Annotated in this window: 33 protein-coding genes (1 of these 33 running past the window's edge); 12 read left to right on the top strand and 21 right to left on the bottom strand. The window is 43.7% G+C overall.

What is annotated here, in order from left to right; genetic code table 11:
* Positions 1-47: 47 nt before the first annotated feature.
* A complete protein-coding gene (locus DEO27_RS30940) occupies positions 48-734 on the top strand; it encodes an alpha/beta hydrolase (protein WP_112573170.1) in 687 nt (228 codons plus the stop codon).
* Between the two features lie 246 nt (positions 735-980).
* Here DEO27_RS30940 and DEO27_RS30935 read toward each other — a convergent pair whose 3' ends face one another.
* Positions 981-2,384 (bottom strand): sigma-54-dependent transcriptional regulator, encoded by a 1,404-nt coding sequence (locus DEO27_RS30935; RefSeq protein ID WP_112573168.1) that lies wholly within the window; start codon positions 2,382-2,384, stop codon positions 981-983.
* Between the two features lie 413 nt (positions 2,385-2,797).
* Between DEO27_RS30935 and DEO27_RS30930 the strand changes: the two genes are divergently transcribed.
* Entirely contained in the window at positions 2,798-5,395 is a 2,598-nt protein-coding gene (locus DEO27_RS30930; protein ID WP_223818098.1) for a sigma 54-interacting transcriptional regulator, read from the top strand.
* A gap of 28 nt (positions 5,396-5,423) precedes the next feature.
* On the opposite strand, the gene DEO27_RS30925 is transcribed toward DEO27_RS30930, so the two are convergent.
* The 4 genes from DEO27_RS30925 to DEO27_RS30910 all read right to left on the bottom strand — a co-directional run bounded on the left by DEO27_RS30925 (position 5,424) and on the right by DEO27_RS30910 (position 8,824).
* Positions 5,424-6,302, bottom strand: a complete 879-nt coding sequence (locus tag DEO27_RS30925; RefSeq protein WP_112573167.1) for a helix-turn-helix domain-containing protein — start codon at positions 6,300-6,302, stop codon at positions 5,424-5,426.
* A gap of 485 nt (positions 6,303-6,787) precedes the next feature.
* Entirely contained in the window at positions 6,788-7,483 is a 696-nt protein-coding gene (locus DEO27_RS30920) for a response regulator transcription factor (RefSeq protein ID WP_112573165.1), read from the bottom strand.
* Positions 7,470-8,189 (bottom strand): sensor histidine kinase, encoded by a 720-nt coding sequence (locus tag DEO27_RS30915; RefSeq protein WP_112573163.1) that lies wholly within the window; start codon positions 8,187-8,189, stop codon positions 7,470-7,472. The genes DEO27_RS30920 and DEO27_RS30915 overlap by 14 nt, the downstream gene beginning before the upstream one ends.
* Positions 8,190-8,218: 29 nt before the next feature.
* Entirely contained in the window at positions 8,219-8,824 is a 606-nt protein-coding gene (locus DEO27_RS30910) for a hypothetical protein (protein WP_112573161.1), read from the bottom strand.
* A gap of 111 nt (positions 8,825-8,935) precedes the next feature.
* Between DEO27_RS30910 and DEO27_RS30905 the strand changes: the two genes are divergently transcribed.
* The 3 genes from DEO27_RS30905 to DEO27_RS30895 all read left to right on the top strand — a co-directional run bounded on the left by DEO27_RS30905 (position 8,936) and on the right by DEO27_RS30895 (position 11,619).
* Positions 8,936-9,631, top strand: coding sequence for a peroxiredoxin family protein (locus tag DEO27_RS30905; protein WP_112573159.1), 696 nt, complete (start codon positions 8,936-8,938; stop codon positions 9,629-9,631).
* 486 nt (positions 9,632-10,117) lie between these two features.
* Entirely contained in the window at positions 10,118-10,903 is a 786-nt protein-coding gene (locus DEO27_RS30900; RefSeq protein WP_112573157.1) for a hypothetical protein, read from the top strand.
* 329 nt (positions 10,904-11,232) lie between these two features.
* Complete coding sequence (locus DEO27_RS30895; RefSeq protein WP_112573504.1) at positions 11,233-11,619, top strand: DUF302 domain-containing protein; 387 nt, start codon at positions 11,233-11,235, stop codon at positions 11,617-11,619.
* Between the two features lie 122 nt (positions 11,620-11,741).
* On the opposite strand, the gene DEO27_RS30890 is transcribed toward DEO27_RS30895, so the two are convergent.
* Complete coding sequence (locus tag DEO27_RS30890) at positions 11,742-15,446, bottom strand: ABC transporter permease (RefSeq protein WP_112573155.1); 3,705 nt, start codon at positions 15,444-15,446, stop codon at positions 11,742-11,744.
* Positions 15,447-16,459: 1,013 nt separating this feature from the next.
* Between DEO27_RS30890 and DEO27_RS30885 the strand changes: the two genes are divergently transcribed.
* The 3 genes from DEO27_RS30885 to DEO27_RS30875 are packed head-to-tail and all read left to right on the top strand — an operon-like array spanning position 16,460 to position 22,161.
* Positions 16,460-17,884 carry a TolC family protein gene (locus tag DEO27_RS30885; protein ID WP_112573149.1) on the top strand — a complete coding sequence of 475 codons (1,425 nt, stop codon included), beginning with the start codon at positions 16,460-16,462 and terminating at the stop codon, positions 17,882-17,884.
* Between the two features lie 11 nt (positions 17,885-17,895).
* On the top strand, positions 17,896-21,063 hold the full coding sequence (locus DEO27_RS30880; RefSeq protein WP_112573147.1) for an efflux RND transporter permease subunit: 3,168 nt from the start codon (positions 17,896-17,898) through the stop codon (positions 21,061-21,063).
* A 12-nt stretch (positions 21,064-21,075) separates the two neighbouring features.
* Positions 21,076-22,161 carry an efflux RND transporter periplasmic adaptor subunit gene (locus DEO27_RS30875; RefSeq protein ID WP_112573145.1) on the top strand — a complete coding sequence of 362 codons (1,086 nt, stop codon included), beginning with the start codon at positions 21,076-21,078 and terminating at the stop codon, positions 22,159-22,161.
* A 124-nt stretch (positions 22,162-22,285) separates the two neighbouring features.
* Here DEO27_RS30875 and DEO27_RS30870 read toward each other — a convergent pair whose 3' ends face one another.
* Complete coding sequence (locus tag DEO27_RS30870; protein WP_112573143.1) at positions 22,286-22,744, bottom strand: hypothetical protein; 459 nt, start codon at positions 22,742-22,744, stop codon at positions 22,286-22,288.
* A 31-nt stretch (positions 22,745-22,775) separates the two neighbouring features.
* Positions 22,776-23,726 (bottom strand): heme-binding domain-containing protein, encoded by a 951-nt coding sequence (locus tag DEO27_RS30865; protein WP_146750064.1) that lies wholly within the window; start codon positions 23,724-23,726, stop codon positions 22,776-22,778.
* Positions 23,727-24,167: 441 nt separating this feature from the next.
* On the opposite strand from DEO27_RS30865, the gene DEO27_RS30860 reads away from it, so the two are divergent.
* The gene (locus tag DEO27_RS30860) at positions 24,168-25,343 is read left to right on the top strand and encodes a cupin domain-containing protein (protein WP_112573139.1); all 1,176 of its coding nucleotides are present in this window, start codon (positions 24,168-24,170) and stop codon (positions 25,341-25,343) included.
* Positions 25,344-25,363: 20 nt separating this feature from the next.
* Complete coding sequence (locus tag DEO27_RS30855; protein WP_112573137.1) at positions 25,364-25,558, top strand: twin-arginine translocase TatA/TatE family subunit; 195 nt, start codon at positions 25,364-25,366, stop codon at positions 25,556-25,558.
* A 69-nt stretch (positions 25,559-25,627) separates the two neighbouring features.
* Here the strand turns inward: DEO27_RS30855 and DEO27_RS30850 are convergent, their stop codons facing one another.
* The 11 genes from DEO27_RS30850 to DEO27_RS30800 form a co-directional block, all read right to left on the bottom strand.
* A complete protein-coding gene (locus tag DEO27_RS30850) occupies positions 25,628-29,704 on the bottom strand; it encodes a two-component regulator propeller domain-containing protein (RefSeq protein ID WP_112573135.1) in 4,077 nt (1,358 codons plus the stop codon).
* Positions 29,705-29,766: 62 nt separating this feature from the next.
* Positions 29,767-31,242: a right-handed parallel beta-helix repeat-containing protein gene (locus tag DEO27_RS30845; RefSeq protein ID WP_146750063.1), complete on the bottom strand. Its 1,476-nt coding sequence runs from the start codon at positions 31,240-31,242 to the stop codon at positions 29,767-29,769.
* 23 nt (positions 31,243-31,265) lie between these two features.
* On the bottom strand, positions 31,266-33,320 hold the full coding sequence (locus tag DEO27_RS30840; protein ID WP_112573131.1) for a glycoside hydrolase family 2 protein: 2,055 nt from the start codon (positions 33,318-33,320) through the stop codon (positions 31,266-31,268).
* Between the two features lie 128 nt (positions 33,321-33,448).
* Positions 33,449-34,963, bottom strand: coding sequence for an alpha-L-fucosidase (locus DEO27_RS30835; protein ID WP_112573129.1), 1,515 nt, complete (start codon positions 34,961-34,963; stop codon positions 33,449-33,451).
* Between the two features lie 227 nt (positions 34,964-35,190).
* Entirely contained in the window at positions 35,191-36,960 is a 1,770-nt protein-coding gene (locus DEO27_RS30830; RefSeq protein ID WP_223818097.1) for a RagB/SusD family nutrient uptake outer membrane protein, read from the bottom strand.
* 8 nt (positions 36,961-36,968) lie between these two features.
* Positions 36,969-40,283, bottom strand: a complete 3,315-nt coding sequence (locus DEO27_RS30825) for a SusC/RagA family TonB-linked outer membrane protein (RefSeq protein ID WP_112573125.1) — start codon at positions 40,281-40,283, stop codon at positions 36,969-36,971.
* Between the two features lie 521 nt (positions 40,284-40,804).
* Complete coding sequence (locus DEO27_RS30820; RefSeq protein WP_223818096.1) at positions 40,805-42,277, bottom strand: glycoside hydrolase family 32 protein; 1,473 nt, start codon at positions 42,275-42,277, stop codon at positions 40,805-40,807.
* 125 nt (positions 42,278-42,402) lie between these two features.
* A complete protein-coding gene (locus tag DEO27_RS30815; protein WP_112573121.1) occupies positions 42,403-44,109 on the bottom strand; it encodes a RagB/SusD family nutrient uptake outer membrane protein in 1,707 nt (568 codons plus the stop codon).
* Positions 44,110-44,127: 18 nt separating this feature from the next.
* Positions 44,128-47,268: a SusC/RagA family TonB-linked outer membrane protein gene (locus DEO27_RS30810; protein ID WP_112573119.1), complete on the bottom strand. Its 3,141-nt coding sequence runs from the start codon at positions 47,266-47,268 to the stop codon at positions 44,128-44,130.
* 29 nt (positions 47,269-47,297) lie between these two features.
* Complete coding sequence (locus DEO27_RS30805; protein WP_190295285.1) at positions 47,298-48,200, bottom strand: carbohydrate kinase family protein; 903 nt, start codon at positions 48,198-48,200, stop codon at positions 47,298-47,300.
* 13 nt (positions 48,201-48,213) lie between these two features.
* Positions 48,214-49,542 (bottom strand): sugar porter family MFS transporter, encoded by a 1,329-nt coding sequence (locus tag DEO27_RS30800; RefSeq protein WP_112573115.1) that lies wholly within the window; start codon positions 49,540-49,542, stop codon positions 48,214-48,216.
* Positions 49,543-49,886: 344 nt separating this feature from the next.
* On the opposite strand from DEO27_RS30800, the gene DEO27_RS30795 reads away from it, so the two are divergent.
* Positions 49,887-52,655 (top strand): substrate-binding domain-containing protein, encoded by a 2,769-nt coding sequence (locus DEO27_RS30795; protein ID WP_223818095.1) that lies wholly within the window; start codon positions 49,887-49,889, stop codon positions 52,653-52,655.
* A gap of 22 nt (positions 52,656-52,677) precedes the next feature.
* On the opposite strand, the gene DEO27_RS30790 is transcribed toward DEO27_RS30795, so the two are convergent.
* Complete coding sequence (locus tag DEO27_RS30790) at positions 52,678-53,145, bottom strand: Lrp/AsnC family transcriptional regulator (protein ID WP_112573113.1); 468 nt, start codon at positions 53,143-53,145, stop codon at positions 52,678-52,680.
* Between the two features lie 94 nt (positions 53,146-53,239).
* Between DEO27_RS30790 and DEO27_RS30785 the strand changes: the two genes are divergently transcribed.
* Positions 53,240-54,139, top strand: coding sequence for a DMT family transporter (locus tag DEO27_RS30785; RefSeq protein WP_112573111.1), 900 nt, complete (start codon positions 53,240-53,242; stop codon positions 54,137-54,139).
* A gap of 41 nt (positions 54,140-54,180) precedes the next feature.
* Here the strand turns inward: DEO27_RS30785 and DEO27_RS30780 are convergent, their stop codons facing one another.
* Positions 54,181-57,671: the 3' portion of an ABC transporter permease gene (locus DEO27_RS30780; RefSeq protein WP_146750062.1), read on the bottom strand. 97 nt of this gene lie beyond the right edge of the window; the window shows 3,491 of its 3,588 coding nt (coding positions 98-3,588); the start codon falls outside the window, past its right edge; it ends in the stop codon at positions 54,181-54,183.

Raw genomic sequence — 57,671 nt, 5'->3', positions numbered from 1 at the left:
TCTTCAATGTAACATAAATCACTTATTAAAATTTAAAATCAAACGTTATGAACACAAAAACAAAACCTTCAATTGTATTATGCCATGGCATCTGGGCAGACGCTTCATGCTTCAACAAATTAATTCCCAAACTAATTGCCGAAGGGCATGAAGTGATTTCAGTTCAGTATGGACTGACAAATTTTGACCATGATGTAGCAGCAATTAAACGTACGATCAGTAGAGTAAGCAGCCCTGTTATCTTGGTCGGTCACTCGTATGGCGGTGCCACAATCACTGCTGCCGCAAGCGATGACCGTGTTATTGGATTGGTATATATAGCTGCGGTGGCACCTGCACCGGGTGAAACGGTAAACAGCCAGCTTCAGAAATTCCCATCAGAGATATTCAATCACGTTGAAGCTGCTGATGGCCGTGTCTGGATGCTTAAATCAGGTACCGCGCATTTTGCCGGTGACCTTCCGGAAGACGAACAAAAGGTAGTATGGGCCACACACTATGCACCATCTGTAGAGCTATTCGACCAGCAGTGTATAAAAGAAATCACCTGGGATACTAAGCCAAGTTGGTACATCCTGTGCACCGAGGATCATACGGTTAATCCGGACCTGCAACGTTGGGTTTCGAAACGTATGGGCGCGAAAGTGACCGAGATCAAGAGTAGTCATGTGCCGATGCTATCACACCCTGACATAGTTGTAGATGTTATCAATCAGGCCATAGCAGGCGTTTAGGCGACTATATCCACCGGAGACCGTCACATAAGTCAATTTTGAGGCGGTCTCTTTATAAAAAGCCGTTGATTTCAAATATGGGGATGCTCTTTCGACCGCGATTCTAAACATGTTTTTCACCAGGGATAGGCTATAAGTTATGTTCGCGTTTTTATCAGTGAAACACGGCCGGATGCACTGCACCTTCCCGGTTTAAGATATCAAAGGTTTTAAGTAATAAAGTCATCTGCATATCGCTGAGCGAAATCAGACCTTGGGCAACTTGTCGGAACGATTTGGACGAACTTTTTCAATATTTAGTTTCTTTAAACGTGAATTGAGTGTCGGCACTTTAATTCCGAGCACTTCCGCGGCACCGCCCGGGCCATAAACTTTCCAGTTACAGCGTTCCAGCACAGCGACAATATGCTCTCTTTCCACTTCTTCAATGGTCCTCATAAAATTGTTTGCCCCGACGGCCTTTGGCAAATAACTCCGGAGGTCACCAATGGAATTTATAACCGGCCCTGTGGCGAGCAAAATACTGCGATGAACGATGTTCTCCAATTCGCGCACGTTTCCAGGCCAGTCATAGTTTAACAATTCCTGCATGGCCTGTTCACTCATCCCGGTCACGGCGCTGCCTTCAAGTTTGCTCAGCCTTTCGATGAAATGATCGACCAGTAAGGGAAGATCCTCCTTTCGTTCCCGCAGAGGAGGCGAAACCAGAGGAAATACGTTGAGGCGATAATAAAGGTCTGCACGGAATTTTCCCGATACAATGTCCTCCTGAAGGTTACGGTTTGTTGCTGCTATTACCCGTACATTTACTTTCTTTGTTTTTCCGCCAATCACTTCGACCTCCTTCTCCTGTAGCACCCTTAAAAATTTGGCCTGTACCTCAATTGGAAGTTCGCCGATCTCATCGAGAAATATCGTTCCCCCGTCGGCCTGTTCAAAACGACCGATCCGTTTGTCAAGAGCACCGGTAAATGCTCCTTTTTCATGACCGAAAAGTTCTGACTCGATCAGGGTCGGCGGCAACGCTGCGCAATTGACCGAAATTAGGGACTGCCTGGCCTTGGCGGACAACAGATGAATGTTCCGTGCAATTAGTTCCTTGCCGGTGCCGCTTTCGCCGACGATCAGTACGGAGATATCGGAAGAAGCGATCCGTGCCATCTGCTGCTGTAGCTTCTGCATCTGCGGCGACCCACCGATCATGCCCGGAAAAAGGCTGGAGTTTGCAGCTTGTCCGGATGCTGAATTCAGCCGCTGTGTCGTCAGCGCGAGGTTTTCACGATGCGCATACAATGCTATTTCGAGCATGCTCAGAATGTCCTTTTCACGAAATGGCTTGGTCAGAAAACCAAATGGCCGCGTGGTCTTTGCAGCATCGAGAAACTCTTGTTTTGAGTTGCCTGAGAGGAAAATGAACGCAATGTTTTTGCGCGACAGTAATTTTGCGAGATCTATGCCGCTTAACTTGCCCTTCAGTTGTATATCCAGCAGTACCATGTCGGGCGATTCTTGTTCAATGACCTTGACCGCGGCAGAAACCGAGCGCGCTATTGTGCAAACGCGGTAGTCGGCCCTTCTCAGCATCACCTCGAGGTTGTTCGCCTCAATATATTGATCTTCAACGATCAGGATCTTAGCCTTATATTTCATCCTGACTAATATTTAGTTCTTGAATAACATTTCCCTTAGTTCGACATAGACTATTGTCATGATTTAATCGCGAGTTGATTAAATTTCAAGTAATATTAAGAAATTTCACCCAATTAGAAGTAGTCCTGGAATTGTGTGGCCAACCCGGATCAAAAACAGATTTTTAACCACTCGGCCATTTGTTCATATTTCACCAACTGATTCAGCGCGTTTGTTGCTATATCATCAACCAGAAGACACTTTTTTACTTTAACATATTGCAAATCAATAAAATACACCAAGGCACTTCATTTGCAGTCTTTTTCCAGATTCTGTTGATTTTTTTTTGCCGTCAGCCTGAAAAAGTTATCTCGGCAGTGAGTCGTATCATGATTGTACGGGTGATGGGCAAACCCTGATTTAAACTATTGATTATGGAAAAGGAAAAAAATGAAATAGCTAACGGGCATCTTTTCATACCGGAATTGCGGAAGGCAATTGCCAATGTCCGAGACCGAAACGAACTTTGGAAACTATTATCCGGAGCGCTGCAGGGACTGGCAGACTTTAAAAATTTCCATATTCATTCAGTCGATCATCATACGAATACGTACTTCCCTTTCTTTATAGAAAACCGATCCAGCCCACGAAACTTAAGTGAATTTCGTGCACTTTCGAATACAAGGTCGCCATTGGATGATGTAATCGTGTGTGATGCCGTCAGATCCGACAAAAGTTTTGTAATTACACTCGCGGAAGTTTTGGAGGTGAAATCGGCTCCTTTCTGGATCAGTGTTAATTATGACTATGGCATCCGCGAAGCACTTGTCACTCCGCTGAGAATCAAAAAGGAAATCGTCGGTATCTGCTATTTCTGGTCTGCAAAAAACGAAGCCTTCGGCAAGCGTTTCATGGAGATTATGGACGGCATATCCACTGAGATTGCCTATGCGGTGTCCAATACGATCATCCGCGAAATCGTAAATCCCAGCGGGTGGATCAATGAACTACTGCTTTCGTTCAGCCATCAACTTTCAGAAGTGAGGACTCGAGCTGATCTTGACTTGGTTCTTAAACGGGAGCTTAAAAAGCTCTTTCATTTTGATGAATACCTGGTGACCGCGATCGACGTCAAAACAAAAGACGACTGTGTATTTGCGACCAGTCTTACAAGTCATCCTGATGTTCTCGACTGGGTTCGCTCAAGCAAGAGCGGCAAGTTGATCTGGCAGCACGCAGCTGATTCAGCGGTCCCTTTTATCATCAACCTCGAAGATCTGGATTTCAGATGCGCACCGCCATGTCTTGCTGATATTGAGGTTGAGAATGCCGGTGAGATCATGCTGGCCATATTGCCGGAAGCTGGTAAAGGAAGATTCGGACTAATCCTGACATCCTATAAAAAGAACAGTTTCGACCCGGCAGACAGGCATTTTGTTCAATGCATATCCCGGCATTTGGGAACAGCTGTAGTCAACATTCTCGTCAATGAAGAACTCGAGCATAAGGAAAAGCATAAATCGTTGTTATTATCTTTTAGTCATGACATTGCGGCGGTACGTAATAAGCAGGACCTCACTACGGCTATAGAAAAAGCTGTTAGTCAGCTATCTACTATATCCAGGTTTGTGATTCGCAGCATTAACGAAGATGAGAAGACCATGAGCCTTTTTCTATATGACAGCCATGTAAGACGGGCTATCGAGGAGCTGGGACATCATTTTGTACTCGATGCTGTCTATCCGATTGAGGATGGCATTTCGGATGCAGTGCTTGAAGGCAACGAGACTATCGTTTACGTTCTACAGGATTGGATCGATGCTGGTAAAGCGCCATCTTATTTTCATTTCTGGAGAAGCATGGATGTAGACAAATGCGTGGCTACCCCTCTGAAAACCGGGACGCGAAAACTGGGTATCTTTTGGGTTGACTCCGACGAACCGGATGTGGATATGATCGATAGCATGTGCGCACAGATCTCTATAGCGATGTCAAATATCATTGCTAACGAGCATCTGCTCAAATATAAACAGCGGCTGGAGATCGAAAATGAACATTTGCAGGAGCAGATCCGATCCATCTATAACTTCTCCGACATTATCGGAACAAGTACGCCTATGCAGCGTGTATATCAACTAATGTCACTTGTGGCTCATTCAAACGCGACTGTATTGATTCTTGGTGAAACAGGTACCGGAAAGGAATTAATTGCCAGGGGCATACATGAGTCTTCGCCGCGAAAAAACAAGTTGATGGTTAAGGTTAACTGCGCAGCGCTGCCGGTCACTCTTATCGAATCAGAACTTTTTGGATACGAGCGAGGCGCCTTTACAGGAGCATTTGAAAGAAGAATTGGCAAATTCGAGCTGGCTCAGAACGGAACATTATTTTTGGATGAAGTAGGTGAATTGCCGCTGGAAGTGCAGGTAAAGCTGCTGCGGGTGTTGCAGGAACGGGAGTTTGAACGGCTTGGCGGCAAAGCATCAATAAAGGTTGACGTCCGTATCATAGCGGCTACAAACCGGAACCTGCTGACAGAGGTAGCCGAGGGTCGTTTTCGGCCCGACCTGTATTATCGATTAAATGTTTTCCCGATCGTTGTCCCACCGTTACGTGAGCGACGTGAAGACATTCCTTACCTTGCGCATTATTTCCTGGGCCGGTATAGTAAAAATCAGCTTTGCAAGGTTACCGGCATCTCAGCCGGTGCGATGAGCGAACTTAAAGCTTATAACTGGCCGGGGAATGTTCGTGAACTGGAACATATGATTGAGCGCAGCGTACTGCTTTCTGACAGCAAAATTCTAACTCAGATTTATCTGCCGGAGGTAAATGATCAGGACGGCGCCGGATCAGCTACTGCCATAACTAACCTGGCAGGGGTCGAAAAACAACACATCATTGGTGTGCTGCGCAGATGCGGCGGAAAAATATCCGGAAAAGGCGGAGCCGCCGAACTCTTAAAATTGCCGCCGTCGACACTTAATTCCAAAATGAGAAAACTCGGTATCGGCAAAAATTCAATTGAATAGGCGAGGCGCGTAGACAGTCAAAACCGCCTTATGCATCCTGTTTGTTCACGTTTGATTGATGCTGCAGCCTATATTTTTGGGGAGAGAGCTGTTGGGTTTTAGAGAACAAACGTGAGAAATAGGCCTGGTCCCGATAGCCTAATTCATGTGCGATATCTTTTATCGGTTTCGCAGTCGAGGACAGTAATACCCTGGCCTCATTCATGATCATTTTTTGAATCCAGTAGCTGACCGTGAAACCAGTTGATGCCTTGATTGCCTGATTCAGGTAGGGTGTAGACAATCGTAATGCTTCCGCATAATCGGCAGGCCTTTTCATCTCCTTAAATTTTTTAAGAAGCAGCTCCTTGAATTCCCTTGTGATACCAGAAAATCTGGCATGTTCATCGTGTGCGAGGGAAGTCGGTACCGCATATTCTTCGGTAAGCATTCCGGAAATAATATCGATCAACCCTTTTCTCACTGTCAGCCGGCTAAAACCATACAACGATTCCCGAAGCTCTTCGTCCAAAAAACGCATGACTTTTTCAAACCGTTCCGCCTTTACAGGCGAAATAGGAACTGGCTTTTTCCCATAGTAGTGTTCATTGAGCTTTAACCTAAGGTTTTCCTGAATCAAAGAAGGATTTAAGGCTAATATCCAGCATGCTGTCTGCGATTTCACGTGGTGCCGAAGCTGACCCGGCAATATGAAGTATACAGAATGCCCGTTCAGTTCTACCTGATTGTCATCGACCATGAGACACAGATATCCTTTTTCCTGAAACAAAAGCATATAATCTGCATCACGATGAGGTAAATTAACCGGATCAGCCGCCTCGATGTCGGTGAGATGGCTGATATAAACATCGGCCGATGCTGTTTCCAAAGTACGAATGCCACCGGGTATGCTTTTCTTATTCATCATTTTAAATTTATCAGCAATTATTGCTGTTGTGATAAGGTGTCATTAAAATTCCATTGATTCCGGAATCGAGGAATTGCACTCCAATATCACGCAGGTGTTATCAAGGCGACGGTCGTCGATAAAGAAATGTCTTTCCGTAATTTCAAACTCGTTGAGGTACGCCAGGATTTCGTTCTTTGAATGAATAGCGATAAAGGCTGTCCTGGAAGTTTTTATCCTGAATCTGTGCAAATCCGGCCGCGGACCATGCCCGCGCAAGCAGCGATGTTGTTATCTTTTTCATATTCATATCTGAAATGTGTTAAACTGTCTTGCCGGATTACGCGGCATTTATCCGCAGCCGGCTTATTTCAGACATTCAAATGCGAGACCGGTAGTTAAGTAATTGTCTTGCAACAAATTAAAATATAGTACAACCCCAAATGTTGCGAAATTCCGTTGATTGTATTTTAAAATGTTGATATATAACCAATCATGAGTTGGCATTATGCCAGCGACTGTCGCAGGATATAACCCTGTTTCCGGCTATTAACGATCTCGAAGGAAGGATCATCTTTCAAGAACTTCCGAAGCCGGGTAATATAAACATCCATGCTTCGGGCATTAAAAACATTGTCTTCTCCCCACAGCCTGATGAGTGCCTGGCGACGATCCAGCAATTCATTTTTATGCTGCAAAAGCATTAAAAGCAAATCTGCTTCCCGCTGCGAGAGTTGCATCAGCTTTTCTCTGTGCCACAATTGTTGCTGTTGTGGAAGCAGCCTGTATGCGCCAAAAGCTATTTCCGTCACCTTTACTGCCGAAGTTTTACCAACCCTCCTCCTCAGAAGAGCTTTCAGCCTGAGAATTAGCTCTTCCATGCTGAAGGGTTTTTTCAGGTAATCATCTGCGCCAAATTCCAGACCTTTGATTACATCCTCGTTCTGTGTTCTGGCAGTCAGAAAAATAAGCGGAATTTCCTCATCAACCACCCGTATATCTTTTACCAACGAAAAGCCGTCTTTTCGCGGCATCATCACATCAATCACACAGATTTCCGGTTTTTCCGCTTTATACTTACTCCATCCTTCCACCCCGTTGACCGCAATGGATATCGCAAAGCCTCTTTTTTCCAGCGATTCTTTCACGATTGCAGCCAGGATTGGTTCATCCTCAACCAAGAGTACCTTAATGACTTCCATGATTTTTAAATTTCAAATGAAAAGAAGTACCATAACCAGGCCTGCTGTTCACGTCAATTCTGCCGTACAGTTTTTTTACCAATTCGTCTACATAGGCGAGGCCGATCCCATATCCTTTAACTTCATGCAAGTCGCCTGAAGGCACCCGGTAAAACTTGTCAAATATATATGGCAGATGTACAGCGGGAATGCCGCGGCCGTTATCTTTAACGATCAGTTCCCAGCCTTTTCGGCGAACGGTCGTCTTAATAACAATTCTTGGATCGGGCGACGAGTATTTGATCGCGTTGTCTACCAGATTATTAAGAATAATTGTCATCATATACGGATCGGTGTTTATCTCAGCCGGTCCATTTTCCAAATCTGTTGCAATATTAGCACTGGTATCGAGTGTATATCTTGAAACTATGCTATTGACCAGCTTTTCGGTATCAACATACCGAAAAGTAGCTTTTCTATTTACATCACTATTCAGCATGACGCCCATCATACGCTCGAGGCTGGTATCCATTTCATTGATGATGCCGGCATTAATCCCGAGATAACGATTTCGTGTGTCGGCGTCTTCGGCAGCACCAAAATTGAGCAAAGCCTCGTTAGATGTCCGGAGAATACTCAACGGCGTCCGGAGCTCATGCGAGATATTATTAATAAACTCGTTTTTCATGTTGTCAAGCCGTGCCTGACGTAAGATAATCCGTCCCATGAAGATCAGGCTTATCACCGACAAGATGATCAGAATGCTGGATACGATGGCGGGCCCAGGTTTTGACGAACAATCGTCCACCCGCGATGAACGGGGATTGCGTCGATCACCAGGGGAGCCTTATAATAATTAATCAAGCAACTGATTTCGGGGCCCGGCCTGATACCTCTTCGAGCCGACAAGGAAAACTTTTCTGTTATATGGCGGGCGGCCAGTTCCTTTTCAAAAATCCGGTTCAACGTATCCAGATTCACCTGCTGATGCTGCTGCTGAGAAGTCAGTCGTGCAACCAATGCTTTGATCTCTTTCAAATGAATCGTATCGATTGCCACCGTGGCAAATTCGGCATTGAACCTACGTTTGGTCCGGGGGGTGTCGAGAGCGACCGGATCCTGGTTAGGGATCGTTCTTGTCATAAAGGTTAACGTTGGCCTCGGATACTGCAGGGAAGTCGGCAGTTTGATCTTCATCAGTTGATATTTGTCGACGCTGGTACGCAGCGCATAGTTCGCAGCAGCGACAAAATTCGATCTCGTTTGCCGGTAATTATAATAAACCCAGTAAAACTGACACGCTATAATCATGGCGGCCACTAACCCGGTGATCCAAAAGATAAATACCAGTCTTTTCTTCATTGAATACAAAAATATGCATAACCCAAACCTTATCATCATCAGTTAACAATAGTTAACACACTTTGTGGTTGGGTTAACATTTGCCGGCCGATACCCGTCTAATTTTGGAGTATGAAAAATATTATAAAAACAATATGGTTGCTTGCTGTAACCCTTCTCCCTTTTTTTGCAGGTGCACAGCAAATGATGGTCAGCAAATTTATTCTTCCGAATGGCAGGGAAATAACGCCGGACAAACTTGATAGTGTGAAAAACGCATGGAACGGGGAGCGCATTTTATTCCAGCACAATGACGAAGACGACAAAAATCATGTAATGAGACTCATCCGTATGACGCCGGAAATGGCAAAGATGCTCCAGGACCAGGATGAAAAACGCCGGAAGGCCGTACAGGAAATGACCGGTAAGCCTGCTCCTGATTTTGCTTTGCAGGATGTTTACGGGAAGCTCTGGAAGCTGAGCAAACTCAGGGGCAAGGTAGTCGTTCTCAACTTCTGGTTCACGTCTTGTCCGCCATGTATCCAGGAAATACCAAAGCTCAACAGCCTGGTTGATAAGTACAAAGACAAAGAAGTGATTTTTCTTGCACTAACGTTCAACGATGGCGCCAATGCGGAATCTTTTCTAAAAACGCACGCCTTTTCCTACACCGTACTTCCTGCATCAAAGACAGCAGATAAAGCTTATCAAATCACGTCCTGGCCCAGCAGTTTTGTGATCGGGCGCGACGGAAAGGTGAAGTTTGCAACCGGCTCCGAAGAGAACATCGACCTTTCACTCATCAAACAAATTGACGCGGAGCTGTAATTGCATCAATTCAATTATCAGTAGATCAATTTCGATGGTAATCTTGAAATTGACCACTTTCAATTTAAGTCTAAATCCGCCAATTTCTTCAAACCATAAAAGAAATGGTTTGTTACAATTAAAGTCTGGACCGCAGCAATAAAAAAGGTCATTTTCGATAAGAAAATGACCTTTTTGCTTTTAAAGGCATCTTTTTTCTCCGACTAAATATCGATTCACATTCACATCGCCCCGTATCTGATCAGATGATTTTTTTCCTATTTAAATACCTCATTAACAGTATTTTAATAATTTACTAACAAATTGCTTATCATATATATTATTTGTAAGTTTATGTAACCAATTGTATTATTTATGGCGGTAAAATTTTAGGCATTTATTTGGGCCTTACTTTACTTTTTTATTGAATAATTAAGTTATCAACCGCCAAATAAAAGCCTTCGCAAAACGAAATAATTTCCTATATCATATTTAAACTTAAGCACTATGAATAAGATTTTAATTTTCGCAGCTTTATTTAGCTTCCTGATTCTGGGATGTAAGAAAAAAGAGAAGTCTTCTGATACAGGCCTGTCGGGTGCATATGAACTTGAAAAACAAGTTCTCGATCGGGGAGGCAAAGACTCTATTATTAAACGAACGCAAGTTAAAATCTATACGGATCGTAACTATGTATACGCCAGTATAGTTCCCGATTCATCTGTTGGATTTGGTGTTGGCACGTACACACTTGACTCGGCTAACCGACTTCAGGAACATAGTATTTATACCAGCAGAGCGCTTGACTCATCCCTAACCTATAATCTTGAGATTACAAGAAAACCTGATGGTTTTACCCAAGTCATTCCCGACTTTGCCACGGTAAAAGGTGTAAAATATGCATTGAAAGAAGAGTATAAAAAATTCCCGCCAGCAGATACGTCATTGCTTGATGGCTTGTGGAAAATGGAAAAAACCTATACCATAAAAGGCAAAGACACGATCCCAACCGATGTAACGCAGTATAAAATATTCTGGGGAGGACATTTTATTTTCATACACAGGTTCGTTCAGAATAAGGAAAAAAACATCTTTAAAAATGGTTTTGGTACCGGGGTATTTACTTTTAGTAATGATACGCTTAGAGAAGAAGAGCAAATATCAAATTACCGGCTTCTTCAGGGTAATAAATTTACCGTTAAAGTCACGATGAATGGTCATGACGAATATACCCAGGTGATTAATAGTGCAACCAACGGCCAATCTGTAGAAATATACAAGCGTGTCAAATAAAAATTTCTTATTTAACCTTGTGCCACTGGTTCGGTCTCTGTTGGTACCACAGAAACAGAAATCCTCTTAGTTAACGCTAAGGGGATTTTTTGCGTTTATAAGCCTTTCAGACTTCTGGGGTTTATCAAACTTCTGAGTTTGAGGTGAAACTTATTAACTACGGTTAAAGTGATTTAGTGGTTATCTTCGAATATCGGTTTGGAGCGACCGATTAAACAATTCCAATTGCCTGTATAAGAATATTTGCTAACTATGTACCTGCGTTAACCTATGTGCCAATTAACCTACCTGCTGCGATAAATTGGCTTAAAATATTAAAACTCAAAATCATGAACCCAACTGGAGTTATTATCAGACAAAGCGATTACACAGTGAAAGAAGTAATCGATCGCCTGGAGAATGCCTTAAAACAAAAGGGCATTACAATTTACGCGCGGATAGATCAGCAGGCAGAAGCACTTAAAGGAGGGATCAACCTTCCGCCACTTGAGTTTCTTTTATTTGGCAACCCGGCTAAAGGAGGGTTGATAATGGAGTTTAATCCCGCGACAGCGCTCGACCTGCCCCTTAAAGTTATCGCCTGGAAAAACGGTGAGAACAAAACATGGGTAGCTTACAATGATCCGGACTTTATAAAGCAGCGTTATTCGTTAACAGACCAATTGACTGCAATCCTGGATATCGGTCCTATTGTCACAGCAATTCTACAGCATTAAATATTTTAATTTAAGGAGCTACAAAGCCATAAAAAAGAAAGGCCATCTTTCGATGGCCTTTCTTTTTTATAATAATCTCAACAAGAAACTTCTCTGCTGAATGTTTTAGCTTCCCATGCAAATCATTCGCTTCGCAAGCTTTTCACCGGGTTCACAATAGCAGCTCTGATTGTCTGGAAGCTTGATGTAATAAAGGCAGTTAATAGCATTCCAGCACCACTTGCCGCAAATATCCACCAACTAATGGTCGTTTTATCTGCATAGCTTTCCATCCATTTGTTCATAGCCCACCAGGCCAGCGGTGTCACAATTACAAATGCCAGGAGGATAAGCAATATCAATTCGGTAGAGAGTAAGCGTACAATTTCCGTAACCGACGCGCCAAGCACCTTACGTATGCCAATCTCCTTGGTACGCTGACCGGTTGTATAAATAGCCAGGCCAAGCAGGCCGAGGCAGCTGATGAATATGGAAAGACCAGTAGCCCAGCTCAATAAGGTAGACGTTTGTTTCTCCTGATCGTAGAATTGTTCTATCGATTTATCGTAAAACTTATAATTGGTATCGTCGTCGGGGTAAAATTCTTTCCAGATCTTGTTCATTGCGGTCATTGTTTTTGACCAGGAAAGGCTGCCAGGAGTTTCAGGTTTCAGGGCAATATGGATAACGCTATTATGAAAGAAGTTGTTACCGCCGGGCGCGAGAATAACCAGGGGACCTATCGGCGACTGGAGTGAATGGGTATAGAAATTACCGGCAACACCAACAATCCGCCGGGATTTTGAATTGTTCAGTTTCTCCAGCGTTTTGCCAATCGCGTCGCCCGGGTTTGCAAATCCAATGGTACGGGCGTACTTTTCATTAATTACCACAGCTGTTGTACTATCCGCAGCAGTAATATTCCGGCCGGCTAATATTTTGATATGATAAAGTTTAATATAATTTTCATCGGCATATTTTATTTCAACCGAAGTGATGATTTCCTTTTTCCCATCCTTATAAAGTGCATTTGTAGCATTTGTTGCCCCTGATGAAGGAGGGAAATACCCAAGGCTTACCATTTCAACACCGGGCAGGGCGCCGAGTTTGTTTAACATCACCTTGTTTGTAGACGCTTTACCAACCTTGTACGGGGTTTGGGCATAAACAATCGCGTCTTTTTTAAAACCGAGGTCCTTATGCAGGGCATAATAAATCTGTTTGCTTACCAACATGGTAGCCATAATAAAAAACTGGGCAATAATAAACTGCGATACGGTGAGGGATTTGCGCAGCCATGCATTCCGGGTTTTGTGGGTGCCGCTTTGCAACTGGTTTTTGAGCACCGAAACAGGTTTATAACCCGACAGCATTAGCGCGGGATAAAAGCCTGATAATATGCTAACGATAACTGTTAACACAAACAGGAATATAAATATATCGGGCTGGTGCAGAAAATTGGCTTTTACACCGGAGGCTACAAAACCCGAGAACAGTTTTAAGATCAAGGGCGTTAAGCCGATTGAAATAATCACCGCGAAAAGTGTTATCAAAAATGTTTCGCTCAAAAACTGCATGATCAGTTGCGTACGGCTGCTCCCCATAGTTTTACGGATGCCTATTTCTTTTGCCCGTTGGGTAGCCTGTGCCGTAGTTAAATTGATAAAGTTAATACAGCCTAACAGCAGCAGGAAACCTGCAATGGCCAGCAACATATACGATTTACTTTTACTTGCAGGCCCGCTAAAATCAAAAGTACCATATAGCTGATTAAAATGGATATCGCTCAACGGCTGAACGGTGTAGGTCTGCTCGCTCGCGTTTTTGAGGTCTTCGGCACTTTGCGGGTTGCTCTTTTTATACAGGGCGTTAACCTGCTTTTGCACGTTTGCAGCCGAAGCTTTCGGATTCAATTTAATAAACACCTCTGATGCAGAGTTTGTACTCCCCCAACTATCCAGCTGCATATCCATGCCCAGTCTGTTTTTGAGGTTGCCCGAGCTGAACGAAATAAAGTCGTGGGCAGAAAAATCGGTATTCTCTTTTATGGTTTCAACAATGCCCGATACCGTTGTTTTTAATGTATCATAAGTTACCGTTTTACCAATCATCTGCTCGTAGCTGAGCGAGGGAAAGTAAACCTTGGCCCGCTCGGAAGTAAGTACAACATGGTAAGGTTCGTTTAACGCCGTTGTAGGCGAGCCGGCAAGCCACGTGTAATTGATTATCTTAAAATAGTTCTGATCGGCCAGGGTAATATGATCTTGTCCTTTAAGCTTTACGGGGGCGTTGTTTTTATCGGTAACCATTACATCAGGGTTCAATGTATACAAGGGCGCCACTATTTCGACCCCGGTAACGTTAGCCTTTATCCCCGCGGCCATCGGGGTGGTAACCCCATAGCTATGGCTCTCGTTGCCCTGAAATTTAAAATTGGATACCACGCGATATATCCGGTCACTATCCTTATGAAACTTATCAAATGAAAAATCGTAGTGTACTATCAAATAAATTACCAGCGAGGCGCTGATACCAATTGAAAGCCCTACAATATTGATCAGTGTAAATACTTTGTGTTTCCAGAAATTCCGGAAGGCGATTTTTAAGTAATTTTTAAACATAGTGCCGCGATTTGATTTCGAAGGAGACCACTTAGGAATGGCATCACGATTCGAAATTACGGGCGCAAATTGAGGGTGAATGCCCAATTTATAAGTTGAGCAATCCTTTTTCAGGTTATTTTTATACTCCATCGGGCTTTGCCCGGTCATTTGTTTAAAAACACGGGTAAAGGTACTTTGCGAATTAAATCCAGCTTCATAGGCTATGCCCAGAAAAGTGATATGATCGTAAGCGGGATCCTGCATTTTTGCGGCCACATCCCTCACACGGTATTCGTTAACAAAATCATTAAAGCTTTTTTTAAGTACCGTATTAAGGATACGCGATAGTTCATGTGTATGCAGATCGAGTTTTCCGGCTAATGAACTTAGCGTTAATTCGGGATCCTGATAATATAAGTTGGCTTCCATTGCCCTCTTCAACCAAATCCCTTTACTCTTTGATTCTCCCGTTGGCGACGATCTGAGAGGCGTAGATTGCTGAACAATTAGTGCAGCCTGTGGCCTCAGGAAAGCAGCCATCGAAGTCCATATAATGATTACCGCCAGGAAGATGTAGAAAGTATAATAAACGTGTGTACCCAATTGATTCCGGTAGCCGAAATTGTCTACGGCGGCATAGGCGATCCACAAGGTCCACAATAAGGCCGTAGCCGCCAATAAGCGGCGCAGCCATCGAAATTCAAGAAGCGACCGGTCCATCAAAACAGGTTGCAGCCGCCGGTAAAAATGCTGGATAAGCTGATGTGACTTATACAGATAAGTCATGATTGAAATAAAGATGAGCAACTGTAGTACCGGATTCAACACCTGAAAAATATTGGTTATGTAGGTAGCAGCCCCCGTCCGGATGCTTTCTTTAATCTCCAATACCAGCACGGCTTGCTCCAACAACAGCGGACTGAAATGCAGCAGGTGCCTCCGGGTAAATTTGAATTCAGGGCGCGTTATTTTCAGCACATAGAAATAGATCATCGGCCCCATAGCCAGTAAAAATTGCATGGGTAACCTATCCCATCCGGGCAGATAGGTTTCCAGCCGCATATCCATACCTAAAACCCGTATCATCCACAAAACCATTGTGGCCAGAGCCAGGGCAAGAAAGCGGTTTGCAGAGCGATTGACGCTTTTTGTGAACCATAGAAGCAAAGCGAAGGTAAGCCCTACGAATATTGTTCCGAGGGCGGCCAGGTCATACAGGTTGATATGAAAGGTGTAAGAATTCAAGTAATTAAATATATCAATCGATATTCCAATCCACTAACAGTCTGATAAATAAAATATTACATTTTAGTCAAACTATACACTTGTAACAAAACCGAACATTAATGCGTCCGGTTTTGAAATGCCATTTCAGTTTGAGCAAAAGCTGATCTTATTAACACAAATTGTTAAGGTAAAAATAAAGCTTAAATAGGTACAGGTTGATTTTTTCTTAATCAAACAAAGGCTTGGTTAAGATAAGGCATCAGGCTACAAATATCAATATCAGGAGAATCCAACCAATGACCAGTAGGCATGCACTTCCCTGTGCATCGATAATTCTCGTTAGTTCCCCAACCGCTTTCAACGACTGTTTTTGCCTGTTTAACGAATACCAACTCAAATCTCATACCAGGCATTCTATTTTTATACCAATAAAAATATGAACATGGGCTTATTGATTTTCACAACGATATTAAGAAGTAAGCGGGACAAGGAAACACCCCGGCATTACCGGCACGGAATGGAGATAGTTAAATAACCCGGTTATAATTAAGCTTTACAACCTGCAATGAAAAAGCTACTGCATAACATTCTGAGACTATTGCTCGTCCTCCTGATCTTCATAGGGCTACAGGGACGGGTACTTGTTCGTTATGCCATTTTTTTCAACAAGAACGTTTCAACCGAAGCCGGCCATTCAAAAGATGTCCATGTAAGGGCCGGTATCATTCATTGTAAACTACAGTCGTATACCCAACAATTCAGGCATTCCGCGCTTCCCGCCGAGATAAGCCTTATTACGTTTGGGATTCTCGTTGTAATCATCTTTATTGCGCTTCCCCTCTTCCGGGAAGTTTTTATTCCTGTTGATCCCATTCCTCTATTATACCTCAGAGGGCCTCCATCTTTCAATTAAAATATTCGGACAGTTAGCTTAATGCTGATTGTCGCTGATAGGCTGGTTTTGCCGGCTTATCTAACAGCTATTAATGGGCCTTTTCGGGCCTGTAACACGCATATTTTAATTTTTTCACATGAAAACGAACATAAAGTTTTTGGTTTTCAGTCTCACGTTAAGTTTATACCTGGGATTGAGAACGCTGCCTGCCATTGCCCAGGAAAACAATGGTCATGTGCTGAGTATGAAAGAGGCCCTGCAACTTACACTCTCACGGCAGGAATTATTAAAAGCAAAGGCTAATTATGCCAGTGCTTCCAAAGAAAATATCACGGCGGCCAGGCGCGATGGATCACCGGATTTCATCCTTTCCGCGCAACAGGGCTACGGCACAATTAATGGCCTCAACGGGCCCCCTTCGGGCATTAACGGATTAATCTCGACTACATCGGGTCCTGTTTCCGCTTCTCAAAATTGGAACGCCGCCTTTGCCGCGCTCTATTCATCAGAAATCAACTGGAATATTTTTTCATTTGGCCTGCAAAAAGCTCACGTAGCCGATGCCAAAGGAATTTATGACCGCGATGAAGCCGACCTTGAACAGGAAAAGTTTCAACAGCAGGTAAGGGCGGCATCCGCCTATCTGAATTTACTTGATGCACAACGCCTGCATTATTCTGAGAAAGTAAATCTTTCCAGGGTTTCTGCGCTGAGGGACGTGATCCTCACCCGTACAGTTAATGGCTTAAATGCAGGGGTGGACAGTTCAATCGCTAATGCCCAGTTGTCACAAGCTAAGAATGCATTGACAGACGCGATTGCTTTTGAACAAAAACAGGCTGCCAACCTGGCCATGCAATTAGGCATGACCAAACAGGATTTCCTGTTAGATAGCTTATATATCAATCAACTACCCGCGCAGCTCCCGCAGCGCCCTGTTTATGATATCTCCAATCACCCTCAATTGAGGTTCCTGGCAGAGCGGGTAAAAAGCAGTGAGCTTGATGCTGCCTACCTTTCCAAAACCAGCCTGCCTAAAGTTTCATTTTTTGGCACGTTGCAAGACAGGGGCTCAGGTTTCGGGACAAGCTATAATCCGGCTGATCCCGGCAGTTATAATCAAGGCTACTTTAATGGTATTGCGCCCTTACGGGGAAATTATCTCATTGGAGTAGGTGTTTCCTGGAACCTGTCAAACATGGGTAGGGTTAGCTCCAGGCTCAAGAGCCAGCGCTATTATGCCGATGGACTGACCAACGAATATCACTACCAGGAAACCAACCTTACCAATCAGCTGGAAGAAGGGAACAAGCAATTGGCCAACGCCCTGCAAAAATACCGGGAAGCCCCCATTTTACTAAAAGCGGCCAGTGACGCTTATGAACAAAAAAAGACCCTATACAGCAACGGCCTTGCTACTATAGTTGATGTAACACAAACGCTGTACGACTTGAACCGGGCAGAAACAAACAAAGACATCGCCGGTAACGCGGTATGGCAAGCCCTTTTGTACATGGCCGGTTCTTCAGGGAATTTAGACCTATTCACTAACCAATATTAAACACAACGATCATGAATCTCATTCAATCTTCATTAAGGAAGCCAATAACAGTGATTGTCGTTGTAATTGGCGTAGTGCTGGCGGGGATAATTGCCGCCACAAAAATCAATATTGATATTTTTCCAAACATTAACCTGCCTACCATCTACGTTTCGCAACCTTACGGGGGCATGTCGCCCCAGCAAATGGAGGGCTTTGTTTCTACCAATTATCAAAACTTATACCTATATGTAAGTGGTATCAAATCAATAGAAACCAATAACATAGAAGGCTTGAGCTTACTCAAGCTGAGTTTTTATGATGGTACAAACATGGCGCAGGCGGCGGCAGAAGTTACCTCGCTTACCAACAGGGCTTTCGCCGAAATGCCTCCAGGCACCCCGCCGCCCATCATTATTCGCTTTGATGCCTCTACATTACCTGTGGGGCAGTTGACTATAAGCAGCTCGAAACGCAGTAACAACGAGCTGCAGGATTTGGCCAGTTTATATGTCAGGCCCAACTTTTCTAAAATTGCAGGTCTAACCTCGCCACCACCTATTGGCGGTAATGCCAGAACCGTTGTTATTAATGTTGACCCAGACCTGATGCGCAGTCATGGTGTAACTGCCGACCAGATCACCGCGGCTATAAAGGATAACAACCATATCTCGCCGGCAGGAACCGTCAGCATTGGGCGTACCTCTTACCTAACACCTTCCAATACCGTATTGAACAAGGTCAAAGACTTTGAAAAAATCCCGCTGCTTTATCAAAATGGAGCAACCATCTATCTTAAAGATGTGGCAAGGGTGGTAGATGGGGCCGATATTACTACCGGCTTTGCCTACATTAATGGTAAAAGAGCGATTTACATCCCCGTAATCAAGGCTTCCAGCGCCTCCACCTGGTCGGTAGTGCAGGATTTGAAAAAGGCAATTCCAAATATGCAAAGCCTTTTGCCGCCGGATGTTTCTTTAAAGTTTGAGTTTGATGAGTCCGTTTACGTGATCAACGCGGTAAAAAGCCTTATCAGCGAAGGTGTTACAGGGGCCATCCTGGCGGGATTAATGGTATTGCTGTTTTTGCGTGATAAAAGAAGCGCCTTTATCGTAGTGGTGAATATCCCGCTTTCTGTAATTATAGGCACACTGGTGTTGAAGCTGTTTGGGCAAACGCTGAACATCATGACGCTGAGCGGCCTTGCGCTGGCTATTGGTATCCTGGTAGATGAATCGACCGTAACGATTGAAAATATTCACAGGCATATGGAAATGGGCAAGAAAAAAGCCCGTGCCGTAGCCGATGCCTGCGAAGAGATTGCACTGCCAAAGCTCCTGATCCTGCTTAGCATCCTGGCGGTTTTTGTGCCTGCCTTTTTCATGACGGGTGTACCACAGGGCATGTTTCTTCCCCTGTCCTTAGCTGTAGGGTTTTCCATGATAGCAGCATTTCTTTTATCACAAACGCTTGTGCCTGTATTGGCCAACTGGGTGCTTAAAGTTCCGGAACATCACGAAGAAAAGCCCAAAGCAGCAGATCAACCCAACCGGTTCGACCGCTTTAAGGCAGCCTGCGTGCAAATCGTAAAATGGATGATGAGCCGCAGCCGCGCGAGTGTTGCGCTTTATGTGGCCATATCTTTCATCATAGTTGGTTTCAGCGTATCCATAATAGGTAAGGATATCCTGCCTAAACTAAACAGCGGGCAATTCCAGGTCCGGATCAGGGCGCCGCAAGGAACCAGGCTTGAGCAAACCGAAAAAACTATGCTTGAAGCCCAGCAAGTATTATATCAAACTGTAGGTAAAAACAATGTTGATATCATATCTGCTTTTGCAGGGCAGCACCCTTCTTCGTTCCCAACCTTGCCGGTCATTTTGTTCATGAGTTCTTCCAACGAGATTGTTATGCAGGTTAACCTGAGCGACAATTACAAGGAAAATATCCAGGATGTTAAGGAAAACCTACGGAAAGCGCTTCATAAAGCCATGCCGGACGTGACACTATCATTTGAGCCGATTGATTTAACCAGCAAGATCATGAGCCAGGGTTCATCTACACCTGTCGAGATAGCTGTAATTGGTAAAGATATAACCCAGGGACAGCAGTATGCAGATATCCTGATAGCGCAGTTGAAACAGGTTCCATTTTTAAGGGATGTGCAGCTGAAAGAGCAATTGAAAAGCCCCGCGATCCATATCAATATTGACCGTGACAAAGTAACACAGATGGGCCTTACCATGACGCAGGTTAGTAATTGTATTACCCAAGCCACATCATCCAGCCGCTTTACCGATAAGATTTTATGGCTTGATCAAACCAATGCCAATTCCTATAACGTACAGGTGGAGATACCGCAACCCGATATGGGCAGCCTTGACGACCTTGCCGAGGTTCCGATATTCAAGAACAGCGCAAGGCCTGTACTTGGCGATGTTTGCACCTTTAACATGCAGCCGATAGTGGGCGAATATGACCGTAAGGGGGCTACACGCTACTTATCAATAATAGCTAATATTTATAATAAAGACCTCGGCTCCGCCTCGGCAGCTGTAAATAAGATCCTGAAAAACAGCAACACACCACCTCGCGGAATTTCGGTAGAGGTAAGGGGATTAACCATCCTGCTTGACCAGACGCTCGCCAGCCTGCAATCCGGTTTGTTGATCACCATTATTGTTTTACTGCTGATGTTGTCTGCAAATTACCAGTCGTTCCGCTTAGGTTTTACCGTCATTACAGCGATACCGGGCGTATTGGTTGGCTCCCTGCTCATCTTGTTGGCAACCGGGTCAAGCCTCAACCTTCAATCATACATGGGTATTATCATGTCTGTCGGGGTTTCTGTTTCCAATGCTATCCTGCTAATTTCTAATGCGGAAGAAATCAGGAAAAGCGGCAAAGACGCCATGGAATCAGCTATTGAGGCGATGGAATTAAGGCTCAGGCCAATCCTGATGACCACTATCGCGATGATTGCAGGGATGATCCCAATGGCAACCGGACTGGGTGAAGCCGGCGGACAAACAGCGCCTTTGGGCAGGGCTGTTATAGGTGGGTTAATTGCATCAACTTTTGTTTCCCTGTTCATTTTGCCGGTAATCTTTTACCTGGTGCAACAAAAGTCTACCACCAATAGTGTTTCGCTCGATCCTGACGACCAGCTAAGTGTATACTTCGATCCTAAAAACTCATAAAAAAAAGAAACCATGAAATCATATCAATATATCCTTTGCATGCTGGCCGGTAGCCTGTTTGCCTCATGCGGAAGTAATCAAAATAAGCAACCTGTTCAAACCATACAAACAACCCCGGTTATCAGGCTTCGGGAAGGTGATCTACATACCAGCATGAGCATTCCAGGTCTGCTTCAACCTTATCAAGCTGTCGACCTTTACGCCAAAGTAAACGGGTTCATCAAAACGATGACCGTAGATATCGGCAGTCAGGTGCATAAGGGCCAGTTGCTCATTACACTTGAAGCACCGGAAATGATTGCCGCGTTAAAGCAATCACAAGAAGATCTTCATACCAAAGAAGCAATTTATCGCGGTAGTAAAGCTACTTATGACCGGCTTTACAGAACGAGCCGGACCCCGGGTACCATATCGCCCAATGACCTTGAACTGGCGCATGCCAAAATGAGCGCCGACAGTGCTTCCCTACTCGCTGCCAGATCTGCCTACCAACTATCGGGCGATTTAAAGGACTATCTTGAAGTAAGGGCCCCGTTTGACGGCGTGATCAGCTCACGTAATGTGTATGCGGGAGCTTACGTTACCCCATCAGACAAGAGCTCCAATAAACCGATGCTCACCCTTCAGCAACAAACCAAATTACGGCTGGTTGTAGATGTACCGGAAGCGGCAACAGCTTACTTCACCGATAAGGATACCGTTCATTTTTCGGTAAAGACATTACCAGGGAAGCAATTTGCAGCTGTAGTGAACCGGAAATCGGGAAGTATGGATCAAACCCTCAGGACAGAGCAGATGCAGATGGATATTATTAACAATGACAGGCAGTTATTACCGGGTATGTTTGCCCAGGTAAGCCTTCAACTCAACAATACACAAAAAACCTTTATTGTGCCTCAAAGCGCAGTGCCACAAAACTCACAGCGGGTATTTGTGATAAAGGTTGTAAACAACAAAGCGCAATGGGTTGACGTGCAAAAGGGAAGAGAAACGGCCGACAGCCTCGAAGTTTATGGCAAGCTGCATACAGGCGATATATTGGTTACCAATGCAACCGATGAACTAAAAGAGGGTGCACCGATCAACGTAAAAAAATAAATACCAAATTCCCCATCATGAACCGTTGCTTCATGATGGTTTAAATAAAAAGGCTAATGCGATGTGCATTAGCCTTTTTATTTAGAGAAAGCTTTTCGATCCCTGCAGTAAAATACCCTCCGCTTTAGGGTAATACGGCAGCCCGCTGATCTATTATAAAACGAATCCGCTCGTTGCGGTCAGGCCGTGCAACAGTTGAAGCATATGCGCCGCCAGGCACAAACTGATAATCGGATTTAAGTGGCCCTGCTGCAACCTGCGAAATTTTAAGGGTTTCAACAGTATAAATTTGACCATTCATATTGGTGCCATACCAGCCTGGCATTTGCTTTTGTTTCCATGTTACCAGGGTATAATATGCGCCGGGCAACTGCTTCGTCACCGGGTAATTGGCTGCGCGCAGGGCAACATCATTCCCATAAAGCATTAAAATATTACCTTTTTTATTGTCGATCAATGAACAGATAGGTTTCTGGTTTTTAACCTCGTATAGATATTCGGGGGCCAGCACAGCATTCTTTTTTTGCCGACAGGCCCCGCATAGCAGCGCTACAGATAATGTGCATGAAATTACTTTCAACATGATCTTATATTTTAGTTTACAGATTAGTGATTTATTTGGTGGGAACATTAAAGACGAAATCGCTTTCAGGAGCCAGTAATCTATGGCAATTGATGCAAGTCCTGTCAAAAATCGCGGTCTTTCCATAGGGTTTCAGTCCCAATCCATCGAATTTGGCAAATCCCCAACCTTCGGTCGCGGCATATTTCCTGCTATCCTTTACCATAACCTGCACATTTTGAAAATTGCCCGGCCTTACAATGCCATCGCTGCTTTCCTGCTCCTTGCCCCAAACCGCTTTAACCATTATAGCCCCATCCGGGAAAGGCATTTTTTTTGATTTAATGGCGTTGTACATCATAGCATTAGCGTATACTACACGCATACTTCCGCCATCATATTTATCTGTTACGCTGATGATCTTCCAATTTTTATAATCAGGATAATAAGGGACGCCATTTAGGGAAACAGGAACTTGCGACGGCTTTGCATCAGCCAGTTTTGAGGTAATAGTGTCCGGCTTCACAATCGGGGCTGTATCAACTTTATGTCTTCCGGGTAGTGTATTAACATACTTTTTAAGTATTGCAAGATCTGACGCTGATACCCGCGAACCGCTATGCAGCAAGCTATAACGGCTAAGCGGCATTTTTCCCTGCTCTATGGCATTAACCATTTCCCATAACAGTAGTTCCTGTACAACAGGCGGGTTCTTGTCCCACTCAGAAAAATTAAATCGTGACCGGCCTTCCCTGATGTCATGTGCAACCAAAAAAGAGGCCGGTGCGATCCGGCCGTACCATGCCGGATTAGCAGCGTTAGAATGGCAATCATAGCAGGCCTGTTTTAAAATCCGGGTAACCTCTTCCGGGGCAGATATTTCCTTTGTCGCCGGAGGATTAACAATAGCCGGCGATGCAAACTGCAGTAAAACAAAACCAACTGCCAGCGCACTGATCACAAAAACAACCCTGCGGTACGCTATTGAACGTTTCTTTTTCATAACAATTTGTTTTTCACTTAATATCACCGGCTCCTTTTCGCCGGTGATATATAAAATGCTGTACGTAATATTTTTTCACTTAAGCTAAAGTATAGGGGCCTCCAAAGCATGGGAAGGGGTATTCGTTGAATCGGCAAATACAATCGTTAAATAATGACCGGGAGCCGATACTTATCGATAGCTGATCGGAACTCATTATTCAAAAGATATCAGAGGGAAATACGGCCTTTAAATCAGCCTCAGAAAATCACCAGGATTATTTTCATCACATAAAACGTGCTTAGCGACACGTTTTGCCTGTTCACCGAACACAGTCAGCCAATTTTTACGTTACCCCGGAATTTAACGACAGGTATTGCCTGTTCATCGAATGTTGTCAAGAATGCAATCCCCGGCGGCTGAATTTTACAACGTCTTCGAAAAACAAAAGACATTCAATTTATGGAAACTACAAGACGTGAATTTCTTTCGACAGCATCATTAACAGCTATGGGCGCTGCCGTACTTGCAACAGGAATTGGTACACTGATGCCTGAAAAGGCTAAAGCCGCGCTAAGCAAACCGGGGACAAAAGGACAACCCAAAGCCGAAACCGAACTGGAAGATTTTGTTTATGATATAGAAAATGGCAGCACCGGTTACCAGGGAGCAGGTGGTTCGGCCAAAGAAGCAACTGTAGAAGAGTTTCCGGTTTCGCAAAGCATCGCCGGTGTTTCCATGTACCTTAAGCCGGGAGCTTTCCGCGAAATGCACTGGCACTCCATTGCTGCCGAGTGGGCTTATATATTGGACGGAGCGGTAAGAACAACAGTAATTACCCCCGACGGCACCACCTCAACCGATGATTTTGAAAAAGGGGATATTTGGTTTTTCCCCAAAGGCCACGGGCACATGCTGCAGTGTTTGGGCGATAAGCCTTGCCATTTCCTGTTAGGTTTCGATAATGGTCATTTTTCGGAATTCGGCACTTTTAGCGTAACCGATTGGGTGAGCCATGTTTCGCCGGCTATCATGGCTAAAAACACCGGGCTGCCAACCAGCTTTTTTGCAGGCCTGCCTAAAAAGGAGCTTTATATTGGCTTAGGAAAAATCGCGGTGAAACCACGGCCAAAAAATATTAACCCTGCTATTCCGTTCAGCAACTCCATGCATAAATTCAGTATGGAAAAAGAAGGCATTTTTCAGGAATTTAAAGGAGGTTCGGTAAAATTGGTTTCATCGCTGGAGTTCCCGATTCAAAATACCATTACATCTATGCGCATGAATATTGAACCCGGAGCCATACGCGAACTGCACTGGCACCCCAATGCCGATGAATGGCAATATGTAATGGAAGGAAAAGGGGAGTTAAGCATTTTTGGCTCGCATGGCCGGGTAAAAACCATGCCTTATCATAAAGGAATGGTTGGCTTTATTAAACAAGGGTACGGCCACTTCATTGAAAATACCGGAACCGAAACCCTGAAACTGATCATATTATTCAACAGCCCCGTTTACCAGGAAATTTCTCTGAACGATTGGTTAAACTCAAACCCACCGCAATTAATTGCCGACCATTTTGGCATGACACTGGAACAAGCGGCATCGCTCATCAACCACCAGAATGGTATTTATTAAGCTATCTAACTATAAGAATCATGAACTTATTACAGCCAGAACATATCCTGCTTATCGTATTCGCCATGTTGTTATTATTTGGCGGGAAGAAAGTACCGGAGTTAATGAAAGGCCTTGGCACAGGGATTAAAGAATTTAAAGACGCACAAAACGGGATCTCGACGGAATCCAAAATTGTAACAGAAAAAGCAAAAGATGGGCCCGAAAGTGTTTAAACCCATCACCCAGGAAAAGCGGCTAAAAATGGGCATAAGTCCGCTTTTCCATTTGCCTTACACATTTAACTAACTATTCATAAACTCAGTAGGGTTTTTCCCGTACTGCTTTTTAAACTCTTTGCTAAAATATTTCCTGTCGCTGAAACCAACCATATAGGCCACTTCGTTAACGGTATAGCGTTTGGTATTGAGCAAGATCCCCGCATGGTTCATTTTAACAGATTTAATGAAATCATTGACAGACAGACCGGTGAGCGCATCCAGCTTTTTATATAATACGGGCTGGCTCATACCTATCTCGCTGGCCAGTTCAGGAACCCCGAAGGCTAAATTATCAAGCTCGTGCTCAATGATCCGGACCAGCTTATTTATAAACTCATTATCTATGGTATCAACCAAAGCTTTTGTTGCCTGGATATTTTTTTCAGAACTGGCATCCCAAACAGGATCAGAACTGGCGGTAATCTGCTCTTTGAATGTATTTCGGATCCTTTCGCTTGCATTTAGCAGGTTGTTAACCTGCAGCAGCAGCACTTCAATACTGAAAGGTTTGGTCAGATAAACGTCGGCGCCCATTTTAAGGCCTTCTATATGATTTACGCCCGATGCCTTGGCGGTTAACAGGATAACCGGGATATGATTAGTCCGTTCATCTTCCTTAATGTGATGACATAAGGTAAAACCATCCATTTCGGGCATCATCACATCGCTTATAACAAGATCCGGGATCTGCTCCCTGGCAGCCTCCCAGCCTTTCACACCATTTTCGCAGCTGATCACCTCATAGTGCTGCCGCAAAAATTCAATAATAAATGAACTTACCTCAGGGTTATCCTCAACAAGTAGGATAGTCTGCTTCTTGTCTTTTGAAGATTTAAATACATCAACCAATTCAGCCGCGGGCGCAACTGAACCATCATTCAACGCAGGCCGTTGTACCTTCAGAAAATCATTGACGGACGTTCTCTGCAAATCGGTCGGTTTAAAATGACCAGCACCCTTACGCAGGCTAACGACAAACGAGGTTCTGTTACCAGAGGCAGCTATTTTACTTTCTACAGAAATAGAACCTTTATGCAGTTCTATAATGCTTTTTGACAATGCAAGCCCGATACCATAACCTGTATTTTGTTTTCCCTGGTCGTTTTCCTGGAAATAATTTTCGAATAAATTCTTCAGGTTTTCGGGGGCAATTCCTTTACCGTTATCGGCCACAGTAATGGTTACATTGTCTTTCCCCTCCTCTACCAGAATATTAATATAACCGCCGCTGCCGGTAAACTTGAAGGCATTATGCAGCAGGTTAAAAAACACTTTTTCCAACTGTATTTTATCAAAATAAAGCGGAATAACATCGGCGGAAGCAATCAGGTCAATTGTGATATTGGCTGATACCGCATGATCATAAAAAGAGTTATAAATTTCTGATATGGTAGCTACAATATTATGCTCCGCGATATGCAACTTCAGGTTCCCGGTTTCTGCCTTTCTGAAATCCATCAGTTCATTAACCAATTGCAGCAGGCTGTCGGAGTTTTTTTTAATGATATGCAGCTGCCGGGTTTGCGCGCCGCCCTTTTCTTCAAGAATCATCTTTTCTACCGGGCCGAATATCAGGGACAGATGCGTGCGGATTTCGTGCGAAATATTGGTGAAAAAATTAAGCTTTAGATGGGTGAGCTCTTTATCCCGCCGTAACAGTGCCCTTAATATGATGAAACGTACCAATAAAAATACGATGCTGCCGATAAACAACAGGTACAAACCATAAGCCCAGATGGTTTCCCAAAAAGGAGGCAATACTTTAATATGTAACACAACTGCCTTGCCCCAAACTCCGTCATTATTTGAGCCCTTTGCAAAAAAGGTATAGCTGCCCGGCGAGAGGTTGGTATATGGCGCGGATGGGATATCTGTATGCACCCAATCTTTATCAAAAGGTTCCAGTTTGTAGGCATACCTGTTTTTATCAGACTTGATATAATTGAGCGCTGCAAAATCAATGGTGAACACATTTTGGGCATGTGAAAAAACCACATTTTGCGTAAGGCTGATATCCTTTGAAAGCAGGTTATCCGGCTGGTTGATTCCTACCGTTTTGTTAAATAGCTTTAATGAGGTAATAATTACCGGCGGAGGTATCGTGTTATCCTCAATTTTTGAAGGAAAGAAGCTGCTTAAGCCGTTAAGCCCGCCAAAAAGCATTTCGCCATCACTTGTTTTACAACCTGAATTGATATTAAAGGTATTGCCACCCAGGCCATCGTTTTTACTGTAGTTTTTAAAGGTTTGCGAGGCGATGGAAAATTTGGATAAACCGTTACCTGTGCCCATCCACAGGTTGTTTTTTTCATCCTCCAAAATGCTGAGTACATTGTTATTGGTTAACCCGTCCCTTTCTGTATAAGCTGTAAATTTTTCGTGAGCGGCATCATACAGGGCGAGCCCGCCATAATAAGATCCCACCCAAATTCTTCTTTTGGTATCCTGGTAAATACAGTTAATATCGGTCGACTTAAGGCCCTGCTCCTTTTTGTAAACCGTTATTTTATTGTGGCCATAATCGGTTTTATATAAGCCGCTTGCAGTGGCAATCCAGATGTTCAGATCCTTATCCTCTAAAAAGGCCAATACCGATTTTTTGCCGATTTTGCTGATCACAGGTAAATCAACACGTTGCAACAACGCATTACTTTGACGAAAAATAAGCAGTCCGTTTTGTGTGCCGACCCAAAGATTACCTTTTGAATCGTGCAGGAGGCTAAGCACTTCTGAGCCAAGCGTCACCGGGTCATTTTCCTTATAGAGAAAACGTTTAAAGCTATGGCTCGCCGGGTTAAACATATTTAAACCGCCGCCATGGGTGCCTACCCATACATTCTTATCCTTATCAATGTACACCACTTTCACCAGGTCCGATCCAAGCGATGTAGGGTCATTTATCTTGTTTTGATAGGTGGTGACAACATCTGCCTTGCGGTCAAAATAGTTCAGACCGCCCCCTTCTGTGCCAATCCACAGGTTATGCCTGTCATCCTCGGCAACCGCGCTTACCACATTGTTGTTAATGGCCGAATGATAATGTGCAGTTTGATAAGTTAAAAACGTTGTATTAGGGTTAGATACCATGTTGATACCTCCCCAATAGGTACCAATCCAAACCGTGTTTGAATTATCGATAAAAACACTGTAGATAGAGTTTTGACTTAAACTGTTCTTATCCTCCGGATCATGCCTGTAGGTTACGAATTGTTTGGTTAAAGGATCTAAAATGTTGAGCCCGCTTTGTGTACCTACCCAGATCTTCCCCGATTTTTCGGGCTGAAGGATCCTGATATTATTATTGGCCGGGCCCTTAGTGCCACTATTAGCTAAAAAGCGGCTGAAGGTTTCTGTGTTGCGGTTGTATAGGTTTACGCCGCCATGCAGTGTGCCTATCCATAAGTTATTAGCCGCGTCTTCGGTAATGGTGGTTACATAATTATCGCTCAGGCTATTGGCTGCATTGTCCTTATGCTTATACATTTTATAGGTGTACCGGCCCTTAAACCCTTCCATTTTACTAAGCCCGGCAGACGAACCCATCCAATAATTACCGCTATGGTCCTGGTATATGGTATGCACATTGGTGCCATATAAACCGGCAACCGAATCAGGCACTGAGATAGAGCTAAATTCACCCGCCGGCTTTGAAAAACGATACAGCCCATCAGACGACCATACCCACATATTTTTGTGTTTATCCTCGTAAACCGCACTTATAATTTCAGGGCCAGCTACGTGCCGGTTTAGCTTAACCCGTTCAAAACTGTCGGTTTCGGGGTTATACTTGTTTAAGCCATTGCGTGTGCCCACCCAAAGCTCCTTGTGCGAATCGACGACGAGGGATGTAATATAGTCGGACGAAATACTTGAGCGGTCGGCAGGATCATTTTTATAGATCTTAAAGCCCCTGGTATTGTATTTATTAAGCCCGTGCTGCGTACCATACCACATAAAGCCGCGGCTATCCTGAACTATAGCTAAAACAGAGTTTTGAGATAAGCCATTATCTACCGTCAGGTTTTCAAATGCTACGCGCTGACCATAGGCAGATAGTGAAATAAATATGCAAAACAGGAATGTGGTTATAATTAGTTTCATCTCGCCGCCCGGAAAATAAAACTAATTAAATTTATTTTACTTACCCAACACCTATGCATTTATCATCGGGGCCCATTTGAAATATATGACTGATATAAACTTTCAGGGAAACCCGGCACCAATGCCTTAAGCTTTTCTGGCAGGTACATCCACGGAAAAGTTTTGCTTTTTGGAGATGTTTTTGGGCGCTTAGATTTCAATTTGACTGAGCTTTCCAAATTGGTCAGATTATCTAAGCCAATAATATTACCGGCAAACACATTATTGTTAAAATAAACCTTACTGTACTGCTTTGGCGATTTTGTAAAAACACCATAGTTTTTACCGGCAAATAAAAAATAATTATCATCAAAGCTCACATGATCGGGGATGCCGTTTTCAATATCCGTAACCTCGGTTGTGTATTTCGGGCCATCGTTATAAAAGATATTTCCTTTTACTATCGTGCTATCAGTTACCCCGGCAAAATTGAACAACCTTTTACGGTTCAACCCATCGTTTACACTCAAGTTATAACGGATGATATTGCCGGTGGTCATCACGTTATCTTTATTGATAAGATCGGATATCACCAGCATAAACCCGCCCTCGTTGTCATGACTATAATTGTACTGGATGGTGGTATTCCTGCTGTTGCCGTCGATATCAAAAGACTGCCCGTCGTTGGCCCAGTTATCGTTTTGCGTATAGGCCACTTCATTATATTGAATAACCGTATTATCGCTACTGTGTGGCCAAATGGCCACCGCGTTATCCTTTGCCCTGGTGCGGGTGTGAAACAGCTTGTTATGTTCAACCATGGCTGTATCAAAAGCTTTTACAACAATGCCATCCCCACCAATATCGTCAAGCAGGCAATTGCGGATCACCAGGTATTTGTTTGGGAACCATTTTGTCCTGACGGAGAACGTACCGTTACCACGAATACCGTTGCGGTCAACCCGTTCCACTTTACAATTCTCAATCAATAGGTGTTCAATATTGCTTGGCTTTGGGCCCTGGCAATCCCAAAAGATACCATAGCCTTCGGCCGATCCTTTTTTATTATCACCATTAATATCATGAATGTACAAATTGGCAAGCCTGATATTATGTAAGGTGCCTATATCTTCGGCTAATACCCGTACCCCTGTAGGCCCTGTTTTTTGAAAAGGAACAGTGCTGTCAAAATTTGATAATGCCAGATATTCCACCACGATGTTTTGCAGGTTCTTTAACAAAACGGCGTCTTTAAAATGACCGTTTGCCTTAATCTCGGGTAGGGCGCCCGTTCCGAAAGCGCCGAAAACAACCGGGGCTTTTGCCGTGCCCGATCCCATCGGTGTTAACTGCCCTTCCCACACGCCACCCTTTTTGAACAAAATACTGTCGCCTGCTTCAAAAACCTGTTTGTTTACCCTGTTTAATGAGCGCCAGGCCCTACCCGCACTGTGCCCATCAAACGTATCATCACCTTTTTTATCATCGATATAATAAGTACCGCCAAAAACTTTTAATACAGCGCTGCTACATAAAAACAGCATTAGTAATTTCTTCATACAATTTATTTATATACAATGGCTTAATTCTCCAGTGTCCATTCGCAGGAATCTTCCAGCAAACGCCCGTCAACATTACTGCTTACTTCAATTTTATTTTTCCCCTTTTGCAGGGTAATGTTATCCCATATTGTGGTGTGAAAATCATTGGCCTTACCACCTTTTATGGCAACACCATTTACCATGAGTTTCACATTTGGATTAGTGCTGTATACCTTCACAGCGGTTGTCTGTTGATGCCTAACCGTATTCCTCCGGTCGGTAATATATAACATAGGCTCGGTATTCCAGTTAGCTTTATAAAAGTAGAAGGCATCCTTTTTAACCGCCCTGTTATATGTTACCAGCCCTTTATCATTGATACCATCGGCATCACCTTCGGTACGGATAGACGAGCCAAAATCGGCCAGTGCCCACACAAATTTGCCCCATACGAACGGTCGCTTATAAAGCTCCTGCCAGTTAACCTCATGATAGCGGGTTTGCCATTCTTCGGGGTGAAATTTACCATCGGCGTCTGGCTTGTTATCATTTTCGGCGTGTTTAAACGGACTGCCACCTGCTCCGTATTCGCTTACGGCAAATGGTTTCTGCGGATAGTCATGATGTGTTTTATCTGCCCATACGCCAATTTGCTTAAACTCGCCGTCGTACCATCCGTAGTATTTGTTCCAGGCAATAATGTCTGATACCTGGTTAAACTGGCTGCCATCTAAAAAGGTGGCGGCAGTAGTTAATCGGGTAGGATCTTCCTGCTTAGCTAATTCATTCAACTGCTTTAAAAATGGCACAGGATCATCATGATCAAGCTTTAGTTCATTAAATAATCCCCAGAAACAAATAGCAGGATGGTTATAATTTTGACGGATCATTTCTGTTAATACCTGCCTCGCCTGGCTTTCCAAAGCCGGATTTTTTAAATAGCCTGCACCAGTGTACCCTCCCGGACCAACAAAGGGAATTTCAGACCATACCACCATGCCATTCCTGTCGCAGAGGTCATAGAAATATTTACCATGTGGATAGTGAGTTAAGCGGATAGCCGTAGCTCCTATCTCTTTAATCAGCTCCATATCTTTATTCAGATCTACACTGTCAACGGCTGAAGCTTTACCCTCCACATCTTCATGAAAACCAACGCCATGCAAATCGAGGTATTTACCGTTTAAGATAAATCCCTTATCTGCGTCAACCCGGTAAGTTCTGAACCCTAAAGGCTGGGTAACCTGGTCAATTACTGCATCATTGTTCATCAGGCTTACATTCACGGTATATAAATAAGCATCGGCCTTACCGTTCCATAAATGAGGCTGCTTTAAATTTACAGTTTGGTTGCATTGTTGCTTGTTGCTAATGCTGCTTGTGGCAGATGCAATGATATTTTTGCCGGCATCTATGATATCAGCCCTAAGCTTTAAACCCGCTGTGTTATGTACCGATAATTTGGTTACGATATTCACAGAGGCCGTTTTATCAGATAAAATCTTCGGTGTCAGATACACCCCAGACGAGGCATAATCCAATGGAGAAATACAATCTTTAGATGTTACCAACAAAGACACCGGCCGGTGAATACCTCCGTACACGTTAAAATCGCCGCAGAGCGGCAACACATCCGTTCTGTAAGCATTACTTACCTGTACTTCAATATTATTTGCCTCACCAGCCTTAACCCAATCAGTTATCTCAATACAAAAAGCCGTATAGCCACCCTTGTGCTCCGTAATAAAATGCCGGTTTATTAAAACCGAAGCCACGCTGTTTGCCCCTTCAAAATACAGGAACAGCCTTTTGTTTTTCCAGCTTTCTTTTACTAAAAAGTTTTTTTCATAGATACCGGCTTCCCTCGCATAATTGGCCTTGCCTTTTAACACATCACCGGCATTCCAGGTATGGGGCAGGGTTACGTTGATCTTTTCAGGTTGTTTCCTGATATCATAAGCAAAGTGAAACTTCCAGTCGCTGTTGAAATTGACCACCTGCCGGCCATCGATGGCGCCGATCTGAGCAAATGAATAATTTGTACAGATCAGCAACAGTAAAAAAAGATATAAATATTTTGATAGTAGTTTATTCATAAAGCACAAGGAGGTAAACCGGCCTGGTGAGGGCCGGTTAATTTTGCGGTTCAGGCCTGATATTTTTTTTGGTTATGGATTTAAGACAATGAAAGCTTTCTCATTTAATGTTATTCGAATCCCCGATGTCAGGGCATAAAATCGCTTTTAAATAAACCTACAGATACAAGCGTTGGGTTAAAGCGGGATGATTCAATTACCAGCCTTACTTTACCGGCAGTAACCGGCTTGAAGTTCAACAAGCGTTTGTAACCTACGGTGGTGCCGGATGTAATCTCTGTCCATTTATCATTCTGAAGGTATTGCAGCGAGAACTTCTCTATCCGCTGGCCCCCGGTAATATCTTCCTGCAATTGCAGCACATTAAAAGATACCGGAACAGCCGAATCAAATTCAATTACAGCGGTAGAATCCTTCCCCTTGGTTGTCCAAAATGACGAACGTTGACTTCTTACAAGCGCATTATTATTGATCCCGTTTGGGCAATGAACCGTAAAGCCTTTCAACAGGTTATTTTTAAAAAGTGATTCGCGTAGTTCAGTCCAATCTTTCAGGGCTTGTACATCGCTATCGCTAATAAGGCCCCTTGTATCGGGAGGAATGTTTAGCAACAATAAACTATTGCGGCCAACCGAGGAAAAATAGATATTCAGAAGTTCCTTACCGGTTTTAACCTTTACGTCTTCTGCCGGGTGATAAAACCATCCTGGTCTGATGGATACATCGGTTTCGGCAGGGTACCAAACCAATCCTTTCGCCCCTTTCAGCCTGTCGCGACTGCCGAGGTCTTCGCCCGCTTTGTAGACCACAGGCTTTACCATTACATCCTTTTGCGACGCGTCGGCTATTTTCTTTTGTTGTTGCTCATCAACCGGCAACACACTCCATTCGGTTAACCTGCCTTTACCAGTTTCGGTACCAACCCAGCGCACATCAGGGCCTTGTATGGCAATTACCGCCTGCGGTTGTAACCTGCGGATCAGTTTATACCAGCTATTGAAATCATAAACCTGTTTTTTCCCATTCGGGCCTTCCCCGTTCGCGCCGTCAAACCAAACCTCATCTACCTTACCATAATTGCTGAGTAACTCCGTCAGCTGGTTTTCAAAATAGGTGTTGTATTTAACCGAGTCACCATAATACGCCGAGTTTCTATCCCATGGCGATAAATAAACCCCGAACCCGATGCCGTACTTTTTACAGGCGTTGGCTACTTCCTTAACAATATCGCCCTTGCCGTTTTTATATGGCGTGTTCTTAATACTATGTTCAGTAAAGCGGCTTGGCCACAGACAGAAACCATCGTGGTGTTTGGCTGTGATGATCACCTGTTTTATACCTGCATCCTTAACGGTTTTAACCCATTGCTCGGCATTGAGTTCAGTCGGGTTAAATTTCGAGATATCTTCTTTTCCATCGCCCCACTCCTTATTGGTAAACGTGTTAATGCCGAAATGAAAGAACGCGGTAAGTTCCAGTTGCTGCCACCGCAATTGCCTTGGAGATGGCGTTACATGAGCAGCTTTATAAATGATATCCGCCTCTTTATCTCCCGGCGATATACTTGTAAAGCTGCCGTTTTGCGCATGGGTAGTACCGGCCAGCAGTAGTAATGGAAAAAATAGCTTGTTAAAAAATGACATATAATAATGATCAAATTGCTTTAAAGTGGTTACCGTGCAGCCGGTATTGACTCACCCCGACTTCGCTTCGCTTGTCACCCCTCTCTGCTTCGCAAAGAGGGGATTTTTAATTTATTTCTTTTTTCTTACCCTCTTTATCCAAAGGATAGAGAGGGTGGTCCAGCGCAGCGCAGACCGGGTGAGTCAACTATTCGCTATTCAAACGCACGGTAAAAACTCTAATTTATTTAATTAATCCACCCGTCGTTTTGTTTTAGGTTGGGGTTTCTTTGGGTTTCAACCAAAGGGATAGGCCAGTTGTAAATGTAATCTCCCTGGAACGAGTAGGTGTATACATTAGCACCCCAAACTTGCTTTACGCCATTGCCGGCATAAAAAACTTTGTCTTTCCATGATTTCCAACGCAATTCATCAAAATAGTTGATACCCTCGTTAGGGAACTCAACCCTGCGCTCGTTCCTGATGCGCTCGCGCAGGTCATCCTGTCCTGCTACTGCGGTGGCAGCGCTTGAATTTAATAAGCCAACCCCTGCCCTTGACCTTACTTCATTTACTTTGGCAACTGCTTCAGAGGTTAAACCTTGCTCATTAAGCGCTTCGGCCCACATTAACAATACATCGGCATACCTGATGATCGGAAAATCTGTTGGCCCGTAAGACCGGTTGATGGTTTCAGAAATACCTTCGTAAACAAATTTCCTGTACAGGTAATAAAAATAGCTTTGCGTATCTGTACGCAGATCACCACCTATAGCAGCCTCAGCACGGTAAGGCCAGCGTGAGGTAACAGTAGCATTTAATGAATTATAGGCACCGTTATAGGTAGAATATGGCGTAATCACATTAGCCGCCAAACGTGGATCGCGGTTGGCATACGCTTTAAGGATCCTTTCTTCGTTACCGGTTGGCAGGTATAAGTTCATTGCCGCACCCCTGGTTGTAGCTGCGGTAATCTCGGCAGCGGTAAGGTTGTTCCTTAAAAAGAAAACCTCACGTTGCGCCGGTGTAAGACTTGAGTATCCAGGCAATACCGTATCCCAGTTAAAATTTGAGCCATCAAGGTTTTGATACAGATCGACAAGATTTGGCGATACAAGGTATTGGTTCCAGCAGGAGCCGAACGATGAACGGGTACCACAAAACCATTGTGTGGTTGAACCATAACCGGTTGTGCCGCCACCCGCAACGGCAACGTTCTGGATAGAAAATATCATTTCGCTGCATTGCTCATTGGCTGCTTTAAACAAGGTTACATAATTGGAGAAAAGCGCATAGCCGGCCGATTTTACCATATTAAAATCAGCCGCGGCCAAATCCCATTTTTTCAGGTACAAATAAGCCTTGCCGCGTAGCGCGTACGCCGCCCCCTTGGTAACGTGACCGTAATTGGCCGCTCCTGCCGCGTAGATCTGCGGTAAATTTGGCTCATTTATGGCATCGGTTAAATCGGTAACCACCTGGTTCCAAACTTCAGTTTCTGTTGAGCGTGGTTTTGTTGCTTCATCTGCCGTAAATGGTTCAAGGTAAATCGGCACGCCTTTCCACAACTGGTTTAACCTCAGGTAAAAATACGCGCGTAAAAATTTACACTCAGCAACGTACCTGCTTTTTTTGGCAGCGTCAGACGGCGATTTCAATGGTATGTTTTTGATAGCATCATTTGCGCGCTGAACCCCTTCATAAAGGTTTTGCCAGGTACTGCTGAAAAGCGAGTTGCCGGTAGTGATGGTTCCCGACAGCATAGATTCCTGGCTTCTGTATTGGCCGGTATAGGCAAACCTGTCAAACATATACAATTCCAGCTCGCTGTCGCCGCCTGTGTTTTCACCAAGCCTTAAGGCCTGGTAAACACCGGTAACACCCAAATCGGTAAAGTTATCGGTTGTCCACATGGTAGATGAAGCCACGGACGAATATGGCGCTGTATCAAGCAGGTTCTTTTTACAACCTGTTACAATAATTACGGTAAGTAATGCTATAAATATCTTTTTCATCATTTTTCTCCTTAAAAAGTAGCGTTTAAACCAACTGAATATTGACGCATGGTTGGATATCCCACACTTGCCCCTATTTCAGGGTCAAGACCAGGGTACTTGGTAATGGTGAGTAAATTTTCGGCCGCTACGTAGATCCTTATCCTGTTCAAGGCCCATTTCTCCGAAATCCGTTTAGGGATGGTGTAGCCTAACTGAACGTTTTTAAGTTTCACATACGATGCGTTATACAGGTAGAAATCGCTGGCTACAGCTGCATTCTGCACATCGGATGTATTTTTTAACCGCGGATAATGCGCGCCTGTATTGTTTGCCGCATCTGCAGGGTTTGCATCGTTGTAGTAGTAGTGATTGTTGGCAACAAGTGTACTAACCGCGTTACCTAATGATACAATAGAGTTGTTGTAGCCGATATCGTTCCAGTAATAGTACATGCCAAAGCTGCCTGCCCATATCATAGAACAATCAAAGCCTTTGTAAGCAACATTGAATTGCAAACCTGCGTTGTATTTAGGTACTGATGATTTTTTGGTAAGCTGGGCATCATAGCTGTTGCCGTAAATACCGTCGTTATTGGTATCGCCATAAATTAAATCGCCGTAATAAATCTTGGTTTTTCCGATACCATTACCAGGCTGAAATTTATAACCTGCATCTATCATGCTTTGCAGCCATGCCATATCCTGCGGGGTGCGGATCATACCATCTTTTGGACCGCCATTTTTGTTTACAGTTCCGTCGGCATTATAGTAGCTGCCGTTTCCTTTATAAACCGGGTACAGGTAGTACTCGTTAATGAGATGTCCCTGTATCACCCTTGTTGTGCCACCGCTGGATACCTGTCCAATATTTGATGAGTATACAGAAGCGCCGCTTGCATCAGTAGCATAGCCTTCCTGTAGAGTACCTTTATATTTTTCAACGCGGTTAAAGTTGTAGGCAAAATTACCCGATACGTTAAAGGTTAAATCGCCGGCTTTGCCATGATATCCAAGAGTAACCTCAATACCACGATTTGAAATTTCGGCAATGTTTTGTGTTGCGGCAGTAGCGGTACCTACTGTTAATGGTACTGTTGGCGTAAATAAAATGCCGCTGGTATATTTGCGATAGGCATCTATCTCAAAATTCATTTTGCCTTTAAACAACGATCCGTCCAAACCGATGTTGGTAGTTGTTGTAGTTTCCCATTTAAGGTTCTGGTTAGCTGTTTTTGACTGAATTAAACCGGTTACAGCGGCGCCGTTAAATGAATAAGCCGTGGTACCATAAGTGGCCATGTAATCGTAATTACCTAAGGAGGCTGATGAGTTTAGCACGTTATTACCGGTTTGGCCCCATGATGCCCTCAGTTTTAAATTACTTACGTAATTGTTGATATTCTGCATAAAAGGCTCTTCCGAAATTCGCCATCCTGCGGCAAAGGCGGGAAAAAAGCCCCAACGGTTTGCCGGCGCAAATTTTGACGAACCATCATACCTGAACACCGCTTCCAATAAATAGCGTTGCTTGTAATCATAATTCAACCTGCCAAAAAACGACCTGAGCGAATAATCATAAGCATCGCCTGTGGCGGCTGTTGGTGTTGTTGCCGAGCTAAGGGTAGTTATTGTAGGGTCGATAAGGCCTAACTTGGTGGCATCAAAATAATAGTAGTTGTAATAGTACTGGTCAAAACCGCCTAATACACCAATGTTATGATCTTTGGCGATGGTGGTATTGTATCGCAAAACAGCATCCCAGGTAAGCAGGTAGTTTTTGTTAAAATCATAGTAAGTGCTCAACTGTGCCGGGGCCGATGCTGCCGACTTTAAAGTATTGGTCGAAAAATCCCAGCGCTCCAGCGGAATGGTGTAGGAGTTATTTTCCTCGAAACGGGTTTGATAGTTAAATTTAGTTTCAAGCACTAAACCTTTGTACAAATTAACATTGGCAAAAATTGTACTGTTAAACCTCGATTCCTGGTCGCGCCCGCCCGTGCTGTTTAAATAAGTAAGGATGTTATTAGCTGTTGATGATTCCTCGGGCGCGGATGGGAAACCATATTTACCATTATAATATGGATATACGCCCGGAGTGGTTTGCCTTAAATAGTTGAAAGCATTGCTGGTACTGGCCAGCCCGTAAGTTTGTAACGATGCGAAGGTTTGGGTACCAACAGTTAAAAACTTGGTAGCCTTTGTTTGCAGGTTAACCCTGAACTGGTATTTGTCAGATCCGGTATTTTGCATCGTACCCGGGTTGCCGTTATATCCGGCCGATAACAAGTATTGTGTGGTTTCGTTGCCGCCGTTCAGGGCAATGTTATGGTCTTGCAGTACATTGTTTTGAAAGATGGTTTTGGCCCAGTTTGTATTTGGGTAGGCAATATAATTAGGAACGCCAATAGCATTTAAACCTTTTGGATCGGCATCGGCTTTTTGCCACTGGGCTATGGTAGCATCGGTATAAACCGGCGTTTGGCCAAGGTTTCTGTAGCCTTCATTTACCAGTTGCATGTGCCTTACATAGTCGGTTACAAACGAAGGCATGCTGGTTGGATTGGTTTTAGATGCTATTCCGCTATAGGTAATGGTAGTTTTGTTTTTACTGCCCTTTTTAGTGGTTACTAAAATTACGCCATTAGCTGCCAGTGATCCATATATAGATGCTGCGGCAGCGTCTTTCAGTATCGAAATACTTTCAATATCATCCGGGTTAACTGCATCCAAAGTACCCTGGATCCCGTCAATTACTACCAGCGCGTTATTGTTGTTTAGCGTACCCAGGCCCCTGATGCGGATAGTTGCCCCATCGGCACCCGGCTTTCCCGAACTTTGCATCACCGACACACCTGAACTTAAACCTGTTAATGCAGACGAAACGTTAGTTACGGGACGATTTTCTAAATCCTTTGCGCTAACGGTAGCTACCGAACCCACAACATTTACCTTCTTTTGTGTTCCGTAACCTACAACTACCACATCGTTAAGATTGGTGCTTTGCTCGGCCAAAACAACATCAACTACCGATGCATCGCCGGCAACTTGCTCCTGCGTTACAAAGCCTATGTAGGAAAATACCAATACAGCCTTATTATCGGATACGTATAAGCTGTACGTTCCTTTGCTATCGGTAACCGCCCCTGTGGCTGTTCCTTTAATTTTAACACTTACTCCTGGCAAGCTAAGGCCTTTGGCATCTTTTACTGTACCGGTAATCTTTTTTGATTGGGAATAAGCATTAGGAATAAAAATAACGAGTACTGCCATTATCGCCAGCATGCTTTTTAGGCGTTGTTTAGCTATACTCAGTTTAAAATAACTGCATAAGTAAATTTTATCCATTTTGGTTCATTTTGATTTGGGAGTTTATTTAATTGTGATTGTTTAAAATGGAGATCAGGTAATAATTGAACCGCTATCACTATGGTATTTAAGCATGCGGTCAATCCAGCCCGATCGTTAAGCAGGTCAATGAATCCTCATCTCTTTCATGATTTGTTTATTTTTGGTTTAAACAAAACTGACTGAAATGACCTGTTTGACAGGGGTAATATTCTAAGGAAATTGGGGGAAAATCCTAAACGGTGCAGGATTTGACGTGAATTGAAAGTAATAGCCTGGCAATTGGGGTAATTAAATTCAGTATGGCCAGATGTTCAGAGACAGGGAGTCTTGGAGCTGAAACACATTAAGTGAAGAAACATCCCAAACCTCTAATCTGTATGGTGGAGGCCTCAGGGTCCTCTCCGAGAGACCCTGAGGGAACGTAAGCGCGCTAAAGATGCAGGACACCTCCCATAAAAATAAAAGAACACGGAGGACATCCGTGTTCTTTTAAATATACTCAGAGCTTATACCCTCGGTTACTTCCAAATAGATTTAAATGCGGTTTGCTTCAGGGCGATGCCTTTAACAGCAATACGATCAAAAGGCTCATTGGGGAAAAAGATAGCAGTCATGGTGGTAAGACCTTTATCGGCAAATAACTCTACCGATGTGCCGTCAATAACCAATGTCAGATCGGATGTTTTTGTTGTGGCAAACCTTGGCGCAACAAAACGGCCTTTAAAATCTTTCTGGAAATCAGCTTTACCGGCCTTTGTTCTGTCGATATAGTATTGATTAGTCTTTTTGTCGTAACCAATCACCAGCTCTTCACCAACACTATTGGACAGTGTTACACTGTAATCGCTAAGCGATGCTATATTGGCTTTTAACATACACTGGGCAGGCAGCTTTCCGCTTGCTGTACTTTGCACGTTTGCAGCAATATTTTTTAACTCAACAACAGGTACTGAAGCCAGCAATAATTCGCCATTCACTTTTCTCAATACCAAATCGCGCGGAATGGTCATAGCGTTACGCCATTTTTCGGTAGGTACCTGGTTGGCATATTCCCAGTTGCTCATCCAGCCTAAAAATATTTTGCGTGAGCCGGTATTGCCCCATGTTATGCCGGCGTACTCATCCGGACCATAATCAAGCCAGCGGGTTTTGGTATCAACAGGAGTAAATTTATTACCATCAAACTGCCCCACAAAATACTGTGTTGCCGAACCGCCATTTGGTCCGCCGGGATTGATATTAACAATGAGCACCCAATGAGTTTTACCATCAACCTTTAAAGGGAACAGATCGGGGCATTCCCAAACGCCACCGTGGGCACCTATTTCCAATCCAAACTCGCTTTCCTGTTTCCAGTTTTTTAAATCAGGGGCGGAGTAAAACGTGATATGATCTTTAGTAGCCAGGGTCATTACCCATTTTTTTTCTTTTGCGTACCACATCACTTTGGGGTCGCGAAAATCTTTTATGCCGGGATTTCTCAGCACCGGGTTGCCTTTGTACTTGGTCCAGGTGTTGCCATTATCTAAACTGTAAGCCAAGCTTTGGTTTTGAAATTTATCTGTTCCTTCCTTCTCTCCTTTTGGATCATGATGCGTGAATATGGCCACCAACGGTATCTTTCCCTTTTTGCTAAAGCCACTTGTATTGTTTGAATCAACCACTGCGCTGCCCGAAAATATATAGCCCAAACTATCGGGATACAGCGCTATCAGCTTTTCCTTCCAATGAATAAGATCCGGACTGGTTGCGTGGCCCCAGTGCATTGGCCCCCAGGTTGAACCTTTAGGATAATATTGAAAAAACAGGTGATAAGTATGGTTATAATAAACCATGCCGTTAGGATCATTTGTCCAGTGTTGTTTTGGCGAAAAATGGATCTGCGGGCGGTATTGTTCCGAATAGTTTTTTTGAGTCGGATCCTGTGCCTTACAAATACAATTTAAGGCTGTAATGAAGGTCAGCATTAATAGGCCACATTTTGTTTTCATAATTTAAGCTTTTATTAGGTTATACATTTGGCAGGATATGCAAAAATTGATGATACGTTTTGATATAAAAGGGGATTCCCGGCCTGATTTATCACAAGCCAGGTCCCCCATTGTTTTGTTACAATCTAATATCCAGGGTTTTGTTTATATAAACCGTTGGTGAACGTAATTTCTGATTGCGGAATTGGAAGGTATTCATCTCTTCCGGCAGTAAATTTAGCCGTTGCTAAAAACGGCCTTCTAACTTTTTCAACGTTAATGTAGTCGTTTAAAGTTTTTTCTGCAATTCCCCATCTAACCAAATCAAAAAAACGGGCTCCTTCGGTGGCAAATTCCAGCCGCCTTTCCCATTGTAATGCCTTACGCGCATAGTCCTGGGTCCAGTTTGCAGGGTTGTAAGGTTTTACATTATAGGATGATGGGAAAGTACCATCAAGTTTTTTAAGCCTTCCGGTACTTGCAGCAGCCCTGTTTCTTATCTGGTTAATTAATGGCAGTGCATTTGCCTGTTGCCCTAATTCGATATAAGCTTCGGCCTGCATTAATAAAACATCATCATACCTGAGGATATCATAATTTTTTGCAGATCCCATGAACGGCCCAAGCTTAAAATAAGATGAGCTTGTAGCCAATTGCTGGTTGCGCATGGTATGGAAGTTCCCATAAACGCCCGGATCACGCACCCAACTGTTACTGAACGGTTTGGTGTTATCGTATTTATAAGGGTGCCCATCAATACCAACGGTATGGTCTAACCTGGTATCTACAGTAACTTTCGACAGATCGGCTACGCCGTTATTAAATGTATCAAAATTAGGCAGGCCATTTGCATCAGTTGTATAGGCATTTACCAAATTCTGACTTGCAGCATGAAATCCGCAGCATCCGTATTGAGGCGCACCATGCGGATAGTTTAACCCGTCTTCGAAATTTAGACGCCCGGCAGTAGTACCATCATTAATGGTAAACTGTATGGCAAATACTGATTCCGGCCCGTTCTCTGTTTCAGGTAAAAAGTTATCAGCAATATCCGGACTTAATGAATATTTGCCAGATGCAATAACCGCTTGTGTAAGCGTAACAACTTCCTGCAACCTTGTTTTATTGATATTAACCACATGGTGATTACCATCCTGCTCATATGCCTGGTACAATTTTAATTTCGCCAGATAAGCCTGAGCATTTAATTTATTTGCCCGTGCCAGTTCAGGCTGCGTGGTTGGTAAATTATCAACTGCGTATTGAAAATCGGCAGCTATTTTATTCCATGAATCGTCATTTGATAAAGTATTCGAAACTTTCAAAATATCGGCAGCGGTGGCGGTTTCATCAAAAATAGGGATGTTTTTGTATAGCAATTTCATCGTGAAATAGCTATGTGCACGTAAAAACCTCAATTCGGCTAAACGGATCTTTTTGTTTGGGTATTCGGCATCCGAAAGTGAATTAACCGCCCTGATTGCCACGTTTGCCCTTGAAATAGATTTGAACAGGTTTTTCCAGGTACGTGAAACAAAAGAATCCATAGAGGGCGTTACCAAGTTGTAATGTTCCAAAGCATCCACTTCGCCAACATCGCCGGTACCACCGCCGCCTTTATAAGCATCATCTGAGCGCACACTGCCATAGGCCCAATCGCTGTATATCGGTCCTATCATATCGCCATTGCCAATAGCTGCATAAGCCGCGGTTACCAAACCTTCAACAGCGTCGGGTGATTTTAAATCTGAAGAAGATAGTACACCTTTTGGAGTATAATCTAACGCTTTTTTACAGGAGCTAAGAATTATCAGGCCCGATAAAATAGTTGTTACTAATATTTTCGATTTCATATTGAATGATTTTTATTGTTAAAAGGATGCATTAACGCCAAAACTGAAAATCCGTGGAATTGGGATGGGATTGAGGTCTATCCGTTCAGGATCAGGGCTGAGATATTTTTTGCTCTTTACCGTAAATATATTTTCGGCCATAGCAAATACCCTTAGCCTGGTAAATACAGCTTTAGGCAAAATGGTATATCCAATTTGAATGTTCCTTAATTTGAAATATGAAGTATTTACAATAAAGTAGTCAGAAGTACGGCCTTCATTGTTATTATCTTTTAGTGTTAATGCTGGCACGTTGGTGTTAGTATGTTGCGGTGTCCAGCCATCAAATACACCAGGGCCTACATTTTCGCGGCTGTGCATCAAATTATTATACAGGGTATATACATCAAATCCTTTACGGCCCGCAACACCTGACCCGAATATTGACAGGTCGAACTTTTTGTAGGTAAGGTCGATCCTTGCGCCGTACTCTAAGGCCGGTAATGTGGTACCTATCCAGGTTTGGTCATTAGCGTCAATTTTTCCGTCATGATTAATATCAACATAACGAATCCTGCCTGGTCCCGCACCAATTTGTGTTGGGGCTGCATCTACTTCGGCCTGCGATTGAAACAGACCAGCCGTTTTATAACCAAATATGTCAAACTGTGAATGCCCTATTATGGTGTTATCTATATTACCCGGGTAAGCCGGCCGTACATTCTCCGGTAAATCGGTGATCTTATCCCTGAAATGAGAAAAGTTCAAAGTTACATTGTAGTTAAAATCGCCCGAGCGTTGCCCGTGATAGGTTATTAAAAACTCCCAGCCTTTATTGGTTTTCGATGCACCATTAACGGTTTTAGATTGTCCTTCGCCCAATGCAGATGCAACCGGTGGCGTGATCAGGATACCAGTGGTCTTCCTTGTGAAATAGTCAAATGAACCGGAGATCTTACCATTTAATATGGCGAAGTCCAACCCGGTATTTAGTTCGTCGGTAGTTTCCCATTTAAGGGCTGGATTTTCTGCCTGTGTTTGAACAAATCCCGATGGTAGCGATCCTGTATTGGCGCCTGATAATGAATATGCAGTACCAATGTTCATATATTGCTCCCAAAAGCCGGGGGTAAGCTGGTTTTGAGTAGTGCCATATCGCGTGTTATAAAGCGCGTAACGCGACAAGTCGCCGATTTCCTGGTTACCTACCCGACCTATACCAGCCCTTAATTTTAATTCTGAGAATAGGGTGCTGTTTTTCAGGAAGCTTTCCTGGTCTATTTTCCAGCCGACTGAAGCAGATGGAAAAATACCATACTGATTATTGGCGCCAAATCTTGACGAACCATCACGACGGACAGTGGCCGACACTAAATATTTGCCCGCATAATTGTAATCAAAGCGGCCAAACTGCGAAAACAAACTATTACCTGTTGATCTGCCGGTAACAATGGTATTTCCAGTGCCCGCATCTAAAGTAAAGTAGTCTTCCGTTTGAATTGCGTAGCCTTGTTTCAGGGTAGTTTGAAAATCAGTAAAGGTTTTAATATACTCTGTACCAACTAATATTTTAAAGTGATGCTTAGCGTTTAAATCATAGCTATACCTTAAAGTATTTGAAAGCGTGGTGCTTAAATAATGGTTTTGATCAAAGAACAGGCTGTTGGTGGTACGGCTAAGCGCCCCTTCTGAAAAAGTTGGTGTAATCACCTTGCTTAGATAGTCGGAATTATCTGCACCATAATTTGATCTGAAGAATAAATTCTTGATGGGTTGTACCTCTAAAAATACGTTGCCAAATGTGTTTAACTTGTTAGTGTTATTCCATTTTGCAAGGTCCTGCATATGCAAGGGATTGTTCCTGTCAGAGTAACCTGCGCCAGATTCGCCGGCATAGGTTACACCGTCTTTTTGATAAACAGGAATGGTTGGGGCCAGCGTAACTGCAAGGAAGGGTGTTGAAGCACCACCCAGATCGTTAGTGGTAAGGGTTTCGTTCGAGTTGGTGATTTTTATGTTAACGCCGAAGGTAACTTTGCTGTCAAAAGCCCTGGTTATGGCGTTAATGCTACCGGTAGTACGGCCGTATTTGGTAAAACGTACAAGACCTGTGTTCTTGATGTTTCCAAAATTTATCTGAACCGAAGAGTTTTTATTACCTACCGAAGCTGTAAAGTCATTATTGTAAACAAACGCCGTTTTATACAATACGCTTTGCCAATCGGTATCGCCGGCCGGAGTATTAGGATCGCCACCTACAAACGGTTTAGGTGTAACGCTGTTCAAAACAGGGTTACTAAAATTATTATTCCAGTCAAAATTATAGATCTCCCCATAACCAGCAGCAGGATCCTGCCCATCGTTAACTGAAGCTTGCCATAAGGCTTTACCCCTGTCAACCGCGTTCAGCATTTTAAACCTCAACGATTTTTCGGACTGGATAGAAGTACTGTTATTAAACTGAAACTGCACCTTACCCTCGGTATTGCCACCGTTTTTTGTGGTAACGATGATAACACCATTAGAAGCACGTGAACCATAAATTGATTCGGACGATGCATCCTTTAGTACCTGCACCGATGCGATATTTGATGGCGATAAGTTTTGAAATACCTCCGGCCTTGTGGTAGGGATACCATCAATAATATACAGTGGGTTATTATTGCCTAAAGTGTTGGCTCCCCTGATCAGGATCCTGCTGGTAGCACCATTCGCCGATCCGTCTTTTTCAATGTATAAACCGGCAACCCTGCCCTGTAATGCCTGCATGGTATTTCCCGAACTGTTGTTTTTTACGGGTGCCAGATCAACAACCGCCACAGCGCCCGTCAAATCCTTCTTTCGTTCAGACGTATAGCCGGTTACAACTACTTCATTAAGCTTGTTTTCCGCATCTTTAAATACAACATCAAGCACTTTAGTATCGGCAGTGATGGTTACAAGTATTGGCTTGGCGCCTACATAAGAGAACCGCACCGACTGGCCGTTTTTTACAGCGATGCTGAACTTTCCGCTGGCATCAGATAGGGTTGATTTTTGGGTTTCAACAACCACTATGGTAACCCCGTCTATAGGTTTTGAGGAGTTATCCAATACGGTCCCGCTAATGATACGGGATTGCGCGTATCCTTCACTTATTAGCAGTATAAGAAAGGAACAAATAAGTAATAATTTTCTCATTGATTTTGATTTAAGTGTAATTGGTTTGGTTAAAACATGTAGTTTATAAAGTCTTGATATTCTTTGATTTTATAATCCGGACAACCTCCTTTCTTTGTCGCAATAAAGCCGCCCATCGCTATTGCATTTTTTAATAAGTTTTCGGGTGATACGCCGTGATAATGGCCTGCAATAAATGCCGCTAAAAACGAGTCGCCGCTGCCTATGGTATCCTTTACCTTTACCTCGCGACCAGCAGCATGATATGCTTTATCATTTTTGTAGTATGATGCACCAAACTCGCCCTTGGTAACTATAATTTCGGGCACATTAAAATGCTCCTGGATAAACCCGATCTGCTCCGATTCTTTCCCGAATGATCCGCGGAAAAAGCTCTGTACCATTTCAAGCTCGGCCTGGTTAAATTTCACGATATCAGCTTTATGCAGCAATTCGCCCAGCAAATCGCGGGTAACAAATGGCGGCCGCAGGTTAATGTCAAATACCTTAATGGCATCGCTCTCCAGCAGTTCCATCAGCGTACGGCGCGAAACATCATTACGTGAGGCCAGGCTGCCAAAAACAAAATAGGTTGAAGGCCGTAAACAATCAATGATGTTTTTGCTGTCGCCGATAAAATCCCAGGCAACCGGAAAAATGATCTCGTACGATACTTCATTACCGTTATTCATTTTGGCTATTACCTGGCTGGTTGGGTGCTCGGTGTCTGTTTGCAGCAGGTGCTTTTTAATTCCCCAGTCGTCAAGCAGGTTTTCAAGCTTTTGGCCGTTGGTGTCTTTACCTATTTTGCTTACCAAACTGGTTTGTACCCCAAGCTTATTAAGGTGATATGCTACGTTAAGCGGAGCTCCGCCCGGCTGCGGGCCATCGGGCAAAACATCCCAAAGTATTTCGCCGTAACAAATGGCAGGTGTGATAATTTCATTTTCCATATTCATCGTAGTGTTAATGCATTACCATATTGGTTCCTATTTGCTCCAGCGAGCGGCCTTTGGTTTCGGGCATGAACTTCCACACAAAAACCAGCTGGCAAACCATCATTATACAGAAGAAAGAAAAAGTGACTGCGCCACCCAGTGATTCGGCCAGGTATGGAAAACAAAAGGCTATGATTGCCGCCATGATCCAATGGGTTGAGCTACCCAGGGTTTGTCCCTTTGCCCTAACCTGGTTAGGAAATATTTCCGAGATAAATACCCAGATAACCGCCCCTTGCGAAAAGGCAAAGAAGGCGATGAAAATCATCATATAAAGAGGTATAGCAAAGCCGCTGAAATGCCCCGAATAAAAAGTAACCGCCACCAAAAACAAAGAAGCAATCAGACCAAATGACCCCACTAACATTAAAATGCGCCGCCCTACCTTATCAATGATATTGATGCCCAGCAGGGTAAAAATGAAGTTGATAAGTCCTATTCCTACTGTTGATAGCAGTGATGAATGCGCGCCCAAGCCGGCCATTTCAAATATCCGCGGTGCATAGTATATGATAGCGTTAATGCCCGATACCTGGTTAAAAAAAGCAAACAGCACCGCGAGGATCACGGGCGTTTTATATTGTCCTGAAAACAGCCTGGCTTTTGCGTCGGAGGCATCAACAAGGCTTGAACTTTTGATGGCCGCAAGTTCCTGTTCGCAATTAAGAGGGTTTATAATGCGCAGTATTTCAAGCGCCTTTGCAGTTTCATTCTTTTTTAAAATAAGCCAGCGCGGGCTTTCGGGAATGAAATATATAAGTACTAAAAACAATGCCGACGGAAATGCCTGAACGCCCAGCATCCAGCGCCATGAGGCCTCGCCGCCCTGGCTGATGAGGTAGTTTGACAGGTAAGAGATCAGAATACCCAGCACCACGTTAAATTGAAATAGCCCTACCAGGCGGCCGCGCCTTCCGGCAGGTGACACTTCCGAAATATAGATGGGAGCTGTTACCGATGATATGCCTACACCTAAACCACCCAACAACCTGAAGGTTAAAAACATATACCAGTTATCGGCCAGTGCCGTACCAACCGATGATAATAAGTAAGCAGCCGCTACAAAGTATAAGGTGTTTTTCCGTCCGAAAAGGTCTGATGGCCTGGCGCCAAACAATGAGCCTATCACAGTTCCTATTAATGCGATAGATATGGTAAGCCCATGTTCAAATACCGAAAGATGCCAGAATTGCTGGATAGATTTTTCGGCACCTGATATCACAGCGGTATCAAACCCGAAAAGAAAGCCACCAAGGGCCACGACCATGGACCAGGCCAGGACGGAATGTTTTCTCATAATAATTATAAAGTGTTAATTGGATTTACAGTCGCAAAGTAGGTTCATTTGCAAAGCGGCAGTTATTGATATCATACCAAATAAGTACAAAAATCAAACAAGAAGCAAATATCTGATAATCAGACAAATAAAATTCACAGTATTCAATTTTGATACAAAGCTTTCAATTATGTTACCGGGTTATTTCAATTTTGATACATGGTTGCAGGATTGTAACAGGCTTCAGAACCCAGCCTTTTTGTTTTGTAGAAACATTTATTTATACATTTGATACATGGTGCCCAAAAAGATTGCACCGGCCAATTAAACCACGTTTAAACATCTTTATACCTTATTAAAAGCTGATGGCTTTGTATCATAAACTGCGCAACACATTTCTGTTACCTGTATTCATGCTGCTTTTATTTACCGGCTGCAAAAAAGCCGATAAAAAATCACAGTATACGATAGGGTTTTCGCAGTGCATAGGCTCTGATCTTTGGCGTCGCAATATGCTCGACGAAATGAAAATGGAGCTTTCATTGCATCCCGACGCTCAGTTTATTTACACCGATGCCGATGGCAATAGCAAAAGGCAGGTTGAACAGGTTAAAAAAATGCTGGATGATGGTATAGACCTGCTCATTATATCGCCTAACGAGGCCCAGCCGCTTACCGGGGTGGTAGAGCAGGCCTATAATAAAGGTATCCCAGTTATTGTTATCGACCGTAAAACATCATCTGAACTGTACACGGCTTACGTAGGGGCCAATAATTATCAGCTTGGCAAAATGGCCGGCGAATATGTTGGTTCGGTGTTGAAAGGCAGAGGCAACGTTATAGAAGTAATGGGATTGCCTGGCTCCTCCCCAGCCATTGAACGCCAGCGGGGCTTTGGCGAGGCGCTTTCAAAATTTAACAATATCCATATCATAGCCCAGGTTTACGGCGACTGGCTTAAGGCCAATGCCCAAAAACAACTGGAAATGATACAACCAGCCTTAAAAAATGCCGATGCCATATTTGCCCATAACGATGTAATGGCACAAGGCACCCGCGAGGTATTAAACAGGCTGGAGCCCCAACACAAAATAAAAGTATTTGGAGTCGACGCTTCGCCGGGAAACAGCGGGGGGCTGCAAATGGTGGCCGCAAAAACTATTGATGCCAGTATGCTTTACCCCACCGGCGGTAAGGAAGCCATAACCACAGCTTTCCGCATTTTAAATAAAGAGTCGTTTACCCGGCAAAACATATTGCAATCGTTGGTTATCGACAGCACCAACGTACAGTTGATGAAATTACAATGGAACAAGATCAACAGTCAGCAAAAAGATATTGAACGGCAGCAGTCACTGCTCCAGGAGCAACGCGAGGTTTATAACAGCCAGGAGCTGGTGCTCAATATTATTGTTATTACGCTGGTGCTGGCCATAGTTTTTGGGGGACTTGCATTTTATTCGCTGATGGAGAACCGCAAGATCAACAAAAGCCTGGAGGCCAAAAACAACGAAATCTTATCGCAGCGTAACCAGTTGATCGAGATGTCGGCACGGGCCGAGGCCGCCACCGAAGCCAAGCTCAATTTTTTTACTAATATCTCACATGAATTCCGCACGCCGCTAACCCTCATCCTGTCGCCGGTTGAAGATATGATGCGCAACGAAAAGCTCAACATTGTAGCCGGGAAAAATTTGAAACTCATCCATAAAAACATATTCAGGCTACTACGGCTGGTTAACCAACTGATAGACTATCGCAAAATTGAATATGATAAACAGCAGATAAATGCATCGCCCAACAATCTGATTGAGTTTGTCCGCGATATATTGGATAGCTTTAATCATAATGCCCAAAAACGCAATATCAATATCAGCCTGTCATCATCTGAAAAAAACATAACCGTTTGGTTTGATGTGAATATGCTCGACAAAGTGTTTTTCAACCTGGTATCAAATGCCTTGAAGTTTACTAAAGATAACGGGCACATCGAACTCAGCATTACAGTTACCGATAACGACAACGTAGAAATAACCGTTAGCGATAATGGCATAGGCATGGAGCCCGAGGAAGCCGAGCATGTTTTTGATCAGTTTTACCAGGCAGATAACGGCAATGCCAAAGGCTCGGGCCTGGGCTTATCTCTTTCAAAAGAAATCATCGGTATTCATCATGGCACCATTGCAGTAAGAAGCAAAAAATGGCAGGGAACTGCGTTTACTATCACTTTACCACTGGGCAACCCATATAAATACACCACCGAAAAAAATACACGGACAGGCAATGCCGATGCTATCGACGAGCGCGCAAAAATCTATATCACCGACCTGGAACAAGCCGAGCCAAACAACAACGCCGATCATTTTGAAACGCCTAAAGAGCAATCAATACTGATCATTGAGGATAATGCAGATCTGTTAAACTACCTTAATGATAAACTGGGTGCCGATTATGAGATTTTTACAGCCGATAATGGTCACCAGGGATTGAGCGAGGCCTTTGAAAAGGTTCCGGACCTGATCATATCTGATGTGGTATTACCCGGCATTTCGGGTAAGGCCATTACCGAGAGTCTTAAAACAGACATGCGCACATCGCACATACCTGTAATATTGTTAACCGCGCAGGCAAGTATGGAGCAGCAGATTGACGGCATCCGCAGCATGGCCGACTATTACATGGTTAAACCTTTCAATTTTGACCAATTACTGGCTACCATCAAAAACCTTATCAAAAACAGGGTAATCCTGAAAGAGCATTTCAGCAGCGAAGTAAGTCATGGTAAAATGCCGGTATCCAAAACCCTCGATAAAAAATTCCTGAACGATTTTGCAGGCATTGTAGAACAGAACCTGGCCAATGAAAATCTCAATGTTGATGATATCTGCAAAACCATAGGCATTTCGAGGGTACAATTATACCGTAAGGTTAAAGCCCTGCTTGGCTGCAGCATTACCGATTATATTTTGAACCGTCGCCTCAAAAAAGCAAAATATTTGCTGGTGCACGAAAGTTATTCTATTTCTGAAATTACCTATATGGTAGGCTTTGCCAGTCCCAATTATTTCTCAACGGTGTTTAAAGCCAAATACAACTGTACCCCGAGCGAGTTTAAACGGAAACAACACTCATAATCAAAAACTCACACGTTAAGCTCTATTTCGGCATCGGAAAAGCAAGCCCGTACTTTACGATATCCATACTTATCGACGATTTGAAACGCTTAATACCCGGATTGTTAAAAAACAACTCGTGTGTAAGCGCCTCATATTCTTTCATGGTAAACACCATGATGATCAGCATAAAATCTACCTCGCCGGTAACGTAATAGCATTGCTGTACCTGCGGCGTTTTCCTGAAACGCTCTTTAGTTTCGTTAATGATGGTCACCTTATCGGTTTCCATCTCTACCTGGACAACTATAGTAATTGGCGAACCCAGGTATTCCGGATCAATTATCGAAATATCTTGCCGGATCACGCCGGTTTCCCTTAAGCGGGTGATACGCCGTTGTACTGCCGGTGCCGAAAGCCCAATGGCCTCGCCGATATCGCGCTGCGATACCGTGTTATTCACCTGCATCATCTCCAATATCTTATGGTCGAGCTTATCTAATGGTTGCATTTCTCAAAAATGAAATAAAATTGCAAAATACACCTCATTTTTAATCAAAAAATGCAGGATTTACGCACTAATATTGCAACTCAATAAGGTAATAATGAAAAACATCAATAAAGGAATATTTATGGCGCTGGCTGCCGCCATGCTGTGGGGAGTATCCGGAACGTGCGGGCAATTCCTTTTTCAGAAACGCGGTATCAGCGTAGAGTGGTTAATGTCGGCAAGGATGCTATGCGCTGGTGCTTTGTTGCTTGGCGCGGCGGTGGTCAAAAAAGACCGTGACATCCTGAAAATATGGACTGCCCCTAAAGACAGGGTTAAGTTGTTGTTGTTCGGCATCCTGGGTATGCTTACCGTTCAATACACCTACTTTGCGGCTATTAAATATTCAAATGCTGCCACCGCTACCATTCTGCAATTTTCGGCGCCGGTACTTATCGCTATTTATATGGCTTTGCGACATGGCCACAAATTATCCCTTATCGAGTATATTTCTGTAACCCTTGCTGTTTCGGGTACATTCCTGCTGGTAACACATGGTAACTTTCACGCGTTCAATATATCTCCACTGGCATTCGGACTTGGTATGGCTTCGGCAGTAAGCCTGGCAATTTATACGCTTATGCCGGTACCTTTATTAAAAAAGTACAGCCCTATAAGCGTTATAGGCTGGGGATTGTTTATCGGCGGTTTGGCTATTTCATTTTTTAAAGCTCCGTGGAACTATGATGGTGTATGGGATAGCTATACCTACATGAATACCGCCTTCGTGATCATTTTTGGTACGCTGATCCCATTTTACCTTTATCTGAATGCAGTCCACCTTATCGGCGGACAAAAGGCCAGCATCCTCACATCAGCAGAGCCGCTTTCAGCTACATTCATCGCGGTGTTTGTTCTTGGCCTTTCATTTCAATTGATTGACTGGATGGGGACCTTGCTCATCATTGCTACCGTTTTTCTGCTCTCACTTCAGAAGAAGAAAGTACTGAGCTGATCATTCCGTCAGACCAACCCGGTAAGTGTTTTCGGTATAGCTCACTCGCTCCTTAAACTCTTTACCGGGTTTGTCAACGCAGCTTTTACCGCCTGGAAACTTATGGTAATAAATGCAATAAGGATAGCCATGCCGCCGGCCAATACAAATACCCACCAGGTAATATCAATCTTGTAAGCAAAATTCTGCAGCCATTTGTACATGAAATACCAGGCCAACGGCGCGGCAATAGCAATGGCTATGAGTACCAGTTTGATGAAATCCCTCGCTAATAAGCGCACTATCCCGCTTACGCTTGCACCTAATACTTTACGCACACCAATTTCGCGGGTGCGTACCTGTGCCGTATAAGCTGCCAACCCCAGCAAGCCGAGACAAGAAATAAATATAGCGATAGCCGCGAAATCGGTAAACAGGGTTCCCTCACGCTGTTCGCTCTGGTACATATAATTGAACATATCATCCAAAAACGCGTAACCAAAGGGGTATTGCCCATTGTACTGTTTAAACTGTTTTTCGGCAGCGGCAAGTACCTTAGGGGCATCGGTGCCGGTGGTTTTTATGTATATTTTATTCAAAAGCTGCGGCGAGAACCAGAAAATTGACGGCGCTATCTTTTCCTTCATAGAGGAGTAATGGAAATTTTTCACTACGCCAATTATTGTTCCGGTGGTGCCACCCATTCTGAATCGTTTGCCTACAGGGTTTTTAATACCCATTTCCTTAATGGCGGTTTCGTTCAAAATGTAGTGTGCGGTATCCATCTTTCCGCCTGTAAAGGAGGTGCCTGCCACCAGTTTCATTTTAAAGAAAGATACCAGGTCGCGGTCTACCACAATAGGATGCATAATGATATTTTGCTTCGGGTCTCTCCCATCCCAATCTACATCTCCCGTAAAACCCTGAAAGTGGATGATGTTTTGGTTAGAGCGGGTTACGCCAAGTACGCCGGGTTGTTTCAGCAATTCGGCTTTAACGGCATCATAGTGTTTGTCCATGTCACGCATCCAGAAGGTGATCACATGCGTTTTATCATACCCGACACCTGTAGTCCGGATAAAATTCAGCTGCCCCGTTATTACGATAGTGCCAATAATGAGAATAATAGAAAATGTAAATTGCGTAACCACCAATATCTTGCGGAACAGCACATCGCCTATGCCTGCCGATATTTTTCCTTTAAGCGCTTTTAAAGGTTCAAAGGACGAAAGTAACAAGGCTGGGTAAATGCTTGAGGCGGCCAATGTTGCTGCAATGGCAGTTAAAAGCAACAGCCATACATGATAATCGCTTAAGTTAAAGGCCATATCCTTGCCGGATACTTTATTGAATACCGGCATCAGCAGGTAGATGAGCACTACTGCAAATACAGCGGCTATTATAAACAGTAAAGCCGTTTCAATAATAAACTGCATAAACAAATGCATCCGGGCCGCACCGATGATCTTGCGCATGCTAATCTCTTTAGCCCTCAACATAGACCGGGCCGTGGAGAGGTTCACATAATTGATACAGGCAATCACCAATATCAGCACGGCAATAACAACAAATATGCGTACTGTGGTAATGCCATTATCACTCATATCAGCATTATACAAATGCATTTTAGTGAGCGGCAGCAACAGGTAATCGGCATCGGTATCGCCAGGGCTATGACTTACATGCACACCCGTTATTTGTTTAGCTAACTTATTCAGATCACTCCCCGGTTTGATCTGCAAAAAGGTGATATAATTCAAGAAACCGAAATTGTTGCTTAAATCATTCTTTAGGGCCAGTTGCTGTTTAAAATGGAAGCTGATCGGCATCACCATGTCATATTGCATGCTGGAGTTCTTCGGGATATCAGGGATCACGCCGCTTACGGTAAGGTTAATTTTATCATCGCCAGTAATCACTTTTCCTATCGGGTCTTGGTCGCCAAAAAACTTTTCAGCAGTTTTCTGGGTGATTACTACCGAATTGTCATCGGTGAAAGGTTTCGCCTTATTACCTTTTATCAAATCCAGATCAAACATTGAAAACAGCGATGGATCGGCATAAACAGCATTCTCATCCCCAAACACTTTATCCTTGTACTTATAAAGCGAGTAATCCGAATTACCGGTAAGGCGCGCGTAATCCTGAATAGCGGGTAATTGCTGTTTGGAGAAGGATCCTATGGGAGCTACACCTATAGTGAATATCTGCCTGTTGTTGCCGGTACCTCCCCAAAGTTCAAGGCGGTAAATATCTTTCGCCTTTTTGTATGAACTATCGAAACTGAGTTCGTCCTGAACCCAAAGCAATACTAAGATGCCAACGGCTAATCCCATTGTAAGACCGGCAATATTAAGAGCCGAATAGAATGCGTTCTTTAATAAATTTCTCCAGGCGGTTTTTAAATAATTGCGAAACATATAATTGCGGTTTAATTTGCCATTCGACCACCTTGGGGTGGTTTCATGATTCGAAATTATTGCCGCCTGTTGAGGGTAGCGTCTCAAATTATAAGATAAGACCTCTTTTTTCTGAAGCGCTTTATATTCTACCGGGCTTTTTCCTGTTACCTGCTTAAAAATACGGTTAAAGGTAGCTTTGGAATTGAAGCCCGATTCAAATGCAATACCCAGCAGGGTAATATGACTATAAGCAGGATCATGCATTTTTATGGCTACATCACGCACCCGGTACTCGTTAACAAAATCACTAAAGCTTTTTTTAAGCACGGTATTAATGATCCGCGACAATTCATGGCTGGTAAGGCCAAGTTTCTCGGCAAGAGAGCTCAGGCTTAGTTCCGGGTCGAGGAAGTACTGGTTAGTTTCCATGGCCTTTTTGAGCCAGATGCCTTTTTCCCTGTGGTCAATTGTGGGCAAAAGTTTTGGTACAGGGGATTGGGTGACCATCATCATACCAGCCTGCGGTTTTAAGAACGCTGCGGCGGCCGTCCAGATAATGATCACTACGAAAAAGATATAAAACGGGTAATAAATGTGGATCTCTGATTGGTTCGGATAGCCAAAATAATCAACAGTCGCATAGGCTATCCATAACAACCATAGCACGGCAGTTGCCACTATCAAACGGCGCAACCATCGAAATTCAAGAAGCGACCTGTCCATCAAAACTGGTTGAAGCCGGCTGTAAAAATTTTGGATCAGTTGATAAGCACGGTATAGATAGATGATGATCGAAATAAATATAAGCAGTTGCATTACCGGGTTCAGCAACCGGAAAGTGGGAGTACGGTAGGTAGCTACGTCTAAGTTAACGCCTTCCCTAACCTCCACTAAAAAAGCGGCCTGTTCAATCAGCAATGGGGTAAAATGCAGCAGATCTCTCCAACCGATTTGATATGCCGGTCGCGTTATTTTCAACACATAGAAATAGATGAGCGGCCCTAATGTCAGTAAAAACTGCATTGGTACCCGGTCCCACCGGGGCAGATAGGTTTCGAGGCGGATATCAATGGCCAAGATCCTCATCATCCACAGGATCATGATAAACAGCGCCAGGGACAGCAACCGGTTAGCTGCAAGGTTAATGCTTT

The sequence above is a fragment of the Mucilaginibacter rubeus genome (genome assembly GCF_003286415.2).
Lineage (GTDB): Bacteria > Bacteroidota > Bacteroidia > Sphingobacteriales > Sphingobacteriaceae > Mucilaginibacter > Mucilaginibacter rubeus_A.
Note: the sequence above shows the minus strand (reverse complement) of the source record. Positions and strands in the feature narration are given on the sequence as shown.

Excerpts from the sequence above, each read along its gene's own strand:
- DEO27_RS30940 (WP_112573170.1), top strand. The coding sequence starts at position 48 with ATGAACACAAAAACAAAACCTTCAATTGTATTATGCCATGGCATCTGG.
- DEO27_RS30935 (WP_112573168.1), bottom strand. The coding sequence starts at position 2,384 with ATGAAATATAAGGCTAAGATCCTGATCGTTGAAGATCAATATATTGAG.
- DEO27_RS30930 (WP_223818098.1), top strand. The coding sequence starts at position 2,798 with ATGGAAAAGGAAAAAAATGAAATAGCTAACGGGCATCTTTTCATACCG.
- DEO27_RS30925 (WP_112573167.1), bottom strand. The coding sequence starts at position 6,302 with ATGATGAATAAGAAAAGCATACCCGGTGGCATTCGTACTTTGGAAACA.
- DEO27_RS30920 (WP_112573165.1), bottom strand. The coding sequence starts at position 7,483 with ATGGAAGTCATTAAGGTACTCTTGGTTGAGGATGAACCAATCCTGGCT.
- DEO27_RS30915 (WP_112573163.1), bottom strand. The coding sequence starts at position 8,189 with ATGGGACGGATTATCTTACGTCAGGCACGGCTTGACAACATGAAAAAC.
- DEO27_RS30910 (WP_112573161.1), bottom strand. The coding sequence starts at position 8,824 with ATGAAGAAAAGACTGGTATTTATCTTTTGGATCACCGGGTTAGTGGCC.
- DEO27_RS30905 (WP_112573159.1), top strand. The coding sequence starts at position 8,936 with ATGAAAAATATTATAAAAACAATATGGTTGCTTGCTGTAACCCTTCTC.
- DEO27_RS30900 (WP_112573157.1), top strand. The coding sequence starts at position 10,118 with ATGAATAAGATTTTAATTTTCGCAGCTTTATTTAGCTTCCTGATTCTG.
- DEO27_RS30895 (WP_112573504.1), top strand. The coding sequence starts at position 11,233 with ATGAACCCAACTGGAGTTATTATCAGACAAAGCGATTACACAGTGAAA.
- DEO27_RS30885 (WP_112573149.1), top strand. The coding sequence starts at position 16,460 with ATGAAAACGAACATAAAGTTTTTGGTTTTCAGTCTCACGTTAAGTTTA.
- DEO27_RS30880 (WP_112573147.1), top strand. The coding sequence starts at position 17,896 with ATGAATCTCATTCAATCTTCATTAAGGAAGCCAATAACAGTGATTGTC.
- DEO27_RS30875 (WP_112573145.1), top strand. The coding sequence starts at position 21,076 with ATGAAATCATATCAATATATCCTTTGCATGCTGGCCGGTAGCCTGTTT.
- DEO27_RS30870 (WP_112573143.1), bottom strand. The coding sequence starts at position 22,744 with ATGTTGAAAGTAATTTCATGCACATTATCTGTAGCGCTGCTATGCGGG.
- DEO27_RS30865 (WP_146750064.1), bottom strand. The coding sequence starts at position 23,726 with ATGAAAAAGAAACGTTCAATAGCGTACCGCAGGGTTGTTTTTGTGATC.
- DEO27_RS30860 (WP_112573139.1), top strand. The coding sequence starts at position 24,168 with ATGGAAACTACAAGACGTGAATTTCTTTCGACAGCATCATTAACAGCT.
- DEO27_RS30855 (WP_112573137.1), top strand. The coding sequence starts at position 25,364 with ATGAACTTATTACAGCCAGAACATATCCTGCTTATCGTATTCGCCATG.
- DEO27_RS30850 (WP_112573135.1), bottom strand. The coding sequence starts at position 29,704 with ATGAAACTAATTATAACCACATTCCTGTTTTGCATATTTATTTCACTA.
- DEO27_RS30845 (WP_146750063.1), bottom strand. The coding sequence starts at position 31,242 with ATGAAGAAATTACTAATGCTGTTTTTATGTAGCAGCGCTGTATTAAAA.
- DEO27_RS30840 (WP_112573131.1), bottom strand. The coding sequence starts at position 33,320 with ATGAATAAACTACTATCAAAATATTTATATCTTTTTTTACTGTTGCTG.
- DEO27_RS30835 (WP_112573129.1), bottom strand. The coding sequence starts at position 34,963 with ATGTCATTTTTTAACAAGCTATTTTTTCCATTACTACTGCTGGCCGGT.
- DEO27_RS30830 (WP_223818097.1), bottom strand. The coding sequence starts at position 36,960 with ATGATGAAAAAGATATTTATAGCATTACTTACCGTAATTATTGTAACA.
- DEO27_RS30825 (WP_112573125.1), bottom strand. The coding sequence starts at position 40,283 with ATGGATAAAATTTACTTATGCAGTTATTTTAAACTGAGTATAGCTAAA.
- DEO27_RS30820 (WP_223818096.1), bottom strand. The coding sequence starts at position 42,277 with ATGAAAACAAAATGTGGCCTATTAATGCTGACCTTCATTACAGCCTTA.
- DEO27_RS30815 (WP_112573121.1), bottom strand. The coding sequence starts at position 44,109 with ATGAAATCGAAAATATTAGTAACAACTATTTTATCGGGCCTGATAATT.
- DEO27_RS30810 (WP_112573119.1), bottom strand. The coding sequence starts at position 47,268 with ATGAGAAAATTATTACTTATTTGTTCCTTTCTTATACTGCTAATAAGT.
- DEO27_RS30805 (WP_190295285.1), bottom strand. The coding sequence starts at position 48,200 with ATGGAAAATGAAATTATCACACCTGCCATTTGTTACGGCGAAATACTT.
- DEO27_RS30800 (WP_112573115.1), bottom strand. The coding sequence starts at position 49,542 with ATGAGAAAACATTCCGTCCTGGCCTGGTCCATGGTCGTGGCCCTTGGT.
- DEO27_RS30795 (WP_223818095.1), top strand. The coding sequence starts at position 49,887 with ATGGCTTTGTATCATAAACTGCGCAACACATTTCTGTTACCTGTATTC.
- DEO27_RS30790 (WP_112573113.1), bottom strand. The coding sequence starts at position 53,145 with ATGCAACCATTAGATAAGCTCGACCATAAGATATTGGAGATGATGCAG.
- DEO27_RS30785 (WP_112573111.1), top strand. The coding sequence starts at position 53,240 with ATGAAAAACATCAATAAAGGAATATTTATGGCGCTGGCTGCCGCCATG.